The organism is Leisingera sp. JC11 (assembly GCF_040704725.1).
GTDB lineage: Bacteria > Pseudomonadota > Alphaproteobacteria > Rhodobacterales > Rhodobacteraceae > Leisingera.
In genome coordinates, this window is the sequence record NZ_JBFCVS010000025.1 from 1 (window position 1) to 46,938 (window position 46,938).

A 46,938-nucleotide genomic window follows, 5' to 3' on the forward strand; every position below is an offset into this window, starting at 1 on the left:
CGATTTGCGACCGCTTAAACGACACACCTAGAAAATGCCTCGGGTGGCGCACACCGGCTGAAGCGTTCAGGGACGAACTCATGAAACTGAGATAGCAGGAAACGTCGCAACGACCCTTGAGCCTTCACCCATTGGCTACGCAGCCATCGTCGGATTTGCCGTTCTGAAGTTCCTGGTCACATCCTGAACGAACCGCGCCCAGCGCGGCGCTGATGCTGCGCTAGCCCCTGAAATACCTGTCCCGCAGATAGGCCACCCGTTCCCGGACCGCCTGCCGCACCGGCCCGCCGCGCGGATGGTCCCTGAGCGTGGTGAACCAATGCTCCGGCGGGGTGCGGCCCAGCCGGTTGCCGTTGAACTCCAGCCCGCGCAGCACCGCTTCGCCTTCTGCGGGCAGCCGCTCCGGCACCTCAATGCCGTTCAGCGTTGCCCAGACCCCGGTCCAGAGCCGCCCCACCGACCACGGGTTATAACCGCCGCCGCCCAGCACCAGAAAACGCGGCGCCATCCCCATCAGCGCCCGCACCACCGCCCAATGGGCGTTGTTCGACAGGTCCAGATGCGGCAGCGGATCTTCGGTCACCGCATCCGCACCGCATTGCAGCACGATGGCGTCGGGCGCGAAGGCTTCCACCGCCGGCAGGATCAGTTCGCCGCGGATATGGGCCATCTCATCATCGTTGAAGCCGCGCGGCACCGGCAGGTTCAGGGCCGAGCCGCCCGCGTCCTCCGTCAGCCTGCCGGTCTTGGGCCAGAGGTTTTCCTCATGCACCGAGATCATCAGCATGTCCCTGTCGCCGGCAAAGCCGTGCTCCACCCCGTCGGCGTGATGCGCGTCGATGTCCACATAGGCGATCCGCTGCGCGCCGTGGTGGCGCAGCGACAGCATCGCCAGCACCGGATCATTCAGATAGCAGAAGCCGTTGGCCCGGTCCGGCATCCCGTGATGGGTGCCGCCGGCCGGGTTATAGATGATGCCGCCATCCGCCAGCAGTTCGCCCGCCAGAATCGATCCGCCAGCGGCGGTGGCCGGGCGGCGGAAGATCTCCGGAAACACCGGATTGGAGATGGTGCCGAGATGATGCCGCGCGCGCACCTCCGCGCTCACCTCCTGCGCCGCTTCCGCCGCCTGCAGCGCCGCGATGTATTCGGGCGTGTGCCAGACGGTCAGCGCTGCCGGCTTGGCGCGGGGCGAGTTCACATAGACCGCGTCCGGCAGCCAGCCCAGCGCGCAGGACAGGTCCATCACGGTCGAAACCCGCGGCACCCGCAGAGGGTGGGTGCGGCCATAAGATGAGCCGCGGTAGATTTCCGATCCGATGAACAGGGGGCGGGACAGCATGTGACTGTGATAGCCGGTTTCCCGGCATAGCCAAAGCCCGAGCCAGGCGCCCTAGGCGTGTTTCCGGCCGGATTGCGCACAACCTCTTGACGCTGCGCCTTTTTCAACCTTTGCGACGGGTTTCCCTCCGCCTCCCTCTGGACCCGTTCCCCGCAGGCTCCTAACGTGGCAGCCATGCTGCGCTATGCCCTGAAACGCCTGTTGTCGCTGATCCTCAGCCTGGCTGTTGCCTCGCTGGTGATCTTCCTCGTGGTGGAGGTAGCGCCGGGCGACCCGGCATCGTTCATGCTGGGGGTCAACGCGCAGCCTGATACCGTGGCCGCGCTACGGGCGGAGCTGGGGCTGGATCAGGGCAAGCTGGCCCGCTACCTCAGCTGGGCGGCGGGCATGCTGAGCGGCGATTTCGGCACCTCCTACACCTACCGCACGCCGGTTGCGGGCATGATCGCAGACCGGCTGTGGGTGTCGCTGCCGCTGGCGCTCTATGCGCTGACGCTTTCGACGCTGATTGCCTTTCCGGCCGGCATCTATGCCGCCGCCCGCCGCGGCAAGCCGGGCGATATGGCAGTGATGGGCGCCACCCAGCTGGGCGTCGCGGTGCCGAACTTCTGGTTTGCGATGATGCTGGTCCTGATCTTTGCCATCAACCTGCGCTGGTTCGGCGCGGGCGGGTTTCCGGGCTGGGAGGCTGGTCTTTTGAGCGGCCTCCATGCGCTCACCCTGCCCGCCATCGCGCTGGCGCTGCCGCAGGCGGCAATCCTGACCCGCGTCATGCGCTCTGCCCTGCTGGACATTCTGGGCGAGGATTTCATGCGCACCGCCCGCGCCAAGGGTCTGACCCGGAACCAGGCGCTGTGGCGGCACGGCGTGCGCAACGCGCTGATCCCGGTGCTGACCATCATCGGCCTGCAGTTCTCCTTCCTGCTGGCAGGCGCCATCATCATTGAGCAGGTGTTCTACCTGCCCGGCCTCGGGCGGCTGGTGTTCCAGGCGATCTCCTCGCGCGATCTGATCGTGGTGGAGTCGGTGGTGATGCTACTGGTCTTTGCCGTCATCACGGTGAATTTCCTGATCGATCTCGCCTATGCGCTGGTCGACCCGCGCCTCAGGAGCCGGACATGACCCGCAACCTGATCCTTGGCGCGGCGCTGTCCTCGCTGGTGCTGCTGGCGGCGGCGGTGTCGTTCCTATGGACACCCTTCGACCACGCTGCAATGAACATCCCGGCCAAGCTGCAGACGCCGAATGCGCAGCACTGGCTGGGCACCGATCATTTCGGCCGCGACCTCATGTCGATGATCATGGTCGGCGCCCGCACCTCCATCGCCGTGGCGCTGGTGGCGGTTGGCATCGGCATGGGCGCAGGTGTGCCGCTTGGGCTGGCCGCTGCTGCACGCAAGGGATCGTGGCTGGATGAATTGATCATGCGCGGCAACGATCTGGTCTTTGCCTTCCCCTCGCTGGTGATCGCCATCCTGATCACCGCCGTGCTTGGCGCTGGCGCTGTCAACGCCATCATCGCCATCGGCATCTTCAACATCCCTGTCTTTGCCCGCATCACCCGCGGCGCAGCTTTGTCCCTGTGGGAGCGCGAGTTCATCCTGGCCGCCCGCGTCGCGGGCAAAGGCGCGGCGCGGATCTCAGCCGAGCATATCCTGCCCAATGTGATGAACCTGCTGATCGTGCAGGGCACCATCCAGTTCTCGCTGGGCATCCTGGCGGAGGCGGGCCTAAGCTATGTCGGCCTTGGCGCCCAGCCGCCCACCCCCAGCTGGGGGCGGATGCTGGCCGATGCGCAGACCATGGTCAGCTTTGCGCCGCATCTGGCACTGGTGCCGGGCACGGCGATCATCCTTACCGTGCTGGGGCTGAACCTGCTGGGCGATGGCCTGCGCGATTATCTGGATCCGAAACTCAGGGTGGCACGCACATGACGCTTCTTGATATCACCAGCCTGTCGCTGAAGATCGGCGCCTTCCAGGTGCTGAAGGATGTGTCCTTCCACGTTGATCCGGGCGAGATTGTTGCTGTCACCGGCGAGAGCGGCTCGGGCAAGTCGATGACCGCACTCGCCATCATGCAGCTGCTGCCGGATCTGGCGGAGGCCAGCGGCTATATCACCCTGGAGGGCACTCAACTGCTGGAGCAGTCCGAGGACCGGATGTGCGCGATCCGCGGCCAGTCCGCCGGAATGGTGTTCCAGGAGCCGATGACCGCGCTGAACCCTGTGAAAACCATCGGCGAGCAGGTGATGGAAACCATCCTGATCCACAAAGCGATGCCGCGGGAGCAGGCCGAGGCCCGCGCGCACGAGGTGCTGGAGCGGGTCGGGCTGCCGCAGGACCGCTTTCCGCTCAGCCGCTATCCGCATGAGCTGTCGGGCGGCCAGCGGCAGCGGGTGGTGATCGCCATGGCCATCGCCCTGCGCCCGAAACTGCTGATCGCGGATGAGCCGACCACGGCACTGGATGTGACCACCCAAGCGCAGATCCTGGAGCTGCTGAAGGACCTGGTGCAGGACTATGGCATGGGGCTGCTGATCATCACCCATGATCTGGCCGTGGTGGCGGATCTGGCCGACCGGATCGTTGTCATGCGCCATGGCGAGGTGGTGGAGACCGGCCACACGGACTGGCTCCTGCGCAACATGCGCCACCCCTACACGCGGATGCTGTTTGAGGCCTCCAGCCATCAGGTGGCTTTGCCACAGCCGCCTGCCCCGGCGCCGCTGCTGGACGTCAGGAACGCGGTGCGCGACTACAAAACCCCACGCGAATCGCTGCTTGCCAAACCCGGCACCTTCCGCGCCGCGAACAATGTCTCCTTCACCCTGAACCGCGGCGAACGGCTGGGGCTGGTGGGTGAGTCGGGTTGCGGAAAATCGACCCTAACAAGGGCAATTCTGGGGCTGGAGCCGCTACAGGGCGGGGAGATTCGTCTCGACGGGGAACTTGTAACGACTCACCTGAAGCCAGCGATCCGGCGCAAAGTTCAGGTGGTGTTCCAGGACCCCTACGGCAGCTTCAACCCGCGCCACCGGGTGGAGCGGCTGATCACCGAACCATTCTACACGCTGGCTGATCCGCCCGCCGGGACGGCGCGCAGTGATCTGATTGCCGAAACCCTGAGAGCCGTCGGGCTGACGCCGGAAGATGCCGGTAAATACATCCACCAGTTCTCCGGCGGCCAGCGCCAGCGCATCGCCATTGCCCGCGCCCTGATCACAAGGCCGGAGCTGATCATCTTCGACGAGGCGGTCTCTGCCCTCGACGTTTCGGTCCGCGCCCGCATCCTCGACCTGCTGGCGGAGCTGTGCGCGGCCTATTCCCTGACCTATCTGTTCATCAGCCACGACCTGAGCGTTGTGCGCACGATCACCGACCGCTGCCTGGTGATGAAACAGGGCGAAATCGTCGAGCAGGGCGAAACCGAAGCCGTGTTCAGCAACCCGCAGCACCCCTACACCCGTCAGCTGATCGCAGCAGCGCCGGTGCTGCGCGATCTGTCCGATCCCGAAAGGAGCCCCCAGCATGTCTGATCCCCTCTGGTTCGATCCCGCGCTCTGCCTGATTGGCGGCAAGTGGCTGCCCGCGGCCAGCGGCGGCACCCTGCCGCTGGTGAACCCCTCCGACGGCAGTGAAATCTGCCAGATCGCCCGCGGCGGCGCGGCGGATATCGAGGCCGCGGTGCTGAAAGCGGAGGCGGCGCTGGACGGCACCTGGGGCCGCATGACCGCACTGGAGCGGGGCCGCATCCTGACCCGCATCGGCCAGTTCGTGCTGGAGCGGGTGGAGCTGCTGGCCGCGATTGAGGCGATGGACGTGGGCAAGCCGCTGACCCAGGCCCGCGCCGACGCGGTGGCGCTGGCGCGCTATTGCGAGTTCTACGGCGGCGCGGCGGACAAAGTGATGGGGGAGACCATCCCCTATTTGGATGGCTACACCGTCTACACCCTGCGCGAGCCGCATGGGGTGACCGGCCATATCGTGCCCTGGAACTATCCGATGCAGATCATCGGCCGCTCTGTCGGCGCGGCGCTGGCGATGGGCAATGCCTGCGTGCTGAAACCGGCCGAGGAGGCCTGCCTGACCGCGCTGGCCTTTGCCCATATCGCCATGGAGGCCGGGCTGCCCGCCGGTGCGCTGAACGTGGTGCCGGGACTGGGGGCTGAGGCCGGCGCGGCGCTGGCTGGGCATCCCTGCGTGCATCACATCTCCTTCACCGGATCGGTCAGAACCGGCGCGCTGGTGCAGCAGGCGGCGGGGGCAAATGTGGTGCCGGTGACGCTGGAGCTGGGGGGCAAGTCCCCGCAGCTGGTGTTCGACGATGCCGATCTGGAGGCGGCCCTGCCGTTCTTGGTGAACGCGGGCATCCAGAACGCGGGCCAGACCTGTTCCGCGTCCTCGCGCATTCTGGTGCAGCGCGGGGTTTACGAGGAGGTGAAGACGCGGATGGCAGCGGCCTATGGCGCGCTCACCGTGGGGCCGGCAGCTGAGGACCTGCGGGTCGGGCCGCTGATTTCCGCCCGGCAGAAGCAGATCGTCGAAGACTACCTCAAACAGGGCGCGGACCTGCCGGTGGCGGCACAGGGGGCAATCGTTACCAATGCGCCAGAAAGCGGCGCCTATGTGCGCCCCACCCTGTTTTCGGACGTGCCGGAGGATCACGCGCTGGCGCGGGAGGAAATCTTTGGCCCGGTGCAGGTGCTGATCCCGTTCGACACCGAAGAAGACGCGCTGCGGATTGCCAATGCCACCGAGTACGGCCTGGTCGCCAGCGTCTGGACCCGCGACGGAGCACGGCAGATGCGGCTGGCGAAACGGCTGCGCGCCGGGCAGGTCTTCATCAACAATTACGGCGCCGGCGGCGGGGTGGAGCTGCCGTTCGGCGGCGTCGGCAAATCCGGCCACGGACGCGAGAAAGGCTTTGAGGCGCTTTACGGGTTCTCGCAGCTCAAGACTGTGGCGGCGCATCACGGCTGAGCGCGCGCCTCTTTCATCCTTCCAAAATACTCCGGGGGTGAGGCCCCAGGCCGTAGGGGCGGCGCCCCCTCTTCTGCCCTCAAACGATTACCGCCTGCCGCTCCTGCTTGCCGACGCCGAAAACGCGCTTGTAGCGCTCGATCTCGTCTTTCGGACCCATCGCCTTTTCCGGGTTGTCGGACAGTTTCACCGTGGGCCGCCCGTTGGCCGCAACCGCCTTGCAGACCAGCGAGAACGGCGCCAGCGCGTCATCCGGCACCAGCTTGCGGAAGTCGTTGGTCAACAGCGTACCCCAGCCGAACGAGACCTTGGTACGGTCCGAGAATTGCGCGTGCAGGTCCTGGATCTGCTGCACGTCCAACCCATCGGAGAAGATCACCCGTTTCTCCGCCGGATCCTCGCCGCGGTCCTTCCACCAGTTGATCGCCACCTCGGCACCCTTGACCGGATCGCCGCTGTCGATGCGGATGCCGGTCCAGCCGGCCAGCCAGTCCGGCGCGCGGTCGAGGAATCCTTCAGTGCCGTAGGTGTCGGGCAGGATGATGCGCAGGTTGCCCTCGTGCTCGTCATGCCAGTCGGACAGAACGTCATAAGGGGCCTGGGCCAGTTCCGCGTCGCTGTCCGCCAGCGCCGAATAGACCATCGGCAGTTCATGGGCATTGGTGCCGATAGCCTCCACCTCGCGGCGCATGGCGATGAGGCAGTTGGAGGTGCCGGTGAATTTCTCGCCCAGGCCCTCGATCATCGCCTGCACGCACCAGTCCTGCCAGAGAAACGAGTGGCGGCGGCGGGTGCCGAAATCGGCGATGGTGAGCCCGTCCACTTCGCGCAGGCGTTCGATCTTTTCCCAGACACGGGTCATGGCGCGGGCGTACAGCACCTGCAGCTCGAACCGGCCCATCCGGTCCAGCACCGCGCGGCTGCGCAGCTCCATCAGAACCGCCAGCGCCGGGATTTCCCACAGCATGACCTCGTGCCACTTGCCCTCAAACGTCAGCTCGTACTGGTCGCCCTTGCGCTCCAGATGGTAGGGCGGCAGGCGCAGCCCCTCGAACCACTCCATGAAATCGGGGCGGAACATCTGCCGCTTGCCATAAAATGTATTGCCGCGCAGCCAGGTGCTTTCGCCGCGGCTGAGCGACAGCGAGCGGATGTGATCGAGCTGTTCGCGCAACTCGCCCTCGTCAATCAGTTTTGCCAGCGGCACCTGCGCGGAGCGGTTGATCAGCGAGAAGGTCACGGTGGTGTCCGGCTTGTTGCGGAACACCGACTGGCACATCAGAAGCTTATAGAAATCAGTGTCGATCAGCGACCGGACGATCGGATCGATCTTCCATTTGTGATTGTAGACGCGGGTTGCAATGTCCACCGGCGGCCTCGTGCATAAGGGTCACTGATTGATAGGACAGCCCGGCAGCCGGGGCAAGGAGATCAGCCCGCGCGGCGGCTTTGCGCCTGCGGCGCCAGCTTGGCCAGCAGGTCCAGCAGCTTGGCTTTGCTGATCGGCTTGCTCATGAATTCGTCCATGCCCGCGGCCAGGCAGGCCTTGCGGTCGGACTCGAAGGCATTGGCCGTCAGGGCGACAATGGCAGGCTGCGGCCGGGGCAAGGCCCGGATTGCCCGGGTTGCCTCCAGCCCGTCCATTTCCGGCATCGACATGTCCATCAGGATGATGTCGGGCGCAAAGTCTTCGAATCGCGCCACCGCCTCGCGGCCATCCTGCGCGAAGGCCAGTTCGACAGGCGTGGCGTGCAGGAACTTCTCCACCAGCAGCCGGTTCACGGCGTTGTCCTCAGCCACCAGCACCCGCAGCCCGTCCAGCGCCGCCGGATCGCTTGCTTCCTCAGCCGCCGGCAGCGGTGCGGCGTTTTCCGCCTGCGCGTCCTCCAGGTGCAGCCGCACCGCAAAGCAGGAGCCGGTGCCCAATTCCGAGGACACCGCAATGCCGCCGCCCATGGCCTCTGCCAGGCGCCGGGAGATGGCCAGCCCCAGGCCGGTGCCGCCGAACCGCCGGCTGATTGCGGCATCCGCCTGCGAGAACCGCTCGAACACATCGGCCAGCTTCTCCTCGGCGATGCCGATGCCGGTGTCGGTCACGGTGAAGGTCAGCTCATACCCGCGCGCCGCGGGAGCGCCGCCCAGCGCCACGGCCACCCCGCCCTGTTTGGTGAACTTGATGGCGTTGCCGGCAAGGTTCATCAGGATCTGCCGGATCCGCCTGTCATCCCCGTGCAGCTGCGCAGGAAGGCCGTCCTGGATCTCCAGCGTCAGGTCCAGCCCCTTGGCCGCTGCCTGGGCCTGCAGCAGGCGGACCGTGTTTTCGAAGCTGGCGCGGGGATCGAAATTGACCGGGCTGAGGGCCAGTTCCTCTGCGTCCATCTTGGAGAAGTCGAGGACGTCATCTATCAGGGGCAGCAACATGTCTGCGGAATTGAGGATGGTATCGGCATATAGCGCCTGCTCCTCGCTGAGGCCGCTGTCGCGCAACAGCTGCGCCATGCCGATCACCCCGTTCATCGGGGTGCGGATCTCGTGGCTCATGGTGGCGAGGAAATCGGCCTTGGCGCGGGCGCCGTCTTCTGCCGCGATGCGCGCCTTTTCCAGCTGCCGGGCATGTTCCTTGGCGGCGGTGATGTCGCGCTCCACCGCGATCATGGTTTCGAGCCTGCCGTCGCTGTTCAGCATCGGCACCTGGCTGGTTTCGATCCAGACCAGCCGCCCGTCCTTGCAGCGGTTGCGGATTTCCAGCCGGACCGGGCGGGCATAGCGGACACTGTCCTTCAGCCGCTGAATGGTGGCCGGATCGGTCTCGCCGCTGTTCAGAAGATCACCGGGCAGCCGGCCCAGCGCCTCTTGAAAGGAATAGCCGGTGATGCGGGTGAAACTGTCATTGACCCAGGTGATCCGCCCTTCCCTGTCCATCAGCATCACGCTGTCATTGGCGTTTTCCGCCACCAGCGCCAGGCGCCGGGCCTCCATCCGCTGCTCCTGCAGGCGGTTATTTGCAGCCTCCAGCTGCTGCTGCTGAGCGGCCGTTTCCTGATTGTATTGGCGGGTGTTTTCAAAGGCGCGCCGCCCGTAGGCGGCCAGCCAGAACATGTAGCCGGTCAGGGTGACAACCCCGGCGGCATGCAGCTGCCATTCGGTTGTGAACCCGCCGCCCGCGGTCAGATCGACGCCGAGCATGGCGGCAGGCACGGCACAGAACAGCACCATCCAGACCAGCGAGGCCGCCCGGTGGTACGGCAGGGTGATCGCGGCATTCATCGCGATGCCTGCAAGAAAGGCGATGGAGAACAGAATGTCCAGGTGGTGATCGGTGTCCACACCGGCCTCCACCCAGGGCCAGTACGGCAGCGTGGCGCAGATGCTCATCCCGGCGCCATATACCGCCGCCGACACGGTGGACAGCAGCCGCAACCGCCCTTCCGGAACCCCTTGGGCCGCCAGCACCGGGAGCCGCCGCAGGCAGAAACTGTCGGCGGCGTCGCCGGACAGGGCCGCGAGGAAACCAAGAGCGGCAATGGTCATGTCCGTTGCCAGCCCCAGCAGGAGGCAAACCCCAAAAACAAAAAACTGGCGCGGCCAAAAGGTTTTGTAGCGCCCTTTGGCATAGCGCAGCATCAGCTCCAGAGAGCTGTACTTCCTTTCATAGCTGGCCAATGGGCCGTTATCCGGCCCGTTTCTTGCATCCATCAGTCAGCCTTGCAGTCCGGACTCCCTGCCTGTGTTACCCCCAATTGGTTAATATTTGGAAACTTCAACTCAGGATTGCAGGTGCACCCCTGCCTCCCCCATTTGCGACAGAGCTTCCTGCAGCGAGCCATCCAGGTCGATGGCGCGGCAGGCGGGCAGCTCCACGGTCACTTCGAAACCGAGCCGGGCTGCATCCAATGCGGTGAACGCAACGCAGAAATCGGTGGCCAGCCCGGCCAGGGTCAGCCGGGTGATGCCGCGGCTGCGCAGGTATCCCTCCAGCCCGGTGGGGGTAGTCCGGTCATTTTCGAAGAAGCCCGAGTAGCTGTCGATTTCCGCCCGGAAGCCCTTGCGGATGATCAGGTCGCCATCGGTGCGCAAATCCTTGTGAAACGCAGCACCGTCAGTGCCTTGCACGCAGTGATCGGGCCACAAAACCTGGGTTCCATAGGGCATTTCCGTCGTCTCAAACGGCGCCTTGCCCGCATGGGAAGAGGCAAAGGAGGAATGCCCCGCCGGGTGCCAGTCCTGGGTCAGGATCACCGCATCAAACCGGTCTATCATCGCATTGATGGGGGCCACCACCTCATCCCCGCCGGGCACCGCCAGCGCGCCTCCGGGGCAGAAATCATTCTGCACATCGACAACGATCAGGGCCTGGGTCATCGGCATCTCCTATGCTGGATACACAATATGTAGCGGTGCGGGCGGCTCTTGGGAACTGCTGTTGGAGGCCTGCGGCCCGGCCGGGCGGAAAGATACATCCAAAGCCCTTATTTTATTGGCGCTGCGGGGCGGGTTCTTTCTCTTGAAAACCCGGGCGCATGGTTCTAAGGGCGGGGCATGTACACGATTGCTGCCCTCTATCACTTCACCCGTTTCCCCGATCCCGCCGCGATCAAGCCGGCGCTTCTGGACCTGTGCCAGGCACAGGATGTCAAAGGCTCGCTGCTGCTGGCGCAGGAGGGGATCAATGGCACCATCGCCGGCCCGCGGGCAGGCATCGACGCGGTGCTGGCGCATATCAAGGCGCTGCCGGGCTGTGCGGGGCTGGAGTGGAAAGAGGCGGTGGCTGCCGAGCCGCCGTTTGGCAAGATGAAGGTGCGGCTGAAGAAAGAGATCGTGACCATGGGCCAGCCGGACGTGGATCCGCTGGCCTCTGTCGGGCACTACGTTGAGCCGGAAGAGTGGAACGACCTGATCCGGCAGGACGATGTGGTGCTGATCGACACCCGCAACAATTACGAGGTCGCGATCGGCACCTTCGAGGGCGCGATCGACCCCAAGACCGAGAGCTTCCGCGATTTTCCCGCCTGGTGGGAAGAGAACAAGGACCGCTTCCACAACAAGCGGGTTGCTATGTTCTGCACCGGCGGCATCCGCTGCGAGAAATCCACCAACTACCTGCTGGGCCAGGGCGTTGAGGATGTCTATCACCTGAAGGGCGGCATCCTGCGCTATCTGGAGGAAATGCCCGCCGAGAACAGCACCTGGGAGGGCGAATGCTTTGTCTTCGACAACCGGGTGTCGGTCGGCCACGGGCTGGTCGAAGGCCCGCATGAGCTGTGCCACGGCTGCCGCCGCCCGATCCTGCCGGAGGACAAGGCGCGCCCCGAGTTCGAGCAGGGCGTCAGCTGCCACCTGTGCATCGACCAGACCTCGGAAGAGGACAAGGCGCGGTTCCGCGAGCGTCAAAAGCAGATGAAGCTGGCCCGCGCGCGCGGCGAGGAGCATCTGGGCAGCATCCCGCTGTAAGGCTGGGTCAGAACCGTTTCCTTCCGCGCCACTGGCACAACAGCAGACACTGAAAAGGCCGCTGCCCATCGGGACAGCGGCCTTTTCGTGTTTTGCGGGGCTGGCGGCGTCAGTCGCTGCTCAGGCCCAGGTAGCTGCGGGTGCTGGCCAAGAGGCCTTCGCCGTGCGCCGGTGCCAGCAGGCCTGCATGATCTTCGCCTTCGGCCGCGGCCATGTCGGGCAGCTGGTGGGCGATGCCCTTGTGGCAGTTGATGCAGGTTTTCTCGCCGGTGAACAGGAAGCGCTCATGCGCATCCGCGGCCCGCTTGGACTGGCGGGTGATATCCATCGACTCGTCGGAGTGGCAGTTGCGGCACTCCAGCGAATCGTTCGCCTCAAGCCGCGCCCATTCGTGCTGCGCCAGCTCCAGCCGGTGCTCCAGGAATTTCTCCCGCGTGTTGATGGTGCCGAAGATCTTGCCCCAGACCTCCTTGGACGCCTGCATCTTGCGGGCGATCTTGTTGGTCCAGTTGTGCGGCACGTGGCAGTCCGGGCAGGACGCGCGGACGCCGGAGCGGTTGGAATAGTGGATCGTCGGCTTCAGCTCCTCGAACACGTTGTCGCGCATTTCGTGGCAGCTGGTGCAGAAGGCCTCGGTGTTGGTGACCTCAAGCGCGGTGTTGAAGCCGCCCCAGAAGATGATCCCCATCACAAAGCCGCCCATGGTCAGGAAGCCAAGCGAAAAGTAGGCACTGGGCCGCCTGATGATCCACCAGAGCCGTTTCAGGAAACCAAACATCAATCCGCCCCGCCCTGCTGTGCCTTCACATAGTCGATCACCTTGTCCACATCGACGAACTCATTCTCGACCAGCGGCCGGGCGTTGGTCTGCACCACGTGGCACTGGTTGCAGAAATAGCGCCGCGGGCTGACCGCGCCGAGGGTCTGGCCCTCGCGGTTCATGAAGTGGGTGACCGAGATCATCGGCGCCTGGCTGACCTCCACGGCCGTGCGGCTGTGGCAGGTCAGGCATTTGTTGGAGTTCAGATCGACCTGGTAGTTGTCGGTCTTGTGCGGGACCAGCGGCGGCTGGTCCGGGTAGTTGCGCACCTGGCGGATGTCGGTGTTGACAACACCTGGGATCTGGGTGGCTTCGCCCTGCTCGCCCAGCGGCGCGGTGTTGCGCAGCGTGGCGACCTGGTTCTGGGCGAAAGCTGCCGAGGCCAGCAGGATCGGTGCGGCCAGGATGGCGAGACGGAGATGTTTCATGACGGGCCTCACACTGCTTCGATACGGACTGCGCATTTTTTGAAGTCCGTCTGTTTCGAGATCGGATCGGTGGCGTCCAGCGTGACCTTGTTGATCAGCCGGCGCGCATCGAACCAGGGCACAAAGACCAGGCCTTTGGGCGGTTTGTTGCGGCCGCGGGTTTCCACCCGGGTGCGGATTTCACCGCGCCGCGAGATCACCCGCACCTCGGTGCCGCGCCGGAAGCCCTGCGCCTTGGCGTCATCCGGGTGCATGTAGCAGAGCGCATCCGGGATCGCCTGGTACAGCTCCGGCACCCGCTGGGTCATCGAACCTGAGTGCCAGTGCTCCAGCACGCGGCCGGTGGCCAGCCACATCGGGTATTCGGCATCCGGGCTTTCCGCCGGCGGCTCGTAGGGCAGTGCGAAGATCACCGCCTTGCCGTCGGGCTTGCCGTAGAATTCGAAATCGGAACCCGCCTTCACATAGGGGTCGTAGCCTTCCTTGAAGCGCCACTGGGTTTCCTTGCCGTCAACCACCGGCCAGCGCAGACCGCGGGTTTCGTGGTAGGTGTCGAACGGCGCCAGGTCGTGGGCCTTGCCGCGGCCGAATTCGGCGTATTCCTCGAACAGGCCCTTCTGGATGTAAAAGCCGAAGTCCTCGGATTCGTGGTTGCCGTATTCGCGGGCCTTCTCCGACAGCTCGAACTGGTCGACCTTGCCGTTGGCGAACAGCACCTCGAACAGGGTCTTGCCCTTGTAGTCCGGATTGGCGTCGAGGATTTCGGCCGGCCAGACCTCGTCGGTGGTGAAGCGCTTGGAGAATTCCGCCAGCTGCCACAGGTCGGATTTGGATTCACCCGGCGCGTTGACCAACTGGTACCAGAACTGGGTGCGGCGTTCGGCGTTGCCGTAGGCGCCTTCCTTCTCCACCCACATGGCGGCGGGCAGGATCAGGTCGGCGGCTTCCGCGGTCACCGTCGGATAGGCGTCCGACACCACGATGAAGTTGTCGGGGTTGCGGTAGCCCGGCAGCCCTTCCTCCATCATGTTGGGGGCGGCCTGCATGTTGTTGTTCACCTGCACCCAGTAGCAGTTGATCTTGCCGTCCTTCAGGTCGCGGTTCTGCTTCACGGCGTGGGAGCCGACCCAGCCGGGGATGGTGCCTTCGGGCAGTTTCCAGATCTTCTCGGCATAGGCGCGGTGCTCGGGGTTCTTGACCACCATGTCCGCGGGCAGGCGGTGGGCAAAGGTGCCGACCTCGCGCGCGGTGCCGCAGGCGGAGGGCTGGCCGGTCAGCGAGAAAGGCGAGTTGCCGGGGGTGGAGATTTTGCCGGTCAGCAGGTGGATGTTGTAGATCATGTTGTTGACCCAGACACCGCGGGTGTGCTGGTTCACGCCCATGGTCCAGAGCGACATCACCTTGGTGTCAGGATCGGCATAGAGCTTGGCGATCTTCTCCAGCGTCTCAGCCGGGACACCGGACATTTCCGCGGCTTTTTCAAGCGTGTATTCGGAAACGAACTCGGCAAATTCCTCGAAGGTCATATCCGAGGCGCCGCCGGCCTTGCCCGCGTTCTCGGCCATCTGCTCCAGCGGGTGCTCCGGGCGCAGGCCATAGCCAATGTCCTGGTTGCCGCGCTTGAAGTTCACGTGCTTGGAGACGAAGTCCTCGTTCACCGCGCCGTTCTGGATGATGTAGTTGGCGATGTAGTTCAGCATCACCAGGTCGGTGTGCGGGGTGAACACCGCCGGGATGTCGGCCAGGTCGAAGCTGCGGTGGGTGAAGGTTGACAGCACCGCCACCTTCACATGCGGGTGGCTGAAGCGGCGGTCGGAGATGCGGGTCCACAGGATCGGGTGCATCTCGGCCATGTTCGAGCCCCACAGCACGAAGGCGTCGGCGTTCTCGAAGTCGTCGTAGCAGCCCATCGGCTCGTCAATGCCGAAGGTGCGCATGAAGCCGCCCACCGCGGAGGCCATGCAGTGGCGCGCGTTCGGGTCGATGTTGTTGGAACGGAAACCCGCCTTCATCAGCTTGGAAGCGGCGTAGCCTTCCCAGACGGTCCACTGGCCGGAGCCGAACATGCCGATGCCCTCGGGGCCTTTCTCGGCCAGGGTCTTCTTCCACTTCTCGGCCATGATGTCGAAGGCCTCATCCCAGGAAACCGGGGTGAATTCGCCGTTCTTGTCATATTCGCCGTTGGTCTTGCGCAGCAGAGGCGTGGTCAGGCGGTCGGCGCCATACATGATCTTCGACAGGAAGTAGCCTTTGACGCAGTTCAGGCCGCGGTTGACCTCTGCCTGGGTGTCGCCGTGGGTGGCGACCACGCGGCCGGCCTTGGTGGCGACCATGATGGAGCAGCCGGTGCCGCAGAAGCGGCAGGGCGCCTTGGACCACTTGAGTTCGGTCACGCTGGCATCGGTGACGAGGTTCTGCGCGGCCGCGGGAACCGGCAGGCCGGCGGCAAGCGCCGCAGCTGCGGCAGCCTGCGCCTTGATGGCGTCGCGGCGGGTAAGTCCGGTCATTGGGGGACTCCTTCTTCAATGGCGAGATCCTGCGCATCGCAGGTTTGATGGAAGACAAGCGCCGCGCTGGCGACGCCGTCGAGAAGCTGAATTTTGGCCAGGGCGTCGCCGATGGCCCGGTCGCTGTCCGCCTCGAACAGGACGACGATCTTGCCCGAGGGGTCGGTTTGCGAAATCTCGGCGCGGGGCATGGACTTGATTTCGGCCAGGACGGCCTCCATCTGCGCCGGGTTGCAGCGCACCAGCAGGCTGGAGATATGGATTTCTTCTGTCACGCAGGGATCCTTTGCTGGCGGGGGTCGCGGATTGCGATGGCGTTGTTCGGGCAGGTGGACAGGCAGGCGCCGCAGCCGGTGCAGGCGCCGGCGTCCACCTGGATGGCGCCGACCGGGCGGACCGACAGGTCCATCCGCAGGGCGCGCGGGTCGCAGATGTCGGTGCAGAGCTGGCAGGCAATACCGGCGGCATTCAGGCAGCTGCCGGTGATCTCTACCGAGACCGGCCAGGGCGCCGACTGCTCCAGATCGAACACCGGTTCGGGACAGGCTTCGGCGCAGGCGGCGCAGAAGGTGCATTCGCCGCCGCGGAAACTGATCCGCGGGCGGTTGCGGCTGTCAAACTCGATGATGTTCTCAGGGCAGCTGTCCACGCAGGCATTGCAACTGGTGCAATGCGCCTGCACCCGGGCCTCATCCGTCCAGGGCGGGCGGAATTCCGGATCCGGGCGGGCCACCCTTCCGGTCAGGAAGGCGCGCCGCGAGGGGGCTGTGCTGGCATGTGCTGGCATGTGCCTGGGCCCTTAACCTGTGGGCGGTCCCAGGAAGATCTGCGAGATCCAGATGATCAGGCCGTATCCGCCGACGATTCCCACTGCCAGAACCGGCGCCAGGACCACTGCGAGGAACAGAAAGGTGTTCCTCTCTTCGGCTTTGGTTGGCTGTTCGGACATATGAGTCCTCCTTGGCTAATTTCTTTCACACAGAAGGCTTGCGGCCTAACCGCAGCCTGCTGTGCAAGCTGTGGCAGACTGGCCCGAAACCACCGGATGGCTGTCTAACAGTGATGTCAGATCCACCTTTTCGCCTGGCCGGTCTCAGCGCTGCCAGCGCCACCATGGGAAAGTGCTGCAGCCGCCACCTTGATCTGAATCATTTCGCAGGTGGTTGATTTGAAAAAGATAAATATTCAAAAAAGTGAAACTGATGTACCGCAAGCCGTGCAGGATCGTCAGGCCGCCGATTCGGAAAGCTGCATTGCGCCGGCAGGCGGCCTGCCCCGCAGCTTCCATCTGCATCGCGATTTTTACCTGTTATTCTTGGGCCGTTGCGGGGTGTTTTCGGGCGCCGCCCCCTCAGCTCCCCCACAAAGCAACGCGCCCTGCGGGCATACAACCGATTCGCAGGCCGCAGGCTGTTCCGGTATTCCGGGTTTGCCGCTCAACACCCCCGGTCGGGGCTGCGAAACGCGGAAAAACAGCCCGAAACCGGAACCATGCGCAATGCGGCCAAGTGCGAAATCATTCAGCAATTTCAGAGATTAATGGTGCTGCTGGAGAGAATTGAACTCTCGACCTCTCCCTTACCAAGGGAGTGCTCTACCTCTGAGCTACAGCAGCGCCGGTGAGGGGGCTTTTAGGCATAAACGCGGGGGGGTGCAAGAGCATTCTGGACGGTTTTTTCGCACTAAGTTACAGAAGTCTTATGGCAGAGAAGAAATCACCTAAAAACGACGGTTCCGCAGCTTCGCGCGAAGACCGGCTGAAGGCGGCGCTCAAGGCAAACATGGCCCGGCGCAAGGCACAGGCCAAGGCGCGGGCGGAAAAGCAGGACCAGGACACGGGCAAGAGCGGAGAGTAATTTCAGATGGATTCGATTCTGGTTACGGGCAACGGCCCGCTGAACGGGCAGATCCCGATTGCCGGCGCCAAGAACGCCTGCCTCACACTGATGCCGGCCACGCTGCTGAGCGAGGAGCCGCTGACGCTGACCAACGCGCCACGGCTGAGCGACATCAAGACAATGACGCTGCTGCTGCAGTCCCTGGGCGCCGAAGTCTCCAACCTGCAGGACGGGCAGGTTCTGGCGATGTCGAGCCATGACCTGACCAGCCACGTCGCCGACTATGATATCGTCCGCAAGATGCGCGCCTCGAACCTGGTGCTCGGTCCGATGCTGGCCCGTCTGGGCCAGGCGGTTGTCTCGCTGCCCGGCGGCTGCGCCATCGGCGCCCGGCCGATGGACTTGCACATCCACGGGCTGGAGGCCCTGGGTGCCGAGATCGAGCTGAAGGACGGTTATCTGCACGCCAAGGCGCCCAAGGGCCTGAAAGGCGCAGTGGTGGAGCTGAGCTTTGCCTCTGTCGGGGCGACCGAAAACATCATGATGGCGGCCACGCTCGCCAAGGGCACCACCGTTATCAAGAACGCCGCGCGCGAGCCGGAGATCGTCGACCTGGCCGACTGCCTGCGCAAGATGGGCGCCCAGATCGACGGCGACGGCTCTCCTGACATCACCATCCAGGGTGTCGACCGTCTGCATGGCGCGACTCATCAGGTGGTGACCGACCGGATCGAGCTGGGCACCTATATGCTGGCCCCCGCGATCTGCGGCGGCGAAGTGGAGCTGCTGGGCGGCCGCCGCAGCCTGCTGGAAAGCTTCTGCGCCAAGCTGGAAGCGGCCGGCATCGAGATCTCTGAGGGCAAAAACAGCCTGACCGTCAGCCGCAAGAACGGCCGGGTGCGCGCGGTGGATGTGGTGACCGAACCTTTCCCGGGCTTCCCGACCGACCTGCAGGCGCAGATGATGGCGCTGATGTGCACCGCTGAGGGCACTTCGGTGCTGGAAGAGAAGATCTTTGAGAACCGCTTCATGCACGCGCCGGAACTGGTGCGCATGGGCGCGCAGATCGAGGTCCATGGCGGCCATGCCACCGTGACTGGTGTTGAGAAGCTGAAAGGCGCCCCGGTGATGGCCACCGACCTGCGGGCCTCTGTCTCGCTGATTCTGGCGGGTCTGGCGGCAGAAGGCGAAACCCGGGTCAGCCGGGTCTATCACCTGGACCGCGGCTACGAGCATGTGGTGCGCAAGCTGTCCGGGGTCGGCGCGAAAATCGAGCGGATCAAGGAACAATCATGACCGATGCCAGCTTTGAGGACGGCCGCGAGGCGCCGCTGAACCTGGGCGCATTGGAGGAAGAGGACCTTAAGGTGCTGTCCTCGCTGCTGCAGGACGCGGTGTTTCCGGTGACCGAAATGAGCTGGCGTGCGGCTGAGCGCCGCTTTGCGCTGCTGGTGAACCGGTTCCGCTGGGAAGACCGTGACGCTGCCGAGCGCCGCGGCCGGTCCTACGAACGGGTGCAGTCGCTGCTGGTGATCGACAACGTGCTGGGCGTTTCCTCGCAGGGCGTCGACCGCAAGGACAAGGATCTGGTCCTGTCGCTGCTCTCTGTCAGCTTCGAGCCGGGCGAGGACGGCGCGGGCCATGTGCTGCTGACCCTCGCCGGCGATGGTGCCGTGCGCCTGTCGGTGGAGGCGCTGGAGGTCTCCCTGCGCGATGTCACACGGCCCTACCGGGCACCGTCCGGCCAAGCGCCGGACCACGGCGCCTGAGCCGTGCAGAATAAGCGCGGCATTTCCCAGGCGTTTGCCGCCCCGGCGGCAGCGCTGGAAATCCGCGCCGCCTCGGTTTTTGACGTATTCGCCATGAGCCGGGTTCTGACGGCCTCGATCCGCGATCTGTGCCAGGCCGACCACGGCGGCGATGCCGCCCGGATCGCGGACTGGACCGCCAACAAGACGCCGGGGCAAATCCGCAGCTGGATCGGCGGCCCGGGCCGTTACTGGCTGGCAGAACGCGGCGGAGAGGCCGCTGCCGTGGGCGGGATCGATCCCGATGGCACCATTTCGCTGCTTTATGTCGCCCCTGCCGCAGCCCGCCAGGGCACTGGAGCAGCCCTGCTGGCCCATCTGGAGGCGGAGCTGCTGCGGAATGGCCATTTTGAGGGCCGCCTTAACGCCACCCGCACGGCGCTGGCGTTTTACCGCAAAAACGGCTGGCAAGTGGCGGAAGATGCTGCCGGATGTTGCGGCGCCCCCTGCATTCCGATGCTTAAAGCCTTGGGCTAAGGTTTCTGCCTCTTTGGATTGGCACGCGCCGCCCGTTTGCCTTGCGTCCAATTGCACCGGCTTCACGCATAATTCTTGAGGCTCTGCCCCCTTGCGGATATGCGGGGGCCAAAGGAGATCCCGATGCCGCAGTTTCTGAACACCTCTGAGTCCGGTTTTGAACAATCCTTCACCGCACTGCTGGGCGCCAAACGCGAGGACAGCCCGGATGTGGACGCTATTGTGGCCGGGATCATTGCCGATGTCCGCGCCCGCGGCGATGCGGCGCTGGTGGAACTCACGGCGAAATTCGACCGGCTGGAACTGAAGCCGGCGCAGCTGCGGATCTCTGACGCAGAAGTGGACGCAGCCATCGCCGATGTCCCGGCGGAAGAACGCACCGCACTGGAGCTGGCAGCAGACCGGATCCGCGCCTATCACACGCGCCAGATGCCGCAGGACGCGCAATGGACCGATGAGAGCGGCGCAACGCTGGGCTGGCGATGGTCGGCGGTCTCCGCTGCCGGGCTTTATGTGCCGGGCGGGCTGGCCTCCTACCCCTCCTCGGTGCTGATGAACGCAATCCCCGCCAAGGTTGCCGGTGTGGAGCGGCTGGCGGTCACGGTGCCGGCCCCGGACGGGCAGATCAACCCGCTGGTGCTGCTGGCAGCCAGGATCTCGGGCGTGGATGAGATTTACCGCGTCGGCGGGGCGCAGGCAGTGGCGGCGCTGGCCTATGGCACCGAAAGCATCGCGCCGGTGGACAAGATCACCGGCCCCGGCAACGCCTTTGTCGCCGCCGCCAAGCGCCGGGTGTTCGGCAAGGTCGGCATCGACATGATCGCAGGCCCGTCGGAAATCCTGGTGATCGCGGACAAGGACAACAACCCGGACTGGATCGCATTGGACCTGATGAGCCAGGCCGAACACGATGAAAGCGCCCAGTCGATCCTGATCACTGACGACGAGGGCTTTGGCCGCGCAGTGGCGGAGGCGGTGGACAAGCGCCTGGAAACGCTGGAGCGCCGCGCCATTGCCGGTGCGTCCTGGAAAGACTTCGGCGCGGTGATCACCGTGCGGGACCTGGATGAGGCGGCAGCGCTGTCGAACCGCATTGCGCCGGAGCACCTGGAGCTGTGCGTCGCCGACCCGGTGGCCCTGAGCGAAAAGACGTTTCACGCGGGTGCCATCTTCCTCGGCCAGTACACGCCCGAAGCAATCGGCGATTATGTCGGCGGGCCCAACCATGTGCTGCCGACCGCGCGCTCGGCCCGGTTCTCCTCCGGCCTGTCGGTGATGGATTTCCTCAAGCGCACGACGCTGAGCCAGATGACCCCGGATTCGCTGCGCGCGATTGGCCCTGCGGCCGAGGTGCTGGCGAAAAGCGAGAGCCTGGAGGCGCACGGGCTGTCCGTCACCGCACGGCTGGATGCGCTGAACGGCTAAACAGCGGAGGGGTGCTGCCCCCTCTGCGCACGCCACGCATTCTTCCCGGGGCATTCCGGACCTGCAAGACGCGGCCAGCAGGTCAGTAGTGGGCGGTATAGCCCCCGTCCACGGCCAGCACCTGCCCGGTGATGTAGGACGCGGCCGGCGACGCCAGGAACAGGATGGCGGGGGCCAGCTCCTCCGGTTCGCCCCAGCGGCCCAGCGCGGTGGCGTTTCTGAGCTTCTCTGAAATCGCCGGATCTGCGGCAGCGGCCATGTTGGGCGCTGTCTTGAAGAAGCCCGGGGCGATGGCATTCACGGTGACGCCGCGGGGGCCGAGCTCTGCCGCCAATGCCTTGGTCATACCGTTGATTCCGGCCTTGGCGGTGGTATAGGCCGCGTCGCCGGCCTGCGCGATGAGGCCTGCAATCGACGAGATGTTGATGATGCGCCCCCAGCCCTTGGGCGCCATTTGCGCGGCAGCCAATTGGGACAAGCGGAAGGGCGAGACCAAGTCGACCTCCCACAGAGTTTGCAGGTCAGAGCGGGTGAACTCCTGCAGGCTGCGCCGGTCGCGCTGGCCGACATTGTTGACCAGGATATCCAGCCCGCCTGCTGCCGCGATCTGTGCCATCGACCCGGTGACGGCATTTTCATCCGTGATATCCAGCACCAGCGGCCGGGCGGTGCCGGGCATCCGGGCGAGCGCGGCATCGACCCGCTCCCGGTTGCGCCCGTTGATCCAGACCTCGGCCCCGGCCTCTGCCAGAAGGCAGGCGGCAGCAAAGCCGAGACCATCGGTCGAGCCGGTCACAAGCGCGCGCCGGCCGCTGAGGGAAAACTGTTCAAGACCTGTCATTTCGCTGTCTCCTGCCGACAGCAGCCTGAGACGGGCGGGCGCGGCCTGTCAAGCACTGCCGCAAACGGCCAGGATATTGACGCCCGCTGCTGCATTGCCCCGGGCACGGCGGTGCGATACTCATGGCCGGACGCCCCGCGCATATCAGAGACAAAGACCCATGAGCCGCATCAGCCATATCGAACTGGACGACCGCAACCTGCCGCCCCCGACACCCGAGATCGAGCAGGAGCGCAAGGTGGCGATCTATGACCTGATCGAGGACAACAGCTTTGCCCTGCCGCAGCGGGAGGACCGCGATATCCCGGCCGGCCCCTACCACCTGGGGCTGGCGATCCGCGACAAGCGGCTGGTCTTTGACATCAATACCGAGGCCGGTGAGAAGGCCGCGGAATTCCACCTGTCGCTGTCGCCCTTCCGGCAGGTGGTCAAGGACTACTACCAGATCTGCGAGAGCTATTTCACCGCGGTAAAGACCCTGCCGCCGAGCCAGATCGAAACCATCGACATGGCAAGGCGCGGCATCCACAACGAAGGCAGCCGGGTGCTGCAGGAGCGGCTGGAGGGCAAGGCCGAGGTCGACACCGACACCGCCCGCCGCCTGTTCACCCTGATTTGTGTCCTGCACTTCGGAGGCTGACGCGTGGAGGAGCTGCCGCAGTCCGTTCTGTTCTGTTGCGACCACAATTCGGTCCGCTCTCCGATGGCGGAGGGCATCATGAAGAAATTCTACGGCACCGGCACCTATGTGCAGTCCGCCGGTGTCAAGAACGACATGGAGATCGACGGCTTCTCCATCGCGGTCTGCCAGGAGATCGACGTTGAGCTGTCACGGCACCGGTCGCGCTCATTCGACGAGATGGAGCGCTGGGGCGATGACCTGTCGTCCTTTGACCTGGTGGTGGCGCTGTCGCCCGCCAGCCAGCGGCGGGCGCTGGAACTCACCCGTTTTTTTCACCTCGATGTCGAATATTGGCCGATTATGGACCCTACCGGGCTCGGCGAGACGCGTCAGGCCAAGCTAGATATCTACCGGCAAACACGGGATCAAATCATCCAGCACCTGAAAAACCGCTGGGGTGAACCGACGGAGAGAATATGACCGACACCATCGCGCGCTATTTCGCAGCCTTCAACGCCGGCGACACGGACACCATGCTGGACTGCCTGGACGAGCAGATCGCCCATCACGTCAACGAGGGCAAAATCCGCGTGGGCAAGGAGAAATTCGCGGAATTCTGCGCCCATATGAGCCGCTGCTACAAGGAAGAGCTGACCGATATGGTGATCTTTTCCAGCGAGGACGGCACCCGCGCCGCGGCGGAGTTCATCGTCAATGGCACCTACCTGGTGACCGACGAAGGCCTGCCGGAAGCCAAGGGCCAGACTTATCGCCTGCCGGGCGGGTCGTTCTTTGAGCTGAAGGACGGCAAGATTTCCCGCGTTACCACCTATTACAACCTGGCGGACTGGATCGCCCAGGTTTCCGCCGGATGACCATCCGGGTCGAAGCGATGACCGGCGCGGCGCTGGAAGCCGCGCTGGACGATGTGGCGCGACTGCGGATCAAGGTATTCCGCGCCTGGCCGTATCTCTATGACGGCGACCTGGGGTATGAGCGGGAATACCTGCAAAGCTACCGCGACAGCACCCGCGCCGTGGTGGTCGGCGCCTTTGACGGGGATGCCCTGGTGGGCGCCTCCACCGGCGCGCCGCTGTCCGACCATGCGGATGACTTCGCGGCCGCCTTTGAGGGCACCGGCGTCGATCTGAACGACGTCTTCTACTGCGCCGAATCCGTGCTGCTGCCGGAGTACCGCGGCCATGGCGTCGGCCACGGGTTCTTTGACGCGCGCGAAGCCCATGCCCGCAAGCACGGGTTCAAGAAAACTGCCTTTTGCGGCGTGCAGCGCCCGGCGGACCACCCGCTGCGGCCCGCGGATTACGCGCCGCTGGATCCGTTCTGGCGCAAGCGCGGCTATGCCCCGCTGGACGGTGCCATCGCGCATTTCTCCTGGAAAGACGTGGATCAGGCGGAAGAGACCCGCAAACCGCTGCAGTTCTGGATCCGGGATCTGTGAAAAAACAGGCGCCTAAGCAGGCGCCTGTTTTGTTTGGTCACACGCCTTCGGGGCGCGCGGCCTGGACTTCCTCCAGCGCGATTTTCTGCTGGGCGGCATAAAGCTTTACGGAATCGCGGGCGTCATCGAAGGTGCGCTTGGCTGCCGTCACCGCCCTGCCGGCAGCAACATACTCCTTCTTATTGTAGTCCTCCTGCTTGAACTGTTTGTAGTTCTCGGCCAGCTCCTTGAACAGTTTGGGCAGGGTGCCTTTCACGTTCTTTGCGTGGGCGTCGATCTTATAGGCCTTGGTCAGATCGCGGATGCCCTTGTCGGCCTGCGCTTCGATCTTGGAGCGGTCCGCGCCCTCCTTGTGATAGGCGGACTTCCAAGCCTTTTTGATCGCTTCCAGCTTGTCCAGCGCGGCGTTCACGTCCTTGGAGATGTCGAGGCAGGCGGCTTCGATTTTCTTGGCGCGCACCTCGGCCGCCTTAATCTCCTTGATGATCAGCTTGCGGGTTTCTTCATGCTCTTTCTTGAGCTTGGCCAGATGCTTGTCGGTTTCCTCATTGGCCTTTTCGCGCTTCAGCTGCTCTTTCATCTGCTGCTGTTTGATCTTGTCAGCATTGCGGGCCAGCTCTGCCGCCGCGTTCTCGCGTTTTTCGATCTGCTTGGCATAAGCCAGGCACAGGTCCTTGCTATGGGACTGCAGCTTGCCGCATTTGCCGCGCGCCTTCAGCATCGCATTTGCCAGCATGCTGAAGGCTTGAACAATCTCCGGCATGTTGTCCAGATCCGCCTTGGCCGGATCACCCGACGGCGGCACACCCAGTTTCTCCAGCAGATCCATGTATTTGCCAACACCGCTGCCCTTGCAGGCCCCGGCGCGGTATTCACGCCAGAATTTGGTGCGGAAACCTTTCTTGGGAATGTCGGCGATAACGCCTTTCAGGTTCTTGTCATCAAGCTTGGTTGCCAAGGGAGTGGTCCTTTTTCAAATAAATCAAACGATGATCTGCGCCAGAGAATGGCCAAACAGCCGCGCAACACCAAGATGGAACGCAGGACGCGGCTGTTTCCGTTGCAAAAATGCGCGTCTCTTCCTGAATTTTTCACCGGCCCGGCCAGCAACAGCCGCAACCGGGGCGCCTCAGCGGCTTGCGCCGGGACCCGATGCAAGGCAATCCTGCCGGTGGACCGCACAAGGATGCGGCTGCTGACTGCCGGAGAAACCGCATGAAAATCGCCACCGCCGCCTATCCGCTCGACTGGCTCGACAGCTGGGCGCAGTATGAGGACAAGCTGGCCGCCTGGGTGGCTGAGGCCGCCGGAAACGGCGCCGAGCTGCTGGTGTTCCCCGAATACGGCGCGATGGAGCTGTCGACGCTGGACGGCGCCGCGGTTGCCGGCGATCTGGAGCAGTCGATCCATTCGGTGTCGGAGAAGATGGAGGATGCTGCTGCGCTGCACCTGAAACTGGCCGCCGAACATGGGGTGCATATCCTGGGCGCCTCCGCCCCGGTGAACAGCGGACTGGACAGGCCGGTGAACCGGGCAGAGTTCTACACGCCGGCTGGTAAGCGGGACCACCAGGACAAGCAAATCATGACCCGGTTTGAGCGCGAGGACTGGGGGATCACGGGCGGCGGCCCGCTCAAGATCTTCGACACCGCGCTGGGGAGAATCGGGGTGCTTATCTGCTACGACAGCGAGTTCCCGCTGCTGGGCCGTGCATTGGCAGAAACGGACGTGATTCTTGTTCCCTCCTGCACCGAGGCGCTGGCCGGATACTGGCGGGTGCGCATCGGCGCGATGTCGCGGGCGCTGGAAAACCAATGCGTGACCGTCATGGCCTCTATCACCGGGGCCAACGAATGGTCCGAAGCGGTCGACATGAACACCGGCACAGGCGGCATTTTCGGCCCGCCCGACAAGGGCTTCCCCGGAACCGGCGTGCTGTCTGAGGGCACGCTGAACCAGCCGGGCTGGACCTACGGCGAAGCGGACCTGGGGGCCATCGCCCATGTGCGGGCCGATGGCGGGGTGCTGAACCGGCTGCATTGGGAGGAGCAAATGCCGCGGGTAAAATCGGTCACAAAGGCCGCTCTTTACTGATTGAGCCCTTGAAATATTGGAAAAATGACCCCATTTAAGCGCACGTCCCGCAGTTTGCGGGTTAACCCAATGATGGAGACAACATGGCCAAGGAAGATACGCTCGAATTTCCCGGTGTCGTGAAGGAACTCCTGCCTAACGCGACGTTTCGGGTCGAGCTTGAGAACGGCCATGAGATCATCGCGCACACGGCAGGCAAGATGCGCAAAAACCGCATCCGTGTTCTGGCTGGCGACAAGGTCCAGGTGGAAATGACCCCCTATGACCTGACCAAGGGCCGGATCAACTACCGCTTCAAGTAAGCGATTGATCTGGAAGAAATATCAAGGCCCGGCGCTCTGCCGGGCTTTTGTTTTGAGGCGGCCTGGCGGCCGCTGCCTCCGGCGGGAATATTTCTGGAAAGATGAAAAGGCGCACCGCTCTTTTCACGCTGCCAGTTTTCGCCGTATGACAGGCGCAAACCGGTAAGAGGGCCACGGCATGGCATTTATCCTTGGATCTGGCAGCCCCCGGCGGCTGCAGTTGCTGGCGCAGCTGGGCGTGCACCCTGACGAGGTGCGCCCGCCGGAGATTGACGAGACGCCGCAGAAGGGCGAACTGCCGCGCGCCTATTGCACTAGGGTAACACGGGAGAAAACTCAGGCCGTTTCTGCAGGGACGGAGGATGTTGTGCTCTGTGCGGACACCACCGTCGCGCTTGGCCGCCGCATCCTGGGCAAACCGCGGGACGCGGGCGAGGCGGCGGAGTTCCTGCTGGCCCTCTCAGGCCGCCGCCACCGGGTGATCACCGCCGTTGCCGTGCGCCGCGGCGAGCGGGTCTGGGAAAAGGACGTGGTCAGCCAGGTGAAGATGAAAAACCTCTCTGACGAGGAACTGAACGCCTATCTCGCCACCGGCGACTGGGAGGGCAAGGCCGGCGCCTATGCCATCCAGGGCCCTGCTGGCGCCTTCATTCCATGGATCAGCGGCTCTTTCACCGGCATCGTCGGGCTGCCGCTGTCTGAAACTGCAAACCTGCTGCGCGCCGCCGGGCTGCCGCTCTATCAGGAGGCCGCCGCATGAAGGGCCGCACAATCATCCTTGACCATATCCAGGACCGCGAAGCCGCCGCGCTGATGGTGGACGGCAAGCTGGAAGACTTTCTGGTTGAAAGCGATGCCCCTGCCCCCGGCACCATCTACCGCGCCCGCGCCGACCGGCCGGTCAAGGGCCAGGGCGGCATGTTCCTGTCCACGCCTGACGGCCCGGCCTTCCTGCGCCAGGTCAAGGGTCTGGCACCGGGGCAGATGATCCTGGTGCAGGTTTCAGGCTTCGCCGAACCGGGCAAGGCTGTTCCCGTGACCCAGAAGCTCTTGTTCAAGAGCCGTTATGCCATTGTCACGCCCGAGGCTCCGGGCCTGAACATCTCCCGCAGCATCCGCGACGAGGACGAGCGCGACCGGCTGCTGGAGATCGCGCATGAGGAAATGGGCGAGACAGGCTACGGGCTGATCCTGCGCTCGGCCTGCGCCGGCGCGGACAGCGAAGAGATCGCCGAGGACGTTGCCGCCATGGCGGCGCTGGCGGCGCAGGTAATGCAGGACGAAGGCACGGAGCCAGAGGTTCTGGCCGAAGGCGACACCCCGCACCTGCTGGCCTGGCGGGACTGGGTGGAGCCTGCGGATATCGAGCGCGAGCAGGGCGGGTTTGAACGTCTTGGTGTGCTTGATGCGCTGGACACCGCGCGCGGCATCCGCGAACCGCTGCCGGGGGGCGCCTTCCTGTTCATCGAGCCGACCCGCGCCCTGGTCGCGGTGGATGTGAACACCGGTTCGGACACATCGCTTGCGGCAGGCATCAAGGCCAACATGGCCGCCGCCAAGGCCCTGCCCCGCGCTTTGCGGGTGCGCGGCCTGGGCGGCCAGATCGTGCTTGACCTGGCACCGATGCCGAAAAAGGACCGGCGCGGATTTGAAACCGCGCTGCGGGCCGCCTTCCGGGCCGATTCCGAGGAAACCGTGCTGGCGGGCTGGACGAACCTGGGGCATTACGAATTGCAGCGCAAACGCGGCCGCCCGCTGCTGCAGGAGGTGCTGAAATGAGCTGTCCGATCTGCGGCGGGGAATCGCAAAAGAGCTACCGGCCGTTCTGTTCCAAACGCTGCGCCGATATCGACCTCGGGAAGTGGCTGACCGGCGCTTATTCGGTGCCCAGCCAGGACCCGGAAGACATTGAAAACGCTTTGGAAGAAGCGGAGCGCGCGCAGGCAACAGAAGAAAAACCGCACCAAACCCGCCATTAGCGATTTTCTTTGAAAAACCCTCTGGACACTGCCGCGCCCAGAGCATAGAAGGCCCCCACCCAAGGCGAACAGCCTTCCCGTGCCCGGGTAGCTCAGGGGTAGAGCAGTGGATTGAAAATCCTCGTGTCGGTGGTTCGATTCCGCCCCCGGGCACCACTAAATCACTGAAATGATTGGTGAAAATGTGGTAGCTGGAATGCGCTCATCCAGCTATGAATAGTTACGTAGTGTTACGTAGCTGGGCCTGAAGACATGGCGAAATCAAAGAGCGCATTCAAAAGCTTCAAGAAGATTCGAAAAGGCTTGGCTATCTTCAAGAATGGCCACAGCAAGTTCTGGACGCTTCGACTTTGGGATCCGCTGGCTAAGCGCTACGTGCAGAGAACGACGAAAGAAACCGTGCAGCTCGAAGCCCTCGGTGTCGCTGTAGAGTTCGCTGACAATTACAAGAGCGGTGGCCACCCTCTCCATGCTGCTAAGAAGTCCACCAGCTTTGAGCACTACGCTAAGCAGTTGATCCAGATGCAGGCGCTGAAAGGCGGGAAATGGTCTGGCGGTGATGCGAAGCTGTTGAACCGATCAGAAGACGGGCTAATCGCGTATTTTGGTAAGTGGGATGTGTCGAAGATCAATACCGGCGCTGTTCGGGACTATCTGTTGAAGCTCGATACCAACCGAGGCAAGCCGTTGGCTGAAAGTACAAAAGCTAAACACACGATTATCATGCGCAAGGTGCTGGCAATCGCGGTGGAAGATGGGGTGTTGAACGTCTTGCCGGTCATGCCCAAGCAGAAGACTGTTGATACGCCCCGGCTGGCTTTCACAGATTCGGAATACAAGAAGTTCATCAGGTCGGCGCGTGAGTGCGCAAAACGGGGTGATGTCGTCCGAGGTGTTAAAGTTCGAGAACATCACGCCCGGATGTTCACTTTCATCGTTCACAGCTTTCTTCGCCCTACCGAATCCGAGCTGTTCGGGCTGAAGCACAAGGATGTTCAAGTCAAAGGTCAGCCGCCTCACTTGGAGATGAAAATCGACGGAAAGACCGGCAAGCGAACAAGCGTGACCATGCCGATTGCAGTGCCGCTGTATCAGGGCATGTTGAACCCATTCGACGAGAGCGGTCCCGACAAGAACGCCTATGTCTGGATGCCGGAATACCCAAATCGAACAACTGCGATCAACACTGCTCGGAGGATTTTCAACCACATCTTGGAGAATGCTGGGCTGACGGATGAAGATCAGAAATTCTCCCCCTACTCATTGCGCCACTATTCCCTGCAAGCCCGGTTGAGAGGGTCAAAGGGCAAGGTGAACATTCACACGCTGGCGACAAATGCGGGGACTTCGGTTGATCAGTTGGAGCGTTTCTACCTCAAGAAGATGGCACCATCGAAAGAGCTAATCGAGAACTTGCAGACGAACGGGGACTAAGCAGGCTTTCTTGCGACAAATGATCAATGGGAAAGGTCGAAGTCATTTCGAGAAACACGGTTCTTTTTCCTTACCCCGTTGGCGAGAATCTTGAGGTGGGGGCTATCGGTACTCGTTGACCGTCAATTCTCGATCTTTCTCCTAACCTACAAAGTTTTCGTTTGATGTCAGGGTTGTCTAGTAGTGGTCAATTGAGCGAACTCTGATCTCGGTCAGTTCTGACGTCCTTGAGATCTTCTGGACACGGAAGGTACAAGCGATCGGGAAAACCGCTTCTTCTTCTTCCGGGTAGGCTGACAGTGCGGATACATCGTACGGATTGCGCTTTCCGTACATACTCACTGACCCCCAAGGCTCAATTTCAAAAAGAACGTTGGTACCAATCGCGACCGCTTTCTCTCGACACCTGCTGGTGGAAACGAAGCTGGCCCAATGGAACAAACGCCCTTCTGTGTACTCTGCGATGTCGCTGGTCTTCATTTTGGCGCCTCGGTACACGGTATGATCGACAGTGTTTTGCTCGCGAAGAGCTGAATTCAGCTGCAGTATCCATGGTGATAGCGAGTGCTTACGGATGTTTTCTCCCGCATGCACGCTTCTCAAGAGAGAATTGACCGTCGAGTAAAGTGTTGTTTCCTCCGTGTATTGGTGGACAACGGTGTTGCTTACAGCTTTGCCAGAGCTGCAGCCCATTACTTCGTTTGCAAAATCCGTGTAGCCTGCATCGAACAAACCTTTGGAAACTGTTTGTTTGACACTAGGTAGATCTGTTTTTGAGATCGCAAAGTTAGGTTCCTTCTCGTGCCAGCCCCAAAACGTTCGTAGATGTTCACTCCAATGTCTGAATGGTACTTCTTCGACGGTAGGCTCAAGGACAAAACCTTCATATTCGTGATTCACATACTTGTAGTCGAGCGTGTTCATCGGTCTGGGAAGTGCGCTCTTTGAAAGCCTGGAACGTGAGCGCATGATCCATTTTTCCTGCTTGCTAATTGGGCGTGGCCGAAGGTTTAGCGAAAAAAGCAGAGGGCACTAGACCAAAAATTGTTAACCTATGATGTCCCAATCTTGTCTTGGCAGGCTGGAAGGTCGCATACCCACCCAAATATCGGGCCGGTCGAAGCAGTGATCGGAACATGTACGTGGCGCTGTCAGGCCGTTCGTGGAGAGCGGTACGGTGGTTTTGCACAATGCAGTGCAATTGATGCGAAGCGGCGTTTGGCGCGCGCCCTAGAGTGTGTAACTTGATTGTAGAAAAGTCCGATTACTTCTCGCGCCAACACGCGACGGCATGGAAACAAGTTCGGCTGAGTATTTTCCCGATCGTATAAAAGGCTGACCCAGTGAACTGGGCTGCATAAGAAAACGGAAATCCAGACATTATACTGGCAACCATAGCCAAGGGAGATCAATTGTCTCCAACCTGAACTCATTGGATGTAGAAAAGATAATCTATTTGAAATTCATTATCGAGCATCGGCGAAGCCGATCACGGCAAAGCCGTGATGTATCATATTGAAATTCAGATTATCGACCAACCAAGGAATTTCGGACACACTTCTCCTATCCGATAGGAAAAGTGCAGATCGAGTAGGTCAAGCTCGGTCAACATTTCGGTTCTGACGATTGCTGCTGGGCAGCTCAGTTGGCGGTCAGCCGGTCTCAACTTACGTCATGCCTTCATTCTGGCGGCCAGCTTGTGATTGAACACAGCAACGAGGACGAACCGAAAGCAGTCTCGAAGCGGCTGGGCAGGTCGATCAAGTGCTATCTCCTGCATCGTGACAGATCATTTGTAACCCGGTCTTCTGTCCTGCCGGCACGAGGAATATTGCTTCTGACCCCTCCGAACAGCTTCCCACGGACGACCCGCTACATTCGGTGATCAAAACCAACACCCAGTGCTTGTTGTTCCGGTAGCCCCTGTCTGCTCACGTCTGAATTCGTTTAAGCGGTACGGTCCGAGCACCTCTGACTCTTCCCCGACATGGCTAGCTCTGCACTGATTATGCTGATGTCTGCCGAGAACCAATCTCTCGACTCGTTCTATTTATACAAGAAGCCCCCTCGTGGCCGTCGAATATCCTTGTTTTGTTGTGATAATTTTCGAAGGATCTTGCGTCCGATGCACTGCGAACTTACCCGCCGGGGTGGGGCGTATTTTACAGCGTAGTTGCATACCCTTACCCGCCTGTAACGCTGACATAAATACAATAAAGAGCAGGGGGCTAAGCCATGTCGAGCAATACAACACCAGTCAACTTCCGCGTACCAGTCGATCTCAAGAACGACTTTGAGCGCACGTGCCGGTCCTTGAATTTAGCGATGACAGCGCAATTGATTTTCATGATGCGCGAGTTCGTCGAGCGTGAGGCCGCCAAACATCGCGAAAAGCCAGATGACGACAACGGCCCTCTGTCATTCTTTATTTCCAGCACATAGCCAGTTCGATCAATGGTTAGAGGACAATTCGCCCGTGACTTTCATCGCGACGCTAGCTACAAATTCTTCATGTATTGTTTCTGGGCACATATAGTAGGCTCTTCGCCTTCCAAGGCTCTATGCTGTGCAAATTTTGGGATGCAAAACCCTTGGAACCGACATTTTCGAGCAAACTCATGAGGGATTTGGCGACAGAACCCAAGACAGCTTACCATCATCTCGGGAGTGAAAGCGGGCAAGCGTTGATTGGTTTGGTCGCAGACTTTAGAGCGGCCCTCTTTGCGGGTGACGTTCCAGGTGGTCCAAGATCAGTAACCCAAAACGGAGACTGCTTTGAACTGGATTGGTTCGTCTCCGCTGGATGCACTTTAAGAACCGTGATAACCGCCTTCGGCGATGACTGCGATAAGTGGAAAGATGCTCATCGCATTCGTTTGGATTCGATCACGATTGGTGAGGAGGTATTGGCTTGATGTTTGAACCAAACTGGGCTTCTCCGCCAGGCGACACGATCTCTCGGTTGGCGGCAGCCGGAAATGTCCCGGTGCACGAACTGGCTGAGCGCATCGGATTCGAGGAAGATGTATTTGCGGGCATCATGGAGGGGCGAGTCGAAATTTGCTCTGAAATCGCGGACGCCCTATCCGCGGAGCTTGGTGCATCACGCCAGTTTTGGAGCGAACGATACAACCAGTTTCTGGCCGACAAAGCGCGGCTCGCAAATTCAGCGCCTGACCAATCGCTTTCCACTTGGGGGCAGGCATTTCCAGCTCGGGCATTGCGTGAACTCGGTTGGTTACCGAAGGGATCTCGCGGAGAACGTTTGTCCGAAGATATTCTCAGTTTCTTTGGATGCGACACTATCAGCAGTTGGAATGAACGATACTCCGCAGGGATTGGCCAAGTCGCATTTCGAACCTCGTTTGCTTTTGAGGCCGACGAAATGGCTACGTTGGCTTGGTTGCGCGTCGGTGAAGTGCAAAGTGAAGGTCTAACGCTTGCAAGGTTTTCTTCGAGTGATTTCAAGGAGCGGCTGCCCGAGTTAAAGAAGCTTTGCGCCCTCAAGCGCCCGGAAGTCTTCTTCCCCAAATTACAGCAAGCCTGTGCGGAGCATGGTGTTGGTTTGGTGAGTTCAAAAGCCCCTAAAGGGTGTAGGGCAAGTGGGGCGACTTGGACCAACACAAATGGCAATCCAATAGTATTGTTGAGCTTCCGCTTTTTGAGCGAAGATCACTTTTGGTTCACGTTCTTTCACGAAGCGGCTCACGTTGTATTGCATGGAACCGATCACATTTCTGTAGACGGTAGCGATCCATCTCCTTTCGGCGCATCCCATTGCGAGGACGAAGCAGATGCCTTCGCGCAAGATACCCTAGTCCCGGCTTATCTCAGAGATGAAATGCTAAACGCTGTCCCGACGCGCCCGCATGTTCGAAAGATCGCTAGAATGGCAGGTGTCACGCCGGGTGTTATTGTCGGGCAACTTCAAAAGGCGGGAGTTCTTCAACCCCACCAATTCAATGAATTGAAACGACGTTACAAGTGGGACGGAAATACCGAGCTTCCGAATGTTTCTCAGCCTCGGAAGTACTCGTAAATATCTGGGCTTTTTTGCCAGTTGCACAAGCTGTCTTCGATGACTTGTTTTCCCACCTCAAGAAGCTGATCCAGTGCATCAACGCGCGGCTCTAGGGCCTTACCTGTGATGGCATGCTCCCTATCACCGAAGAACAAGAAACGCGCCCCAGCAAGCGGCCCAGTTGCTTTGTCCAAATAGACACTCCCGGGGGCAATTGGAGCCAGCTGAAGCTTGCCAAGCATCGTGAGAAAATCAAATCTTCCAAGACGCCCCCCCCCGAAACCAAATACGTCTTTCATGGATTTGTATAACGCATCGAATGCTGCATGCGGCTCTTGTCCAACACTTGCGTGGGTAGCTACCAAACGGTCTCGAAAACCACCAAACTCGGTTTGCCATTGATAGTAGGTACGAAACGTTCTCGCTACCGCTTCAGGTTTTTTGCTTTGGAATTTTCTGTGATTAGAAAATTTACAAGAAGCAAGAGTGGCTGCGTTTTCCAACAGCATGTTTTCAAACGCTACTGGGTTGGCACCATAGTTTGCAAAAGTCCAAACAGGGCCTGCTTGGAAAGACCCATATACATTCTGAGCAAATCTCCACTCGTCCACCGCATGTTTGCCGAAGTGAGTAAGAATGAATGTTAGCCAAATTGCTTCGTCAAGTTGCCCATGTCGTTGGAAATGCAGAGCCCCTCTAACTGGGTCAAAAATACCTGAATGGGGATCGCACCTAGCCGGGCTTACGTCCCGCATCAGCAAAGTATCCGTGTACGAAATCCGACGAAGGCTGGATACGATCTGTTGTGCCCAGCAGAGCCGACGCTGGGCAGTTACGATCCCAGGAAGGGGGCCAAATTGTTCGTCAATCTGCCCGATTTTATCAACAAACTCGCATATTCTATCTTTGTGGATTCCGCTCATGCTTTCTTACCTTCATTCGCATATTCAAAAAGATCTCGAACGGAAGATTGCTTTTTCTCAAGCCTGCCGAGGATATATATTCGGTAAGTCGGTGAAATCTCCCTCATAATACTCGCAACTCTACGCAACTCGGGTCTCTCGGATCTAAGATCATCTCCGCGTTTCCTCATATCCTCGAAAATCTTGTGAATTCTGAAAAGCTCTATGAAATCTTGCCAGTATCGTTCGACGTCGGTTGGTGCGCTATAGCCGATGTTTCCAGCTCGGATTTCTTGCTCAGCGACTTTCACTTGTTCGATGCTCGACCATGGACATCCTGATGGCATTTCCGGCATAGGTGAGAAATCGTGAAAGCCTTCTCGATAGTATGCTTCCGCACCAGATGTGGAATTGTTCGCGGGGCGTTCTGCAGTTTCAGGGCTGTCATGGTATAGATGCAGACTGCTCACGGAATGCGTGTATCTGCCCAATCCAAAGCCCAATTCGCGAGCCGCTATCTCCTGCAGCATAGTAAACGTGAAGATATCATGCGGGAGGCCAAAAAACGCATCGTTAGAACGCATGTGTGTGTGCATGAACAACTGTCTGTTCCGTACCGCGAATTGAATGGTGCAGGTGCAAGGCTTGTCACCGTTTTTTGGCTTTGCATCCGAATTGTCGTAGATCTGAATAAGGGCGTTTCTTGATCCCTCTCGTTCACGTAGAGTGCGGATCACCCTATCCCATTCGCTGCGTCCTTGGAGCTTCGCATGAGCATTTTCGCCAAAAATTCTAGGGCCATAAGCACCATTTGCCTTGACCTCATCTTTGATTAATTTTGGGTAGTTTGGAATGTAGTGTTTGATGAACTCTACGCTATCACTACCGGACAAGTACCAAAACAACTCACCAAGCGGACTGAAGGCCTTGGCTTTAGAGAACGAGCGACTTAACCGCGCTCGTGGGTTCTTCAACTCCAACAGCGCCCCAAAGGCTTCCGTACTCTTGCCTTTGCTGGAGTCAACCTGGAAATTCCCGCGCCCAGTAAGTAACTGCTTGAAGACAGCCCTCATCAGGTCGTCTAGACTGTCCTCGCTTGCATGAAACAACTTTACTCAACCTCATCTTTTGGTTGAATTTTGACATTCTCTCGCGGAAATTCAAGGGAGGAACGCCAAGAGCTTCCCTTTCATGTCCCGAAGCAGCAAGACGGAGAAAGTCGTGAACGTATCTGACATCCACAAGGCTTTGGAAGGAACAGAGGAACTTAGGTCTTGGCGGCTGAACAATGTGTACAGCGAAATAAAAGAGTGGGGGCAACGGCCAATCAAATTCACTTCTGATCCTCGCGGTAGCCAACTCTTTTCAATAGAAGAGATGAAAAGATCATTTTGTCGGCGCTTTATTGATCTGGCGGACTCGGCCAGCCGGTTGCTTGAGGAAGACAGGGTAGTCAGCGCAGCTATCCTTGCAAGGGCGCAGATTGAAACAGTCGGAATGGCGGCTTTCTTTGTTCATGAGGTCTCCCGCATGACGCGCAAAGGCAACCTGGAACGGTTTGAAAAACGAGTCGACCAATTCCTTGGCGGTCGCACGGAAGATGGGGAAATTGCAAAACGCGTTCATGTGATGGACGCCTTGAGGCATCTCGACAAGCTTGACCATAAGTATATGGAGTACCTTTGGGAAAAGTACCCTGCAATCAGAGCATTTATTAGTGCGCTAGAAGAAGTCCAATCAACAGGGTTAGAAATCCAAGATCTTGTCAGCAGAATCTCGGCAATGAGAAACTATGACACATTGAGCGAGTTCGTACATCCGAATGCGCTTGGGACCTTTTTCATCTTTGGGCAACCCGAAGATAGTGGTCCAGCAGAAGAAGGTGCAAAAGAACTGCTGCGAAGGATGACGGGAGGGGCAACTTGGCAAGGGCACCACATGATCACGGCCTTGAATGCGTCAGTGGGATGGTCCGACGAGTATTTTCAACAGTTTGGGTCTGCCACAGAATAGTCCATCTGGATGGTTGTGTGCCAAGCTCCCCGAGGTCGCGGGCAGTGTTTTCTAGTTAGGAATGAAAGGCGCATACGATGCCACAGGTTCCGATCAACACGTGAAATAAATCGAACCCAACGCAAACCTCGGGTATTAAGGCTCCTCAACTTGGAACTTCGGATGCGAAGAAGGGTCGCAATCCGCCCAAGGAATCAAAATCTGGTTCTTGTCGACTATCGCCCAAACTTCGAAGTTGAAGACCTCTAGTCACACATAAATTTCTGCCGCGCCCTCCAGATAATATCCCTCATGCGCTGAAGTTTCTCTATTTCCACTTCGGTAATGTCTGACGAACCTAAGACTGACTTCGCCGGGTGGGCAAGGGTATTCCTCGCGCCGGAATTCAGTTCGTCTACAAGCTTGCTGAATTCCTTTCGACTAAGCTGAGAGCCGTCGCTGTTGCTCATCCCAGGTTCAAATATTCCCCAACGTTTCTTGGAACAAATTGTTAACAACATTTCCAACAGTGTTAGCCTGCCGAGATTGCCCTCATAAACTTCCTCTAGCTTTTCCCGCACATGCGTCACCAAGATGCTTTCCACGTTGTTGCCTGACACTTTTCTCAGGAGCTTTCCAACTCCCCGCTCACATTCTACGAAAGCTCCGTAGGCTTTGCGTGCTCGGCTTTCAAATGTGTTCGTTTTATCCGCAACTTCGTCCAAGATACTGCGTATGAAGTCGCTGTTTTCCTCGGCTCCGTTGACATGAAAGCCGCCTAACGCATCATATCCGTCGATCAACATGCCAGCCGCACTGATAAACTGAAATGTTTTCTTGTTTGTGCGATACGCAATCATACAAGGGCGCAATCCAGGGATGCTTGAAGTAATTCTGTCCCCGTCGTCTACAAATCTTGCCCCGTTTGGAGCCTCTACCAGTGGGTATGTTTTCTTGTCATATGTCAGCAAGATTGGCTGATTGACGTGCAAAAACGTACTGTCATCTAGGTAATCCGGCCTCATTACGCCGTCATCAGCGGTGATCGAAATCGAATACTCATTGGGGTGGTCATTTATTTCTCGAGGAAGGCTTACGCGTATGTTGTGAGGCCAGACATCGAGGGCTGAGAAGATTTTGGACAAGGCCGCGTTCAGCTCTTTGTCTGAAACATTTGGTTTGGGTATGTCCGTTCCATAAAGCTCGACTACCGAAGGCACACCTGCGTTAATTTTCTCTGTGATCAGATCGGCGATTTCTTCGCTATAGCTTCCTAAAACGCGCAGCGTCTTTGAAAGGGAAACCATGACTAGGATATCGGCAGTCTCGATCTGTAGTTTGATGTTTGAGAACCATGACGGAACGTCGGTTTGACTTGAAAGTGCAGGCAGCCGAACAACGCGACACCGTAGGTGGTTCTGGAAATAGCTTTCGAGTGCGCCAACTGTGCCGCGCTCATGTTCATTTTGGAGTGGGGAGAAGAAAAGTGCCTGCATTTTTGTAGTTGCTCGAGTTATTGAGGTCAGTTCGAGGTTTTGTTCGCCAAGAGAAGAGCGATCATGCCGCGAAGTTATTGAGTTAGATAAGATTTACCAGTCGTTTCTTGGCATCTGTATCACCTTCGATATACCGCTGTGTCATCGTCAGGCTTGAATGACCTGCTAGTTCCTGCACGTCGCGTAGCGAACCCCCAGCCTGCACGACCTTCTTCGCTGCATTCGTGATAAATGTGCGCCGACCGCTGTGCGAGCTCGCGCCAACAAAACCCAAGTCGCGATACCAACGCTGAAACATATTCACGATAACCTGCGCAGGCGTGCTGTCGCTCCGTTCAGTACAGACAATGGCACGTTCTGGGAAAGTTGGAGCGTCACGCTGTTGACGCTTGTCAGTACAAACCGTCTTCCAAAGCTCCAGAGATTTGCGCAAATCACGGTTCATCGGAATGATGCGCCCAGATCGCCCCTTGCTTGTTTGATCTGTCAGTTCGATGTGATCGCCGATCTCACCTTCTGAATTCAGAACTGACGACCAGTGCAGACCCGCAACCTCTTTCGCGCGAAGACCAGCTTTCACGGTTAGCAAGAAAATAACCTTGTTTCGATCCGCGTTGCGCCCCGCTTCAAGGTGGCGAAGCACAGCTTGGATTTGAGCGTTGGTTAGTATCTTTGCCTGTTTGCCTTGTGCCATCGTGAACCCATTAGAAAATTGCGTTGATGCGCAAGATTCTAACAGGTCCATCCAGCCTGAAAAGTCATGACCGAAATTTATAGTTGAAAAACATGGCCTTACCCATTCTGATTATTGAAGTTACGAACCATAATCAGAGTGTTGGCGAGGCATCATGCGATCTTCTGAATTGATGCAGACGTTAGATACGCAGCTCTTTAGCAGAACGAAGTAGCGGTCAAAATGTTTACCATGGTAAATGATCTGGCTTTGTGAAGTTTGATATGAAGTACATACCATAGTTGTTGATACCTTCCGGTACTTCCACACCATCTTTCAAGCGTAGCCTCTGGGTATAAATTGAATAATCCACCTTGTGATGCCAACGGTTATGTTCAAACCAAACCCTAGAATCGACTGGTTGTTGATCATAAAGGAACTTCGATTTCTTGAACGTGCCTTCCCAGTAAAACTCGTCGGTGTTGCCGCCCGTGCTGGTCTGGGTCGCCTCCTTACCTTGCAAGAATGTGCAGAATTCCAGAGTGCAAAGTTTGGGTTCCTTGTGTTGCAATATTCTCAGGCTCAAAATGGTGTCTTCATTATACCGACCTTCCCACCGGTACGGGCAGCTATTTTCGATGAGACACATCGAATAGTTTCGGCTGTTCAATCTGATCGGTGCCCACTTTGATTTCGGAGCATAGTCATGCCTGTAGCCGAACGAAGCCAAGGGAAGGTTGTCGTACCTGTCGACGAAGTCTTCCGCTGCTCTAAAAATTGCACCAGAGTCGACCCGAACGCGGACGTTGTTGTGAAGGCGATAAAAGTCGTTGATATTGTCATCTAAGACCCAATGACGAGCAAACCCGTTCCTTATTGAGTGATCCCAGCACCAGTTCCTCGCTAAGCTGGGACCTTCGCCGTGATCTGAGAACGGCAATATCAATAGTGTCGCATATTCAGATAAGCCGAAAAATGTCAGGGCTTCTTTGTATTCCGCCTCTTGTTGGGGCTCGACTGCGATATAATGAGGTATTCTAATCTTTGCCAAAGATTTGGATGTCTTCATGTACTGAGCGCGACTTTTCGAAATGATGTAGACAGGATAGCGCGGAAGGGTACGGCTATCGTCCATCCACCTGAGAAGCTGATTCTTTATCTTCACCTTATTCTTGGCTTCTTCGTCAATTCCATCGTCTTCGTCATCAACATCTGACTGCTCATCAAAAGGAAGACCCTTTTCATTCTTGAAGTCAGGCATTCCCTTCCAATGATTTACCCAATCAGGTTGCTCGACAGCGCCTTGATCCGGAACAATCTTAAACTGTTCTCTCGTGTGTACTTTGGAGGTAATGCCGCCATTGAGAGAGGCAATTACCGCATCTGCTTCCGATTCAAGAAGATCGGTAAGTGGATCATAGTAATTCGGCTGAACGCTGGGCGAGTTCATAAAGTTCTCATATGCCTGATCTGGATTCACGTAACCCTTTTGTTCGCTTCGAGAAGGAGATCTTCGTCTGGGCGATTTGAGCTTTTGTTTACCTGAAAGGGCGGAGACTTCGGTTATCTTGATTTTTTCCTGATGGCCGTGAACCTTATCGAACCTCGCCATGAGGCTCTTTGTGCCTCCTACAATCCAATCATCTTCGGATGTTCGAAGTGGCTTCATCTCGTGGTGGTCTTCGTGCATCCAGCCGCGCAGATAGATTACAAAACCATGTTCGACTGATTCAAAAACCATTGTGTGATTTGCGAGAGTTGTGACTGTGTAGTCTTCGGTCGGCATCGCTCTAAAAAATCTAGTGCGCAATCGGAACGCTTTTCCGACGTTCACGGAAGATTTGGGAAAGATCGTAAAGGCTGGCGGAGACCATGATGAAACAAACGGCACTGCATCCATAGAGTGCTCGTTTCCGTGGCTGTCTTTGTAAAACCCACGATACTGCATTTCGACCCCATGCCCATCGATATAGGTGGAGGCATGTTCGTCAACTGGAACAATGAACAGGTTTTTTAGAGCGCTTCCGTCACCGAGGTGACTCACGAAACTTCCCTGAGCTTCTTTCCATATTTCGGCACTTATCGAAAACTTGGTCAGTTCATCCGATGCAATGTTTGGATCGATAATGAACGGCTGGTCAAAGAATGGCTTGTCTTCGACAACATATTTGCCTTGCTCTTTAAGCGCTTCTGTTGAGTAATAACCCGGCGGTGGTGCTTTTCCTGTGAAAAACCCTTCCGCAATCATCAAGTGATTTAAAGAGATGTTCGGCAAAAAGCCGATCTCATATCGTTCATCCTCGAATACCTGAAACGAGTTCGACCAGTTTGCGAACTTGCGCAAAACGCCGAGGTCGCTCTTGGATGCCGCGTAAGACTTACCCAACTCTGTTCACCTCATTCAAGCCGACGACAACGCCGCATTCTGCGAGGTCTTTGCAAAGATCATTTAGTGCTTGAAGTTTGTCGGCCGGAACGTTTGTGAAGTTGCCCTTGATAGTCACCTTGATAGACGGACCAGCAGCTATGTTCTTTGCCTGTTTTTCTGCGTCAATCTCTGCCTGACTTTTCGGTTCTTGCTGGAAAATCCCATCCACGTCTTTGCGCAATAGTTTGGGCGTAATCTTACCCCCATGAATGGCGCTTGTTAGTGTGGCACCATTGTCGTCTAGTTTTTCGTCCTTGTCCGCCAGTGCGTAGAGTGTGTTGTAGGACGCAGGCAGAAATGGAAGGTTATTTTCGTTCATCAACACGCTATTCTTGCCGATCTTGACAAGCCGGGACAGAACCGAACTTGAGATTTTCGCGTGTGTCTCCAGGTGCGCTTTGATCGGCCTTTTCTCTCGGAACGGAAGGTCTTCGATCTGCTTGGCGAGTTTTGCCATTTCAATGATCGTTTCGCGTGTCCGGTTCCAGTTCGCGACGAAGCCACTTGCTAGAGCATATTGCGCGTCGGTCAGTTTGCCACGCGGGAGCGCTCCATTTTGTTGTTCATGGTAAACGATATTCATTGCTGTTCTGCCTCATTTTCGCTCGAGGGACCGTATCTTGGCAGTTCCCCAAAGCACAAGGCATGGTCTTGTTAGTGTGCCGAATTTTGAACCATCACCTGATGTGGCAAACGGTCCAGAGCGTCCTTGGCTCCATCGACATCACACCAATCCAGTCGGACAAATGAGTTGGCTGTAAATTCTACAGAAGGACAGAGGCTTACAAGATCTGGTTATGGAAGTGACAGAATCTAATCAGAAGCGCAAGCAAGGCTACAAAGCAGTCTTCCGACCTACTGAGAGCTGGAAACCGACAGTCTGGCAATGCCTTGTTTGCGGTGAGCTTGATCCGCGCAAATGCTGACATTCGCCCTGAACTTGGCGAACGGCTCAGACGCGGACAATGCCGCCCCTCACTTTGATGACGCGAATGGCCGCACCTGGCGCTTCACGACGACAATTTCAAGCTTCTATTCAGCAAAAGAGCGCTTTCAATCTAGCGGTGTCGATCCCCTTGCAAACCCGCCCTTCAGGCTTGAAGGAGGGCACGTCTTCACCTGCGACAATCGCATTCACAACGGATTCTTCCACGCATTCGACAGCCGCAAGGTAGAAGGGATCAAGCAATTCCATGTTGAGCTCCGTGCGAGTTGTCAACGCCGCCTCCACCTGCGGCATGCGTTGTTCGTTGGCAACCGACAGCGCCAGGAAAATATCACCCGAATTGTTCCCTCCAGGGCTGCCGCCGCGCCCGATGCCGATGGCCGCCCGTTTGGCGACCTGTCGCAATGACAGGGGAGAAAGCGGAGCGTCGGTGGCGAGTATGACGATGATCGAGCCGGTTTCCTGTTCGAGGATACGGTCCTCGGGCATCAACTCTCCAACCGGCATGCCCAGGATGTTGAGCCATGGCCGGATCCCGTGATTGGCCTGCACAAGCGCGGCCACGGTATAGGTTTCTCCCCCGATTTCGATCCGGCGCGAGGCGGTGCCCGTGCCGCCCTTGAACTCATAGCAGATCATGCCGTTGCCGCCGCCAACAGACCCTTCGGCGACAGGCCCCGATGCGGCGCTGCTCAGCGCGCCGATCGCATGCTCGGCGGTGACGTTCTGGCCATTGATGTCATTCAAAACACCATCATAGGTTTCCGCCACAACCGGCATCGCCCAAGCGTGCTCTTTGCGGAAGTAATCCGCATAGGTATCAAGCATCCAGCGCGTGGCTCCGTGATGCACCATGCCCACAGAATGGGTATTGGTGATGCAGATCGGGCCCACGAAATACCCAGCGTCGTTGATCCAATGGGTCCCGGTCATCTCACCATTGCCATTGAGAGCATATTGTCCGGACCAAACCGGCTTAGGTTCTGATGCGTCCCCGCGCGGCAGGATTGCTGTTACACCGGTCCGGATATTGCGGTCAGGGTCAGTCAGTGTTGTGAAACCAATCTTCAAACCTTCGATATCGGTGATAGCGTTGTAAGGGCCGGTTTCGCCCTTGAATGGCAGGCCCAATTCGCGCGCGCGCAGTTTTGTCTTCATCTTTTTGCTCGTCTGTCGGTTCCGGGGTCAGCCCGCCGGATATTCCCGGCGGGCCATTCGGTTCATTTTTTCAGGTTTGTCCAGATTTGGTCATACACCGCCTGAGTGGCTTCATCGCAGGCTTCAACGAACACCGGCGTGCCCGCGTTCGCAGGCGGGTTCGCCTCGGGCAGTGTCGCCAGCTCGGGATCAAGGAAGTCCCCGACGCCGGTGACGCCCGTGCCATAGCGCGCATAGTTCGCAACTGCCGCGATGTTTTCCGGCTCAAGCAGGAAATCCATGAACTTCAGGGCGTTTTCACGGTTGGGCGCATCCTTCAGAAGCACGACATTGTCCATCCAGACAACATAGCCTTCCGTCGGGAAAGCATATTTCAGGCTGTCTTTTTCCGAACGGGCCTTGGCGGCAAAGCCATGGGTGATCTGTCCAACAGCCACATCGCCCGACACGAGCACTTCCTTTGCGGTGTCCGAGTTGAAAGAGGTCCAATGCTCTTTGGCTGCCTGCAGCATGTCGTTCAACGCTTTCAGTTGCTCGCGGTCCGTTGAGCATTGCGGAATGCCCAGATGCAGGGCGGCCAGCGCAAATAGGTCACTTTGGCTGTCCTGTATATTGATTCTGTTGGATAGTTCTTTAGGTGGGTTGAAGAGGATATCTGTTGTGTCGATGTCGCCGCCATAGGTTGCCGTATCAACCATGAACGACGAAGACCCCCACTGATAGGGAATCGAATGCGCCCGGCCCGGATCGAAGCTTGGGTCGGCCCATTCAGACGCGATGTTCGCCTTGTTCTTCAATTCGCCGTCGGCGATGGTGTCCAGCAGACCATCCTGCGCCATGATCTTTACCATGAAATCCGTGGGCACAGCCACGTCATAGGTGCCAAGAGCCCCGGCTTTGAGAGAGGCCAGCATCGCTTCATTCGAGTCGTAGGTGTCCATGGTCACCGTAACGCCGGTTTCTTCGCTGAATTTGTCCAGTAGCGCCTGCGGGATGTATTCGAACCAGTGATAAATCACCAAGTTCCCCTCGGCGAATGCGGATGTGGCTGACAGGACCAGCGCAATGGCGGTTGTGGTAAGGCGTCTCATGATTTTCCTCAAAGTTGCTTGTTTTGCCTTGTCAGGCTCAAAGGCGCGGGCGTGAAACCGCGGCTTCACGCACCTAGCGGACCGCACTGAGCCATTGCGGGAACCCTTGCATGAGATTGGTAGTCATAGTAGCAAATGGTACGAATGACAGAAAGATAACATAAATGGAAGCGAAACCCGTATTCAGGAACATTCGCGCGAACTTGCCCGGGCTGACCAAATCTGAAGCGGGCATAGCCCGGTACATACTGAACAACGAAGCGCGTATCGGGCTTGAGACTGGCGCGTCCCTGGCTGCAGCGACACGGGTCAGCGAAATCACTGTCAGCCGGTTTCTGAAAAAGCTCGGCTATCGCGGCATCCGCGATCTCAAGGAACAGCTGAAAACCCAAACGCCTCAGACGCAGGTGGACAGCACCGAGCGTTTCATGCGGCTTCTGTCAACAAGCGACAGTGTGATCCTCAAGGCGGAAAGCAATGCGATTCGCAAGCTCTCCAGCCAGCTCGCCCGTGCGGAATGGCAGGGCATGGTTTCCTGCGTTCACGAGGCGGAAAGGGTGTTTGTGACCGGCTTTCAAACGGTGCGCGGCATGGCCGAAGATTTTGCACGGCGTCTTGGCATCGTCAGGGACGCGGTCCGCCATCTTTCCGTTCATGAGGGCGGTTTGGTCGAATGGGCGCCCCCCGCAGCCTCCATCCAGGATACCAGAAACGTTCTGATCCTGATCGATATTCAGCCCTATGCGCGAGAAGCGGAAAAGACCTGCCGGATCGCCAGAAGGATGGGGTTTCAGATCGTCGTTTTCACAGATGAATTTAACAACTGGGCCTATGGCTATACCCAGCATGTCTTTCATGTGGAGTCCAAAACCGGCCTGTTCCTTGAATCAACCGCGGCATTGAATTCGATGCTGAATTTCGCAATCCATGCAGTGGCCGAGCAAGAACCCGAGATATCACGCGCTCGGATAGACAACTGGCTCGAAATGACCAAGGAATTAGATCTTTTCAGCTAAAATTTTTTCTTGCCGCCGCACATGTAAGAAAAGTGTCACCGCCCTCACTTCAGAACAGCGCTCGACGCCAGATCTAAGTACCAGGATGGTAATTGCCTTAGAACTGCCATTGGTTCCATACGCAGCATTGGTCAGTATGGGCTCTTACCCGACCTTAGCTGCAATCTGCCCGAAAGTCTGATTTACCGAAACGCTTCTGTCAGCATATGTCAGAACGGCCAGCCACTTTTTTTCATCGAGATGGGCCGTGCGATAGATGAAACCTGTCTAGTGCTAAAGTGCGGCCTGTTGCGGTTGAAAATGATCAGCTTAACTCACAATGAGACCGACTATCTAGCCGTGCAGCTGTAATGCGCAGTGCTTTCCACTATTCCATGGTCTTTGGGAATTCTGAGTCATAGACTTCTGTCTGTTCTTGAACGAAGTTCAGAATATATCTTCAAAGCTGCACGGCTATTATACCAGAAATGGAATGTGCGCATAGCTGACATATGGTCGCGGTATCGGATATTTTACAGGCCTAATCAATGCGTTAGCGGGTGGCTCCCATGATGCAAGTTACGTAGTAAGTCACGTAGATAGTTGTAAAGCATTGATTTTAAAAATAGGCATGTGATTGAAAATCCTCGTGTCGGTGGTTCGATTCCGCCCCCGGGCACCATAACATCCTGATATAACTGAAGAATTTCGCCCGTTGATGATCATCGGAGCCGACTCTAAAAGTTATACACGGTTATACACTTCTCATATGGGCTCGGTTTGGCCAAAGATTCCGAAAATCGAATTACAACGATCAAACACCTCCGGAAGGGGCTGGCGATCTACAAGATAGCGCGCAGCCCCTACTACTACATCCGCATCAGAGACCCGCTTGCAGGGAAATATGTTAGCCGTTCCTCCAAGGAGACATCGCGTCTCGAAGCGATTGAAGTGGCCTATGAGTTTGCCGACTCATACCGCAGCAAGGCCAACAGCGACCATGCTCAGAAGAAGGCCACCAGCTTCGAGCACTACGCCAAGAAGCTGATGGGCATTCAGAAAGGCAAGTCCAAGTGGTCAGACGGCGACAACAAGCTGCTGAACCGATCAAAGGACGGGCTGATCTGCTATTTTGGGAAGTACGACGTTACGAAGATCACCACCGGCAAGGTGCGGGACTACCTGATTCATCTGGACGGGAACCGGCCAAAGCGGCTGGCAGAATCGACCAAGGCCAAACACACAATCATCATCCGTAAGGTCCTGACTCTGGCAGTGGAAGACGGCATCCTGAACGTGCTGTAATCGCCGGACGTAATCTCCCCAAAACCGCCGTTTGAAAAATCCCCAGCCATGAGCGGCAGGGCCAATTCCGAACCTCAAATATTCGGAATTGGCGCTGCCGCGGGACACAGGCCTGATGCTCC

At 59.1% G+C, this 46,938-nt stretch carries 48 protein-coding genes, 2 tRNA genes and 1 pseudogene; 28 read left to right on the top strand and 23 right to left on the bottom strand.

Features of this window, described 5'->3' with window-relative positions; all coding sequences use genetic code 11:
* Positions 1-95 (top strand): annotated as a pseudogene (locus AB1A62_RS19480) (integrase); the annotation flags it as partial.
* A 125-nt stretch (positions 96-220) separates the two neighbouring features.
* Here the strand turns inward: AB1A62_RS19480 and AB1A62_RS19485 are convergent.
* Positions 221-1,342 carry an acetoin utilization protein AcuC gene (locus tag AB1A62_RS19485; RefSeq protein WP_366663133.1) on the bottom strand — a complete coding sequence of 374 codons (1,122 nt, stop codon included), beginning with the start codon at positions 1,340-1,342 and terminating at the stop codon, positions 221-223.
* A gap of 174 nt (positions 1,343-1,516) precedes the next feature.
* Here AB1A62_RS19485 and AB1A62_RS19490 point away from each other — a divergent pair, with 174 nt between their 5' ends.
* Genes AB1A62_RS19490 through AB1A62_RS19505 form a run of 4 tightly spaced genes read left to right on the top strand, consistent with a single transcriptional unit; the run spans position 1,517 to position 6,324 of the window.
* Complete coding sequence (locus AB1A62_RS19490; RefSeq protein ID WP_366663134.1) at positions 1,517-2,464, top strand: ABC transporter permease; 948 nt, start codon at positions 1,517-1,519, stop codon at positions 2,462-2,464.
* Positions 2,461-3,276 (top strand): ABC transporter permease, encoded by an 816-nt coding sequence (locus AB1A62_RS19495; protein WP_366663135.1) that lies wholly within the window; start codon positions 2,461-2,463, stop codon positions 3,274-3,276. Before AB1A62_RS19490 ends, AB1A62_RS19495 begins: the two co-directional genes overlap by 4 nt.
* Positions 3,273-4,880: a dipeptide ABC transporter ATP-binding protein gene (locus tag AB1A62_RS19500; RefSeq protein ID WP_366663136.1), complete on the top strand. Its 1,608-nt coding sequence runs from the start codon at positions 3,273-3,275 to the stop codon at positions 4,878-4,880. The genes AB1A62_RS19495 and AB1A62_RS19500 overlap by 4 nt, the downstream gene beginning before the upstream one ends.
* Positions 4,873-6,324 (top strand): aldehyde dehydrogenase family protein, encoded by a 1,452-nt coding sequence (locus AB1A62_RS19505; protein WP_366663137.1) that lies wholly within the window; start codon positions 4,873-4,875, stop codon positions 6,322-6,324. Before AB1A62_RS19500 ends, AB1A62_RS19505 begins: the two co-directional genes overlap by 8 nt.
* Positions 6,325-6,403: 79 nt before the next feature.
* On the opposite strand, the gene pncB is transcribed toward AB1A62_RS19505, so the two are convergent.
* The 3 genes from pncB to pncA all read right to left on the bottom strand — a co-directional run bounded on the left by pncB (position 6,404) and on the right by pncA (position 10,686).
* The gene (gene pncB, locus AB1A62_RS19510) at positions 6,404-7,693 is read right to left on the bottom strand and encodes a nicotinate phosphoribosyltransferase (RefSeq protein WP_366663138.1); all 1,290 of its coding nucleotides are present in this window, start codon (positions 7,691-7,693) and stop codon (positions 6,404-6,406) included.
* Positions 7,694-7,755: 62 nt separating this feature from the next.
* Complete coding sequence (locus tag AB1A62_RS19515; protein WP_366663139.1) at positions 7,756-9,987, bottom strand: ATP-binding protein; 2,232 nt, start codon at positions 9,985-9,987, stop codon at positions 7,756-7,758.
* Positions 9,988-10,089: 102 nt separating this feature from the next.
* A complete protein-coding gene (gene pncA, locus AB1A62_RS19520; RefSeq protein ID WP_366663140.1) occupies positions 10,090-10,686 on the bottom strand; it encodes a bifunctional nicotinamidase/pyrazinamidase in 597 nt (198 codons plus the stop codon).
* A 177-nt stretch (positions 10,687-10,863) separates the two neighbouring features.
* Between pncA and AB1A62_RS19525 the strand changes: the two genes are divergently transcribed.
* Positions 10,864-11,775 (top strand): rhodanese-related sulfurtransferase, encoded by a 912-nt coding sequence (locus tag AB1A62_RS19525; protein ID WP_366663141.1) that lies wholly within the window; start codon positions 10,864-10,866, stop codon positions 11,773-11,775.
* Between the two features lie 109 nt (positions 11,776-11,884).
* Here AB1A62_RS19525 and AB1A62_RS19530 read toward each other — a convergent pair whose 3' ends face one another.
* The 8 genes from AB1A62_RS19530 to AB1A62_RS19565 form a co-directional block, all read right to left on the bottom strand.
* The gene (locus tag AB1A62_RS19530; RefSeq protein ID WP_174149011.1) at positions 11,885-12,553 is read right to left on the bottom strand and encodes a cytochrome c3 family protein; all 669 of its coding nucleotides are present in this window, start codon (positions 12,551-12,553) and stop codon (positions 11,885-11,887) included.
* Positions 12,553-13,023 (bottom strand): nitrate reductase cytochrome c-type subunit, encoded by a 471-nt coding sequence (locus AB1A62_RS19535; protein WP_366663142.1) that lies wholly within the window; start codon positions 13,021-13,023, stop codon positions 12,553-12,555. Before AB1A62_RS19535 ends, AB1A62_RS19530 begins: the two co-directional genes overlap by 1 nt.
* 8 nt (positions 13,024-13,031) lie before the next feature.
* Positions 13,032-15,530, bottom strand: coding sequence for a nitrate reductase catalytic subunit NapA (napA, locus tag AB1A62_RS19540; protein ID WP_366663143.1), 2,499 nt, complete (start codon positions 15,528-15,530; stop codon positions 13,032-13,034).
* Positions 15,527-15,805, bottom strand: a complete 279-nt coding sequence (locus AB1A62_RS19545) for a chaperone NapD (RefSeq protein WP_366663144.1) — start codon at positions 15,803-15,805, stop codon at positions 15,527-15,529. Before AB1A62_RS19545 ends, napA begins: the two co-directional genes overlap by 4 nt.
* Entirely contained in the window at positions 15,802-16,317 is a 516-nt protein-coding gene (locus AB1A62_RS19550; RefSeq protein WP_366663145.1) for a ferredoxin-type protein NapF, read from the bottom strand. Before AB1A62_RS19550 ends, AB1A62_RS19545 begins: the two co-directional genes overlap by 4 nt.
* Positions 16,318-16,329: 12 nt before the next feature.
* Positions 16,330-16,479 (bottom strand): periplasmic nitrate reductase, NapE protein, encoded by a 150-nt coding sequence (gene napE / locus AB1A62_RS19555; protein WP_065268982.1) that lies wholly within the window; start codon positions 16,477-16,479, stop codon positions 16,330-16,332.
* 144 nt (positions 16,480-16,623) lie between these two features.
* Entirely contained in the window at positions 16,624-16,824 is a 201-nt protein-coding gene (locus AB1A62_RS19560) for a hypothetical protein (protein ID WP_366663146.1), read from the bottom strand.
* A 246-nt stretch (positions 16,825-17,070) separates the two neighbouring features.
* A tRNA-Thr gene (locus AB1A62_RS19565) sits at positions 17,071-17,145 on the bottom strand.
* 85 nt (positions 17,146-17,230) lie between these two features.
* On the opposite strand from AB1A62_RS19565, the gene AB1A62_RS19570 reads away from it, so the two are divergent.
* From AB1A62_RS19570 to hisD, 5 genes are all read left to right on the top strand, one after another.
* Complete coding sequence (locus AB1A62_RS19570; protein WP_222504739.1) at positions 17,231-17,386, top strand: hypothetical protein; 156 nt, start codon at positions 17,231-17,233, stop codon at positions 17,384-17,386.
* Positions 17,387-17,392: 6 nt separating this feature from the next.
* The gene (murA, locus tag AB1A62_RS19575) at positions 17,393-18,664 is read left to right on the top strand and encodes a UDP-N-acetylglucosamine 1-carboxyvinyltransferase (protein WP_366663147.1); all 1,272 of its coding nucleotides are present in this window, start codon (positions 17,393-17,395) and stop codon (positions 18,662-18,664) included.
* On the top strand, positions 18,661-19,137 hold the full coding sequence (locus tag AB1A62_RS19580) for a DUF2948 family protein (RefSeq protein WP_366663148.1): 477 nt from the start codon (positions 18,661-18,663) through the stop codon (positions 19,135-19,137). The genes murA and AB1A62_RS19580 overlap by 4 nt, the downstream gene beginning before the upstream one ends.
* Before the next feature lie 3 nt (positions 19,138-19,140).
* The gene (locus AB1A62_RS19585; RefSeq protein ID WP_366663149.1) at positions 19,141-19,653 is read left to right on the top strand and encodes a GNAT family N-acetyltransferase; all 513 of its coding nucleotides are present in this window, start codon (positions 19,141-19,143) and stop codon (positions 19,651-19,653) included.
* Positions 19,654-19,776: 123 nt separating this feature from the next.
* Positions 19,777-21,078 (top strand): histidinol dehydrogenase, encoded by a 1,302-nt coding sequence (gene hisD, locus AB1A62_RS19590; protein ID WP_366663150.1) that lies wholly within the window; start codon positions 19,777-19,779, stop codon positions 21,076-21,078.
* A gap of 82 nt (positions 21,079-21,160) precedes the next feature.
* Here hisD and AB1A62_RS19595 read toward each other — a convergent pair whose 3' ends face one another.
* The gene (locus AB1A62_RS19595) at positions 21,161-21,919 is read right to left on the bottom strand and encodes an SDR family oxidoreductase (RefSeq protein WP_366663151.1); all 759 of its coding nucleotides are present in this window, start codon (positions 21,917-21,919) and stop codon (positions 21,161-21,163) included.
* A 160-nt stretch (positions 21,920-22,079) separates the two neighbouring features.
* On the opposite strand from AB1A62_RS19595, the gene AB1A62_RS19600 reads away from it, so the two are divergent.
* From AB1A62_RS19600 to AB1A62_RS19615, 4 genes are read left to right on the top strand one after another with little or no spacing between them, the layout of a single operon-like run.
* A complete protein-coding gene (locus AB1A62_RS19600) occupies positions 22,080-22,559 on the top strand; it encodes a UPF0262 family protein (protein ID WP_174149000.1) in 480 nt (159 codons plus the stop codon).
* A gap of 3 nt (positions 22,560-22,562) precedes the next feature.
* On the top strand, positions 22,563-23,021 hold the full coding sequence (locus AB1A62_RS19605; RefSeq protein ID WP_366663152.1) for a low molecular weight phosphatase family protein: 459 nt from the start codon (positions 22,563-22,565) through the stop codon (positions 23,019-23,021).
* Positions 23,018-23,416: a ketosteroid isomerase-related protein gene (locus AB1A62_RS19610; RefSeq protein WP_366663153.1), complete on the top strand. Its 399-nt coding sequence runs from the start codon at positions 23,018-23,020 to the stop codon at positions 23,414-23,416. The genes AB1A62_RS19605 and AB1A62_RS19610 overlap by 4 nt, the downstream gene beginning before the upstream one ends.
* On the top strand, positions 23,413-24,000 hold the full coding sequence (locus AB1A62_RS19615) for a GNAT family N-acetyltransferase (protein WP_366663154.1): 588 nt from the start codon (positions 23,413-23,415) through the stop codon (positions 23,998-24,000). Before AB1A62_RS19610 ends, AB1A62_RS19615 begins: the two co-directional genes overlap by 4 nt.
* A gap of 37 nt (positions 24,001-24,037) precedes the next feature.
* Here the strand turns inward: AB1A62_RS19615 and AB1A62_RS19620 are convergent, their stop codons facing one another.
* Positions 24,038-24,958 carry a hypothetical protein gene (locus AB1A62_RS19620; RefSeq protein ID WP_366663155.1) on the bottom strand — a complete coding sequence of 307 codons (921 nt, stop codon included), beginning with the start codon at positions 24,956-24,958 and terminating at the stop codon, positions 24,038-24,040.
* A 257-nt stretch (positions 24,959-25,215) separates the two neighbouring features.
* Here AB1A62_RS19620 and AB1A62_RS19625 point away from each other — a divergent pair, with 257 nt between their 5' ends.
* From AB1A62_RS19625 to AB1A62_RS19655, 7 genes are all read left to right on the top strand, one after another.
* Entirely contained in the window at positions 25,216-26,094 is an 879-nt protein-coding gene (locus AB1A62_RS19625; RefSeq protein WP_366663156.1) for a carbon-nitrogen hydrolase family protein, read from the top strand.
* An 83-nt stretch (positions 26,095-26,177) separates the two neighbouring features.
* Positions 26,178-26,396 (top strand): translation initiation factor IF-1, encoded by a 219-nt coding sequence (infA, locus tag AB1A62_RS19630; protein ID WP_005978431.1) that lies wholly within the window; start codon positions 26,178-26,180, stop codon positions 26,394-26,396.
* Between the two features lie 178 nt (positions 26,397-26,574).
* Positions 26,575-27,156 (top strand): nucleoside triphosphate pyrophosphatase, encoded by a 582-nt coding sequence (locus AB1A62_RS19635; RefSeq protein ID WP_366663157.1) that lies wholly within the window; start codon positions 26,575-26,577, stop codon positions 27,154-27,156.
* Positions 27,153-28,175 (top strand): ribonuclease E/G, encoded by a 1,023-nt coding sequence (locus tag AB1A62_RS19640; protein ID WP_366663158.1) that lies wholly within the window; start codon positions 27,153-27,155, stop codon positions 28,173-28,175. Before AB1A62_RS19635 ends, AB1A62_RS19640 begins: the two co-directional genes overlap by 4 nt.
* Positions 28,172-28,375 carry a DNA gyrase inhibitor YacG gene (yacG, locus tag AB1A62_RS19645; protein WP_366663159.1) on the top strand — a complete coding sequence of 68 codons (204 nt, stop codon included), beginning with the start codon at positions 28,172-28,174 and terminating at the stop codon, positions 28,373-28,375. The genes AB1A62_RS19640 and yacG overlap by 4 nt, the downstream gene beginning before the upstream one ends.
* Before the next feature lie 81 nt (positions 28,376-28,456).
* Positions 28,457-28,531: transfer RNA gene (locus tag AB1A62_RS19650), tRNA-Phe, on the top strand.
* A 96-nt stretch (positions 28,532-28,627) separates the two neighbouring features.
* Entirely contained in the window at positions 28,628-29,809 is a 1,182-nt protein-coding gene (locus AB1A62_RS19655; protein ID WP_366663160.1) for a site-specific integrase, read from the top strand.
* A 177-nt stretch (positions 29,810-29,986) separates the two neighbouring features.
* Here the strand turns inward: AB1A62_RS19655 and AB1A62_RS19660 are convergent, their stop codons facing one another.
* Positions 29,987-30,733 (bottom strand): ADP-ribosyltransferase, encoded by a 747-nt coding sequence (locus tag AB1A62_RS19660; protein WP_366663161.1) that lies wholly within the window; start codon positions 30,731-30,733, stop codon positions 29,987-29,989.
* Positions 30,734-32,044: 1,311 nt separating this feature from the next.
* Between AB1A62_RS19660 and AB1A62_RS19665 the strand changes: the two genes are divergently transcribed.
* From AB1A62_RS19665 to AB1A62_RS19675, 3 genes are all read left to right on the top strand, one after another.
* Positions 32,045-32,251 carry a hypothetical protein gene (locus tag AB1A62_RS19665; RefSeq protein WP_366663162.1) on the top strand — a complete coding sequence of 69 codons (207 nt, stop codon included), beginning with the start codon at positions 32,045-32,047 and terminating at the stop codon, positions 32,249-32,251.
* Positions 32,252-32,400: 149 nt separating this feature from the next.
* Positions 32,401-32,724, top strand: coding sequence for a hypothetical protein (locus AB1A62_RS19670; RefSeq protein ID WP_366663163.1), 324 nt, complete (start codon positions 32,401-32,403; stop codon positions 32,722-32,724).
* Positions 32,724-33,848 (top strand): ImmA/IrrE family metallo-endopeptidase, encoded by a 1,125-nt coding sequence (locus AB1A62_RS19675; RefSeq protein WP_366663164.1) that lies wholly within the window; start codon positions 32,724-32,726, stop codon positions 33,846-33,848. Before AB1A62_RS19670 ends, AB1A62_RS19675 begins: the two co-directional genes overlap by 1 nt.
* Here the strand turns inward: AB1A62_RS19675 and AB1A62_RS19680 are convergent.
* Both AB1A62_RS19680 and AB1A62_RS19685 read right to left on the bottom strand, forming a co-directional pair.
* Positions 33,827-34,753 (bottom strand): hypothetical protein, encoded by a 927-nt coding sequence (locus tag AB1A62_RS19680; protein WP_366663165.1) that lies wholly within the window; start codon positions 34,751-34,753, stop codon positions 33,827-33,829. The genes AB1A62_RS19675 and AB1A62_RS19680 overlap by 22 nt on opposite strands.
* Complete coding sequence (locus AB1A62_RS19685; RefSeq protein WP_366663166.1) at positions 34,750-35,805, bottom strand: thymidylate synthase; 1,056 nt, start codon at positions 35,803-35,805, stop codon at positions 34,750-34,752. Before AB1A62_RS19685 ends, AB1A62_RS19680 begins: the two co-directional genes overlap by 4 nt.
* Positions 35,806-35,953: 148 nt before the next feature.
* Here AB1A62_RS19685 and AB1A62_RS19690 point away from each other — a divergent pair, with 148 nt between their 5' ends.
* On the top strand, positions 35,954-36,745 hold the full coding sequence (locus tag AB1A62_RS19690; RefSeq protein WP_366663167.1) for a hypothetical protein: 792 nt from the start codon (positions 35,954-35,956) through the stop codon (positions 36,743-36,745).
* Positions 36,746-36,990: 245 nt separating this feature from the next.
* Here AB1A62_RS19690 and AB1A62_RS19695 read toward each other — a convergent pair whose 3' ends face one another.
* From AB1A62_RS19695 to AB1A62_RS19720, 6 genes are all read right to left on the bottom strand, one after another.
* On the bottom strand, positions 36,991-38,220 hold the full coding sequence (locus AB1A62_RS19695; protein WP_366663168.1) for a hypothetical protein: 1,230 nt from the start codon (positions 38,218-38,220) through the stop codon (positions 36,991-36,993).
* An 82-nt stretch (positions 38,221-38,302) separates the two neighbouring features.
* Positions 38,303-38,914, bottom strand: a complete 612-nt coding sequence (locus tag AB1A62_RS19700) for a site-specific integrase (protein WP_366663169.1) — start codon at positions 38,912-38,914, stop codon at positions 38,303-38,305.
* Positions 38,915-39,140: 226 nt separating this feature from the next.
* Positions 39,141-41,279 (bottom strand): hypothetical protein, encoded by a 2,139-nt coding sequence (locus AB1A62_RS19705; protein ID WP_366663170.1) that lies wholly within the window; start codon positions 41,277-41,279, stop codon positions 39,141-39,143.
* Positions 41,272-41,904: a hypothetical protein gene (locus AB1A62_RS19710; RefSeq protein ID WP_366663171.1), complete on the bottom strand. Its 633-nt coding sequence runs from the start codon at positions 41,902-41,904 to the stop codon at positions 41,272-41,274. The genes AB1A62_RS19705 and AB1A62_RS19710 overlap by 8 nt, the downstream gene beginning before the upstream one ends.
* A gap of 453 nt (positions 41,905-42,357) precedes the next feature.
* Entirely contained in the window at positions 42,358-43,425 is a 1,068-nt protein-coding gene (locus AB1A62_RS19715) for a P1 family peptidase (RefSeq protein WP_366663172.1), read from the bottom strand.
* Positions 43,426-43,487: 62 nt separating this feature from the next.
* Positions 43,488-44,516 carry an extracellular solute-binding protein gene (locus tag AB1A62_RS19720; protein ID WP_366663173.1) on the bottom strand — a complete coding sequence of 343 codons (1,029 nt, stop codon included), beginning with the start codon at positions 44,514-44,516 and terminating at the stop codon, positions 43,488-43,490.
* A gap of 164 nt (positions 44,517-44,680) precedes the next feature.
* Between AB1A62_RS19720 and AB1A62_RS19725 the strand changes: the two genes are divergently transcribed.
* Both AB1A62_RS19725 and AB1A62_RS19730 read left to right on the top strand, forming a co-directional pair.
* On the top strand, positions 44,681-45,532 hold the full coding sequence (locus tag AB1A62_RS19725; RefSeq protein WP_366663174.1) for a MurR/RpiR family transcriptional regulator: 852 nt from the start codon (positions 44,681-44,683) through the stop codon (positions 45,530-45,532).
* 759 nt (positions 45,533-46,291) lie between these two features.
* Complete coding sequence (locus tag AB1A62_RS19730; protein WP_366663175.1) at positions 46,292-46,816, top strand: phage integrase SAM-like domain-containing protein; 525 nt, start codon at positions 46,292-46,294, stop codon at positions 46,814-46,816.
* The last annotated feature ends 122 nt before the right edge of the window (positions 46,817-46,938 follow it).

What these genes read in the sequence shown, in the direction of transcription:
- AB1A62_RS19485 (WP_366663133.1), bottom strand. Translation starts at nt 1,342, where the DNA reads ATGCTGTCCCGCCCCCTGTTCATCGGATCGGAAATCTACCGCGGCTCA.
- AB1A62_RS19490 (WP_366663134.1), top strand. Translation starts at nt 1,517, where the DNA reads ATGCTGCGCTATGCCCTGAAACGCCTGTTGTCGCTGATCCTCAGCCTG.
- AB1A62_RS19495 (WP_366663135.1), top strand. Translation starts at nt 2,461, where the DNA reads ATGACCCGCAACCTGATCCTTGGCGCGGCGCTGTCCTCGCTGGTGCTG.
- AB1A62_RS19500 (WP_366663136.1), top strand. Translation starts at nt 3,273, where the DNA reads ATGACGCTTCTTGATATCACCAGCCTGTCGCTGAAGATCGGCGCCTTC.
- AB1A62_RS19505 (WP_366663137.1), top strand. Translation starts at nt 4,873, where the DNA reads ATGTCTGATCCCCTCTGGTTCGATCCCGCGCTCTGCCTGATTGGCGGC.
- pncA (WP_366663140.1), bottom strand. Translation starts at nt 10,686, where the DNA reads ATGACCCAGGCCCTGATCGTTGTCGATGTGCAGAATGATTTCTGCCCC.
- AB1A62_RS19525 (WP_366663141.1), top strand. Translation starts at nt 10,864, where the DNA reads ATGTACACGATTGCTGCCCTCTATCACTTCACCCGTTTCCCCGATCCC.
- AB1A62_RS19530 (WP_174149011.1), bottom strand. Translation starts at nt 12,553, where the DNA reads ATGTTTGGTTTCCTGAAACGGCTCTGGTGGATCATCAGGCGGCCCAGT.
- AB1A62_RS19535 (WP_366663142.1), bottom strand. Translation starts at nt 13,023, where the DNA reads ATGAAACATCTCCGTCTCGCCATCCTGGCCGCACCGATCCTGCTGGCC.
- napA (WP_366663143.1), bottom strand. Translation starts at nt 15,530, where the DNA reads ATGACCGGACTTACCCGCCGCGACGCCATCAAGGCGCAGGCTGCCGCA.
- AB1A62_RS19550 (WP_366663145.1), bottom strand. Translation starts at nt 16,317, where the DNA reads ATGCCAGCACATGCCAGCACAGCCCCCTCGCGGCGCGCCTTCCTGACC.
- napE (WP_065268982.1), bottom strand. Translation starts at nt 16,479, where the DNA reads ATGTCCGAACAGCCAACCAAAGCCGAAGAGAGGAACACCTTTCTGTTC.
- AB1A62_RS19560 (WP_366663146.1), bottom strand. Translation starts at nt 16,824, where the DNA reads ATGCAGATGGAAGCTGCGGGGCAGGCCGCCTGCCGGCGCAATGCAGCT.
- AB1A62_RS19570 (WP_222504739.1), top strand. Translation starts at nt 17,231, where the DNA reads ATGGCAGAGAAGAAATCACCTAAAAACGACGGTTCCGCAGCTTCGCGC.
- murA (WP_366663147.1), top strand. Translation starts at nt 17,393, where the DNA reads ATGGATTCGATTCTGGTTACGGGCAACGGCCCGCTGAACGGGCAGATC.
- AB1A62_RS19580 (WP_366663148.1), top strand. Translation starts at nt 18,661, where the DNA reads ATGACCGATGCCAGCTTTGAGGACGGCCGCGAGGCGCCGCTGAACCTG.
- hisD (WP_366663150.1), top strand. Translation starts at nt 19,777, where the DNA reads ATGCCGCAGTTTCTGAACACCTCTGAGTCCGGTTTTGAACAATCCTTC.
- AB1A62_RS19595 (WP_366663151.1), bottom strand. Translation starts at nt 21,919, where the DNA reads ATGACAGGTCTTGAACAGTTTTCCCTCAGCGGCCGGCGCGCGCTTGTG.
- AB1A62_RS19600 (WP_174149000.1), top strand. Translation starts at nt 22,080, where the DNA reads ATGAGCCGCATCAGCCATATCGAACTGGACGACCGCAACCTGCCGCCC.
- AB1A62_RS19610 (WP_366663153.1), top strand. Translation starts at nt 23,018, where the DNA reads ATGACCGACACCATCGCGCGCTATTTCGCAGCCTTCAACGCCGGCGAC.
- AB1A62_RS19615 (WP_366663154.1), top strand. Translation starts at nt 23,413, where the DNA reads ATGACCATCCGGGTCGAAGCGATGACCGGCGCGGCGCTGGAAGCCGCG.
- AB1A62_RS19625 (WP_366663156.1), top strand. Translation starts at nt 25,216, where the DNA reads ATGAAAATCGCCACCGCCGCCTATCCGCTCGACTGGCTCGACAGCTGG.
- infA (WP_005978431.1), top strand. Translation starts at nt 26,178, where the DNA reads ATGGCCAAGGAAGATACGCTCGAATTTCCCGGTGTCGTGAAGGAACTC.
- AB1A62_RS19635 (WP_366663157.1), top strand. Translation starts at nt 26,575, where the DNA reads ATGGCATTTATCCTTGGATCTGGCAGCCCCCGGCGGCTGCAGTTGCTG.
- AB1A62_RS19640 (WP_366663158.1), top strand. Translation starts at nt 27,153, where the DNA reads ATGAAGGGCCGCACAATCATCCTTGACCATATCCAGGACCGCGAAGCC.
- yacG (WP_366663159.1), top strand. Translation starts at nt 28,172, where the DNA reads ATGAGCTGTCCGATCTGCGGCGGGGAATCGCAAAAGAGCTACCGGCCG.
- AB1A62_RS19655 (WP_366663160.1), top strand. Translation starts at nt 28,628, where the DNA reads ATGGCGAAATCAAAGAGCGCATTCAAAAGCTTCAAGAAGATTCGAAAA.
- AB1A62_RS19660 (WP_366663161.1), bottom strand. Translation starts at nt 30,733, where the DNA reads ATGAACACGCTCGACTACAAGTATGTGAATCACGAATATGAAGGTTTT.
- AB1A62_RS19665 (WP_366663162.1), top strand. Translation starts at nt 32,045, where the DNA reads ATGTCGAGCAATACAACACCAGTCAACTTCCGCGTACCAGTCGATCTC.
- AB1A62_RS19675 (WP_366663164.1), top strand. Translation starts at nt 32,724, where the DNA reads ATGTTTGAACCAAACTGGGCTTCTCCGCCAGGCGACACGATCTCTCGG.
- AB1A62_RS19680 (WP_366663165.1), bottom strand. Translation starts at nt 34,753, where the DNA reads ATGAGCGGAATCCACAAAGATAGAATATGCGAGTTTGTTGATAAAATC.
- AB1A62_RS19685 (WP_366663166.1), bottom strand. Translation starts at nt 35,805, where the DNA reads ATGAGGGCTGTCTTCAAGCAGTTACTTACTGGGCGCGGGAATTTCCAG.
- AB1A62_RS19695 (WP_366663168.1), bottom strand. Translation starts at nt 38,220, where the DNA reads ATGCAGGCACTTTTCTTCTCCCCACTCCAAAATGAACATGAGCGCGGC.
- AB1A62_RS19700 (WP_366663169.1), bottom strand. Translation starts at nt 38,914, where the DNA reads ATGGCACAAGGCAAACAGGCAAAGATACTAACCAACGCTCAAATCCAA.
- AB1A62_RS19710 (WP_366663171.1), bottom strand. Translation starts at nt 41,904, where the DNA reads ATGAATATCGTTTACCATGAACAACAAAATGGAGCGCTCCCGCGTGGC.
- AB1A62_RS19715 (WP_366663172.1), bottom strand. Translation starts at nt 43,425, where the DNA reads ATGAAGACAAAACTGCGCGCGCGCGAATTGGGCCTGCCATTCAAGGGC.
- AB1A62_RS19720 (WP_366663173.1), bottom strand. Translation starts at nt 44,516, where the DNA reads ATGAGACGCCTTACCACAACCGCCATTGCGCTGGTCCTGTCAGCCACA.
- AB1A62_RS19725 (WP_366663174.1), top strand. Translation starts at nt 44,681, where the DNA reads ATGGAAGCGAAACCCGTATTCAGGAACATTCGCGCGAACTTGCCCGGG.